53 protein-coding genes, 1 other RNA gene and 1 pseudogene (1 of these 55 cut by a window edge) are annotated in these 56,771 nt (G+C 64.1%); 33 read left to right on the forward strand and 22 right to left on the reverse strand.

What is annotated here, in order from left to right; all coding sequences use genetic code 11:
* Together J5J83_RS11800 and J5J83_RS11805 are read left to right on the forward strand one after the other, a co-directional pair.
* A partial coding sequence (locus J5J83_RS11800; RefSeq protein WP_212349320.1) for an RHS repeat-associated core domain-containing protein occupies positions 1–587 on the forward strand: 587 nt, incomplete at its 5' end.
* Positions 584–910, forward strand: coding sequence for a hypothetical protein (locus tag J5J83_RS11805; RefSeq protein WP_212349322.1), 327 nt, complete (start codon positions 584–586; stop codon positions 908–910). The genes J5J83_RS11800 and J5J83_RS11805, both read left to right, overlap by 4 nt.
* Positions 911–1,185: 275 nt before the next feature.
* On the opposite strand, the pseudogene J5J83_RS11810 reads toward J5J83_RS11805, so the two are convergent.
* Positions 1,186–1,608: pseudogene (locus tag J5J83_RS11810) on the reverse strand (potassium transporter TrkG); the annotation flags it as partial.
* A gap of 276 nt (positions 1,609–1,884) precedes the next feature.
* Here J5J83_RS11810 and J5J83_RS11815 point away from each other — a divergent pair.
* Together J5J83_RS11815 and J5J83_RS11820 are read left to right on the forward strand one after the other, a co-directional pair.
* Entirely contained in the window at positions 1,885–2,841 is a 957-nt protein-coding gene (locus tag J5J83_RS11815; protein WP_249115698.1) for a TAXI family TRAP transporter solute-binding subunit, read from the forward strand.
* An 83-nt stretch (positions 2,842–2,924) separates the two neighbouring features.
* Positions 2,925–4,991: a TRAP transporter permease gene (locus tag J5J83_RS11820; RefSeq protein ID WP_212349335.1), complete on the forward strand. Its 2,067-nt coding sequence runs from the start codon at positions 2,925–2,927 to the stop codon at positions 4,989–4,991.
* A 40-nt stretch (positions 4,992–5,031) separates the two neighbouring features.
* On the opposite strand, the gene ssrS is transcribed toward J5J83_RS11820, so the two are convergent.
* The 4 genes from ssrS to ilvD all read right to left on the reverse strand — a co-directional run bounded on the left by ssrS (position 5,032) and on the right by ilvD (position 7,684).
* A non-coding RNA gene (gene ssrS / locus J5J83_RS11825) (6S RNA) lies at positions 5,032–5,215 on the reverse strand.
* 23 nt (positions 5,216–5,238) lie between these two features.
* Entirely contained in the window at positions 5,239–5,535 is a 297-nt protein-coding gene (locus tag J5J83_RS11830; protein WP_212349337.1) for a cell division protein ZapA, read from the reverse strand.
* 10 nt (positions 5,536–5,545) lie between these two features.
* The gene (locus J5J83_RS11835; protein WP_212349339.1) at positions 5,546–5,740 is read right to left on the reverse strand and encodes a hypothetical protein; all 195 of its coding nucleotides are present in this window, start codon (positions 5,738–5,740) and stop codon (positions 5,546–5,548) included.
* Positions 5,741–5,833: 93 nt separating this feature from the next.
* Positions 5,834–7,684 (reverse strand): dihydroxy-acid dehydratase, encoded by a 1,851-nt coding sequence (gene ilvD, locus J5J83_RS11840; RefSeq protein ID WP_212349341.1) that lies wholly within the window; start codon positions 7,682–7,684, stop codon positions 5,834–5,836.
* 253 nt (positions 7,685–7,937) lie between these two features.
* Here ilvD and J5J83_RS11845 point away from each other — a divergent pair, with 253 nt between their 5' ends.
* Both J5J83_RS11845 and J5J83_RS11850 read left to right on the forward strand, forming a co-directional pair.
* A complete protein-coding gene (locus tag J5J83_RS11845) occupies positions 7,938–8,696 on the forward strand; it encodes a GNAT family N-acyltransferase (protein ID WP_212349343.1) in 759 nt (252 codons plus the stop codon).
* Positions 8,697–8,785: 89 nt separating this feature from the next.
* Positions 8,786–9,547, forward strand: a complete 762-nt coding sequence (locus J5J83_RS11850) for a lysophospholipid acyltransferase family protein (RefSeq protein WP_349251887.1) — start codon at positions 8,786–8,788, stop codon at positions 9,545–9,547.
* 24 nt (positions 9,548–9,571) lie between these two features.
* On the opposite strand, the gene J5J83_RS11855 is transcribed toward J5J83_RS11850, so the two are convergent.
* A complete protein-coding gene (locus tag J5J83_RS11855) occupies positions 9,572–10,369 on the reverse strand; it encodes a symmetrical bis(5'-nucleosyl)-tetraphosphatase (protein ID WP_212349346.1) in 798 nt (265 codons plus the stop codon).
* Positions 10,370–10,590: 221 nt separating this feature from the next.
* Here J5J83_RS11855 and J5J83_RS11860 point away from each other — a divergent pair, with 221 nt between their 5' ends.
* From J5J83_RS11860 to J5J83_RS11910, 11 genes are all read left to right on the forward strand, one after another.
* Positions 10,591–12,072, forward strand: coding sequence for a glycosyltransferase family 39 protein (locus tag J5J83_RS11860; protein WP_212349348.1), 1,482 nt, complete (start codon positions 10,591–10,593; stop codon positions 12,070–12,072).
* The gene (locus J5J83_RS11865) at positions 12,072–12,743 is read left to right on the forward strand and encodes a tyrosine-protein phosphatase (RefSeq protein ID WP_249115699.1); all 672 of its coding nucleotides are present in this window, start codon (positions 12,072–12,074) and stop codon (positions 12,741–12,743) included. The genes J5J83_RS11860 and J5J83_RS11865 overlap by 1 nt, the downstream gene beginning before the upstream one ends.
* On the forward strand, positions 12,740–14,512 hold the full coding sequence (msbA, locus tag J5J83_RS11870) for a lipid A export permease/ATP-binding protein MsbA (RefSeq protein ID WP_212349352.1): 1,773 nt from the start codon (positions 12,740–12,742) through the stop codon (positions 14,510–14,512). The genes J5J83_RS11865 and msbA overlap by 4 nt, the downstream gene beginning before the upstream one ends.
* A 5-nt stretch (positions 14,513–14,517) precedes the next feature.
* Complete coding sequence (locus J5J83_RS11875; RefSeq protein ID WP_212349354.1) at positions 14,518–15,546, forward strand: polysialyltransferase family glycosyltransferase; 1,029 nt, start codon at positions 14,518–14,520, stop codon at positions 15,544–15,546.
* A gap of 6 nt (positions 15,547–15,552) precedes the next feature.
* The gene (locus tag J5J83_RS11880; protein WP_212349356.1) at positions 15,553–16,866 is read left to right on the forward strand and encodes an O-antigen ligase family protein; all 1,314 of its coding nucleotides are present in this window, start codon (positions 15,553–15,555) and stop codon (positions 16,864–16,866) included.
* Positions 16,863–17,474, forward strand: coding sequence for a glycosyltransferase family 29 protein (locus J5J83_RS11885; protein WP_212349358.1), 612 nt, complete (start codon positions 16,863–16,865; stop codon positions 17,472–17,474). Before J5J83_RS11880 ends, J5J83_RS11885 begins: the two co-directional genes overlap by 4 nt.
* Before the next feature lie 4 nt (positions 17,475–17,478).
* Positions 17,479–18,513 (forward strand): polysaccharide pyruvyl transferase family protein, encoded by a 1,035-nt coding sequence (locus tag J5J83_RS11890; RefSeq protein WP_212349360.1) that lies wholly within the window; start codon positions 17,479–17,481, stop codon positions 18,511–18,513.
* A gap of 71 nt (positions 18,514–18,584) precedes the next feature.
* Complete coding sequence (locus J5J83_RS11895; protein ID WP_212349362.1) at positions 18,585–19,631, forward strand: glycosyltransferase family 9 protein; 1,047 nt, start codon at positions 18,585–18,587, stop codon at positions 19,629–19,631.
* Positions 19,628–20,725 (forward strand): glycosyltransferase family 4 protein, encoded by a 1,098-nt coding sequence (locus tag J5J83_RS11900; protein ID WP_212349364.1) that lies wholly within the window; start codon positions 19,628–19,630, stop codon positions 20,723–20,725. The genes J5J83_RS11895 and J5J83_RS11900 overlap by 4 nt, the downstream gene beginning before the upstream one ends.
* An 80-nt stretch (positions 20,726–20,805) precedes the next feature.
* Entirely contained in the window at positions 20,806–21,876 is a 1,071-nt protein-coding gene (locus J5J83_RS11905) for a glycosyltransferase (protein WP_212349366.1), read from the forward strand.
* A gap of 1 nt (position 21,877) precedes the next feature.
* Complete coding sequence (locus J5J83_RS11910; RefSeq protein ID WP_212349368.1) at positions 21,878–22,636, forward strand: polysaccharide deacetylase family protein; 759 nt, start codon at positions 21,878–21,880, stop codon at positions 22,634–22,636.
* A gap of 20 nt (positions 22,637–22,656) precedes the next feature.
* Here J5J83_RS11910 and murB read toward each other — a convergent pair whose 3' ends face one another.
* The 5 genes from murB to J5J83_RS11935 all read right to left on the reverse strand — a co-directional run bounded on the left by murB (position 22,657) and on the right by J5J83_RS11935 (position 27,522).
* Positions 22,657–23,685, reverse strand: a complete 1,029-nt coding sequence (gene murB / locus J5J83_RS11915; protein WP_212349370.1) for a UDP-N-acetylmuramate dehydrogenase — start codon at positions 23,683–23,685, stop codon at positions 22,657–22,659.
* Positions 23,682–24,155, reverse strand: coding sequence for a PACE efflux transporter (locus J5J83_RS11920; protein ID WP_212349372.1), 474 nt, complete (start codon positions 24,153–24,155; stop codon positions 23,682–23,684). Before J5J83_RS11920 ends, murB begins: the two co-directional genes overlap by 4 nt.
* A 69-nt stretch (positions 24,156–24,224) precedes the next feature.
* Positions 24,225–25,592 (reverse strand): response regulator, encoded by a 1,368-nt coding sequence (locus J5J83_RS11925; protein ID WP_212349374.1) that lies wholly within the window; start codon positions 25,590–25,592, stop codon positions 24,225–24,227.
* On the reverse strand, positions 25,589–26,209 hold the full coding sequence (locus tag J5J83_RS11930; protein ID WP_212349377.1) for an ATP-binding protein: 621 nt from the start codon (positions 26,207–26,209) through the stop codon (positions 25,589–25,591). The genes J5J83_RS11925 and J5J83_RS11930 overlap by 4 nt, the downstream gene beginning before the upstream one ends.
* A 35-nt stretch (positions 26,210–26,244) precedes the next feature.
* Complete coding sequence (locus tag J5J83_RS11935; RefSeq protein WP_212349378.1) at positions 26,245–27,522, reverse strand: tryptophan--tRNA ligase; 1,278 nt, start codon at positions 27,520–27,522, stop codon at positions 26,245–26,247.
* 207 nt (positions 27,523–27,729) lie between these two features.
* On the opposite strand from J5J83_RS11935, the gene J5J83_RS11940 reads away from it, so the two are divergent.
* From J5J83_RS11940 to J5J83_RS11950, 3 genes are read left to right on the forward strand one after another with little or no spacing between them, the layout of a single operon-like run.
* Positions 27,730–28,995, forward strand: coding sequence for an MFS transporter (locus J5J83_RS11940; RefSeq protein WP_212349380.1), 1,266 nt, complete (start codon positions 27,730–27,732; stop codon positions 28,993–28,995).
* A 55-nt stretch (positions 28,996–29,050) separates the two neighbouring features.
* Positions 29,051–31,339 (forward strand): glucosylglycerol-phosphate synthase, encoded by a 2,289-nt coding sequence (ggpS, locus tag J5J83_RS11945; RefSeq protein ID WP_212349382.1) that lies wholly within the window; start codon positions 29,051–29,053, stop codon positions 31,337–31,339.
* A 25-nt stretch (positions 31,340–31,364) separates the two neighbouring features.
* Positions 31,365–32,183, forward strand: coding sequence for a mechanosensitive ion channel domain-containing protein (locus J5J83_RS11950; protein WP_212349385.1), 819 nt, complete (start codon positions 31,365–31,367; stop codon positions 32,181–32,183).
* A 15-nt stretch (positions 32,184–32,198) separates the two neighbouring features.
* On the opposite strand, the gene J5J83_RS11955 is transcribed toward J5J83_RS11950, so the two are convergent.
* The 5 genes from J5J83_RS11955 to J5J83_RS11975 are packed head-to-tail and all read right to left on the reverse strand — an operon-like array spanning position 32,199 to position 37,319.
* A complete protein-coding gene (locus J5J83_RS11955) occupies positions 32,199–32,999 on the reverse strand; it encodes a sulfite exporter TauE/SafE family protein (RefSeq protein WP_212349387.1) in 801 nt (266 codons plus the stop codon).
* Positions 32,996–34,393 (reverse strand): amidase, encoded by a 1,398-nt coding sequence (locus J5J83_RS11960; RefSeq protein WP_212349389.1) that lies wholly within the window; start codon positions 34,391–34,393, stop codon positions 32,996–32,998. Before J5J83_RS11960 ends, J5J83_RS11955 begins: the two co-directional genes overlap by 4 nt.
* Entirely contained in the window at positions 34,393–35,685 is a 1,293-nt protein-coding gene (locus J5J83_RS11965) for a TRAP transporter large permease (RefSeq protein ID WP_212349391.1), read from the reverse strand. The genes J5J83_RS11960 and J5J83_RS11965 overlap by 1 nt, the downstream gene beginning before the upstream one ends.
* The gene (locus J5J83_RS11970; RefSeq protein ID WP_212349393.1) at positions 35,682–36,257 is read right to left on the reverse strand and encodes a TRAP transporter small permease; all 576 of its coding nucleotides are present in this window, start codon (positions 36,255–36,257) and stop codon (positions 35,682–35,684) included. The genes J5J83_RS11965 and J5J83_RS11970 overlap by 4 nt, the downstream gene beginning before the upstream one ends.
* 21 nt (positions 36,258–36,278) lie before the next feature.
* Entirely contained in the window at positions 36,279–37,319 is a 1,041-nt protein-coding gene (locus J5J83_RS11975; RefSeq protein WP_212349395.1) for a TRAP transporter substrate-binding protein, read from the reverse strand.
* Between the two features lie 309 nt (positions 37,320–37,628).
* Here J5J83_RS11975 and J5J83_RS11980 point away from each other — a divergent pair, with 309 nt between their 5' ends.
* The 8 genes from J5J83_RS11980 (at position 37,629) to J5J83_RS12015 (ending at position 45,168) form a co-directional block, all read left to right on the forward strand.
* Positions 37,629–38,342, forward strand: a complete 714-nt coding sequence (locus J5J83_RS11980) for a GntR family transcriptional regulator (protein WP_212349397.1) — start codon at positions 37,629–37,631, stop codon at positions 38,340–38,342.
* Positions 38,343–38,597: 255 nt separating this feature from the next.
* Positions 38,598–39,593 carry a TRAP transporter substrate-binding protein gene (locus J5J83_RS11985; protein ID WP_212349399.1) on the forward strand — a complete coding sequence of 332 codons (996 nt, stop codon included), beginning with the start codon at positions 38,598–38,600 and terminating at the stop codon, positions 39,591–39,593.
* A 20-nt stretch (positions 39,594–39,613) separates the two neighbouring features.
* Positions 39,614–40,117: a TRAP transporter small permease gene (locus tag J5J83_RS11990; protein ID WP_212349401.1), complete on the forward strand. Its 504-nt coding sequence runs from the start codon at positions 39,614–39,616 to the stop codon at positions 40,115–40,117.
* Positions 40,114–41,394, forward strand: coding sequence for a TRAP transporter large permease (locus J5J83_RS11995; RefSeq protein ID WP_212349403.1), 1,281 nt, complete (start codon positions 40,114–40,116; stop codon positions 41,392–41,394). Before J5J83_RS11990 ends, J5J83_RS11995 begins: the two co-directional genes overlap by 4 nt.
* 23 nt (positions 41,395–41,417) lie before the next feature.
* Positions 41,418–42,152: an aspartate/glutamate racemase family protein gene (locus J5J83_RS12000; RefSeq protein WP_212349405.1), complete on the forward strand. Its 735-nt coding sequence runs from the start codon at positions 41,418–41,420 to the stop codon at positions 42,150–42,152.
* Between the two features lies 1 nt (position 42,153).
* Positions 42,154–43,599 (forward strand): dihydropyrimidinase, encoded by a 1,446-nt coding sequence (gene hydA / locus J5J83_RS12005; RefSeq protein WP_212349407.1) that lies wholly within the window; start codon positions 42,154–42,156, stop codon positions 43,597–43,599.
* Complete coding sequence (locus tag J5J83_RS12010; protein ID WP_212349409.1) at positions 43,596–44,375, forward strand: fumarylacetoacetate hydrolase family protein; 780 nt, start codon at positions 43,596–43,598, stop codon at positions 44,373–44,375. Before hydA ends, J5J83_RS12010 begins: the two co-directional genes overlap by 4 nt.
* Positions 44,376–44,406: 31 nt before the next feature.
* The gene (locus J5J83_RS12015) at positions 44,407–45,168 is read left to right on the forward strand and encodes an aspartate/glutamate racemase family protein (protein ID WP_212349411.1); all 762 of its coding nucleotides are present in this window, start codon (positions 44,407–44,409) and stop codon (positions 45,166–45,168) included.
* Positions 45,169–45,285: 117 nt separating this feature from the next.
* Here the strand turns inward: J5J83_RS12015 and J5J83_RS12020 are convergent, their stop codons facing one another.
* Positions 45,286–47,394 (reverse strand): 3-hydroxybutyrate oligomer hydrolase family protein, encoded by a 2,109-nt coding sequence (locus tag J5J83_RS12020; RefSeq protein WP_212349413.1) that lies wholly within the window; start codon positions 47,392–47,394, stop codon positions 45,286–45,288.
* Positions 47,395–47,497: 103 nt separating this feature from the next.
* The gene (locus tag J5J83_RS12025) at positions 47,498–48,700 is read right to left on the reverse strand and encodes an MFS transporter (protein WP_212349415.1); all 1,203 of its coding nucleotides are present in this window, start codon (positions 48,698–48,700) and stop codon (positions 47,498–47,500) included.
* A 136-nt stretch (positions 48,701–48,836) separates the two neighbouring features.
* Between J5J83_RS12025 and J5J83_RS12030 the strand changes: the two genes are divergently transcribed.
* The 4 genes from J5J83_RS12030 to J5J83_RS12045 are packed head-to-tail and all read left to right on the forward strand — an operon-like array spanning position 48,837 to position 51,971.
* Entirely contained in the window at positions 48,837–49,460 is a 624-nt protein-coding gene (locus tag J5J83_RS12030) for a DOMON-like domain-containing protein (protein ID WP_249115700.1), read from the forward strand.
* Positions 49,457–50,674 (forward strand): DUF1343 domain-containing protein, encoded by a 1,218-nt coding sequence (locus J5J83_RS12035; protein ID WP_212349417.1) that lies wholly within the window; start codon positions 49,457–49,459, stop codon positions 50,672–50,674. The genes J5J83_RS12030 and J5J83_RS12035 overlap by 4 nt, the downstream gene beginning before the upstream one ends.
* Before the next feature lie 19 nt (positions 50,675–50,693).
* Complete coding sequence (locus tag J5J83_RS12040; RefSeq protein WP_212349418.1) at positions 50,694–51,635, forward strand: ribose-phosphate pyrophosphokinase; 942 nt, start codon at positions 50,694–50,696, stop codon at positions 51,633–51,635.
* A gap of 27 nt (positions 51,636–51,662) precedes the next feature.
* Positions 51,663–51,971, forward strand: a complete 309-nt coding sequence (locus J5J83_RS12045; protein ID WP_249115701.1) for an antibiotic biosynthesis monooxygenase — start codon at positions 51,663–51,665, stop codon at positions 51,969–51,971.
* 45 nt (positions 51,972–52,016) lie between these two features.
* Here J5J83_RS12045 and J5J83_RS12050 read toward each other — a convergent pair whose 3' ends face one another.
* Positions 52,017–52,397, reverse strand: a complete 381-nt coding sequence (locus tag J5J83_RS12050; protein WP_212349420.1) for a thioredoxin family protein — start codon at positions 52,395–52,397, stop codon at positions 52,017–52,019.
* A gap of 222 nt (positions 52,398–52,619) precedes the next feature.
* On the opposite strand from J5J83_RS12050, the gene J5J83_RS12055 reads away from it, so the two are divergent.
* On the forward strand, positions 52,620–52,940 hold the full coding sequence (locus J5J83_RS12055) for an EthD family reductase (protein WP_212349422.1): 321 nt from the start codon (positions 52,620–52,622) through the stop codon (positions 52,938–52,940).
* A 55-nt stretch (positions 52,941–52,995) separates the two neighbouring features.
* Here the strand turns inward: J5J83_RS12055 and J5J83_RS12060 are convergent, their stop codons facing one another.
* The 3 genes from J5J83_RS12060 to J5J83_RS12070 all read right to left on the reverse strand — a co-directional run.
* A complete protein-coding gene (locus J5J83_RS12060) occupies positions 52,996–53,937 on the reverse strand; it encodes a PHB depolymerase family esterase (RefSeq protein WP_212349424.1) in 942 nt (313 codons plus the stop codon).
* 47 nt (positions 53,938–53,984) lie between these two features.
* Positions 53,985–54,314, reverse strand: a complete 330-nt coding sequence (locus J5J83_RS12065) for a TfoX/Sxy family protein (RefSeq protein WP_212349426.1) — start codon at positions 54,312–54,314, stop codon at positions 53,985–53,987.
* A 76-nt stretch (positions 54,315–54,390) separates the two neighbouring features.
* Positions 54,391–56,771: the 3' portion of a fused MFS/spermidine synthase gene (locus J5J83_RS12070; RefSeq protein ID WP_212349428.1), read on the reverse strand. The gene runs 283 nt beyond the window's last position; the window shows 2,381 of its 2,664 coding nt (coding positions 284–2,664); its start codon lies off the right edge, out of view — the gene reads right to left on this strand; it ends in the stop codon at positions 54,391–54,393.

Raw genomic sequence — 56,771 nt, forward strand, 5'->3', positions numbered from 1 at the left:
AGTCCGGGCTTTATTACAATCGGTACCGGTACTACGATCCACGGCAGGGTCGGTATATCCAAAGTGATCCGATTGGACTCCGGGGAGGCGTTAATACCTACGCTTACGTCGGTGGTAATCCTCTGAATTTTGTTGATCCCCTTGGGTTATATACCGAGATTATTATTTGGCAACCTGTGGGGCATTCGTCATCATCATTTGGGCATGTGTCTTCAAATGTTAATGGAACTAACTATTCGTGGGGGCCAGGCGGTTGGGATACGAAATATCCTAATGCTTCTGATTATGCGAATCGCCAGCACACTTTTCGTTCAGGGGTTGGTCAAATTCTCAATTTGACTCCAGAACAAGAAGCAAAATTAGTTGCGTGTTATGCAAAGCATGGAGGCGATTACAGTGCATTTTCGAATAATTGCGGTGATCCTCATAAGGACTGTTTGAAAGAAGCGTTGGGTTCGTCTGTCTCTGATTCATTATTCCCAGTGAATATTGGTAATGATTTGTTGGATTCTCCACTCAATGGTGGATCGACTTTCTACCCTGGGCCTGAGCGCGGATTTTGGGATGATGGATTTTGGGCAAGATGAAAAATATGAAAAATAATATGCTTTGGATAATCCTGATGCTGGCATGTGGAATTACGGGGCTGTTTTTTTATATGCAGCAAAAACCATCGTTATACTTGATGGCAAAAGACATTGTTCCGGTGTTCTCGAGTCAAGAAGACGCAATGACTTTGCCTAAGGAGAGGGCTTGGAAAAACTTAGAGCCTCAACAGAAAGTGCAAGTGCTTTCATGTGTGGATGTCAAGCACTACCTCATTTACAAGGTATCTCTTAATGGGGAAGTGGGATTTGTGAATGAAGGAAACTATGTGCTTTTAAGAAACGATAAACCGGCTATTTGTTAAACTTGATTCGAGCCTTAAACAGAAAGCCCAGCCAAGCGCTGGGCTTTCTGTTTAACAGGCCGTTGAAAAACGCATGTTGAAATCGGACCTCGCTTTCGTTCTTCGTTGCACGTCGATGTTTTCAAGGTCGGCGAGGTCAATTTCGACCGCTTTGCAGCCGAATTCGAGGCCTTTTGGGAATCAAAAGGGTCAGAGTCGTTTGAAGCCGCTGGGGCGGCTCACCGCCCACAGCCTGCCCGGGGCGCCGGTGACGCGTTACGAACACAACGCCGTGGGCCCATCCCGCCCACCCAGTGCATGAAGGTGCGCCACAGGTTGATCGAGGTCGGCAGATACTCGAGCCCGGTGAGCACGGTCGCGCCCGTCGTCGTCAAGCCGGAGGCAGCTTCGAAATAGGCGTCGGTAAAAGACAGTGCCGGCATGTACAGCATCAGCGGCATGGCGCCGAAGATCGGCACCACGATCCAGGTGGCCGCCACCAGCAGGAAGCCGTCATGGATGCGCAGGTCTCGGCGCTGATGGCGGGTGGTGACCCATGCCAGCAGACCGCAGATGAAGGTCACCAGCAGGGCTTCGTCGTAGGAGGCGATGGCGCCATCGTCGAGAAAATAAGACACGGCGAGCGGGAACGCCATCACCAGTCCGAACAGCATCAAGACAAGGCCAAGCGCACCGATGACCGGAAAATAGCTGCGCATCTGATCAGTCCGGCACGCGCGTTCGCCCGCCGGAACACCCGGGAAAGGCTGCGAATGCTAGGTTGAAAGACATAAAGATGGTGTAAAGATTCTGCATCGCAGCAATTCTTCAGCGCGCCCCACCGGGTCGTCGTCCGCGCATATACATGCGGGCAAACACGAATAGCCATGCGTCGTGGATGCGGGGCAGAGTAAGCCATTGATCTCGACTCGACGCCAGAGCGGGCGACTTCGATGCAACCATTTGACTGCTCACAATACGGTAGGAGACTTTCGATGAAACTGATCCGAACCCTTGGCCTGGTCGCCGGCATGACGCTGGGCGCTACGCTCGGCACCCAACCGGCGCACGCCCAACAATTCGTGAACGTGCTGACCGGCGGAACCAGCGGCGTATATTACCCGCTCGGGGTCGCGCTCTCCCAGCTCTATGGCAAGGCGCTGCCGGACGCCAAGATCAGCGTGCAATCGACGAAGGCCAGCGCGGAGAACCTCAACCTGTTGCAGGCCGGGCGTGGCGAAATTGCCTTCGCGCTGGGCGATGCGGTCTCCGACGCATGGAACGGCGTCGAAGAGGCGGGCTTCAAGACCAAGCTGAACAAGCTGCGCGGCGTGGCCGCGATCTACCCCAACTACATCCAGATCGTCGCCGCCGCCGACTCCGGCATCAACACGCTTGCAGACCTCAAGGGCAAGCGGGTGTCGGTGGGCGCGGCGCGCTCGGGAACGGAACTCAACGCGCGGGCAATCTTCAAGGGTGCGGGCATGCGCTACGACGACCTGGGCAAGGTCGAGTACCTGCCGTTCGGCGAATCGGTCGAGCTGATCAAGAACCGGCAACTCGACGCCACGCTGCAATCCGCCGGACTCGGTGTGGCATCTCTGCGTGATCTGGCCAACGCCGTCAAGATCGTCGTGGTCCCGGTGCCGGCCGAGGTCGTCGCGAAAATCGGCGACGCCGCCTATCAGGCCAGCGTCATTCCGGCCAATACCTACCAGGGTCAGACCGCCGACGTGCCGACCGCGCGCATTCGCAACATCCTCGTCACCCACGCCGGCGTCTCCGACGACGTCGTGTACGCGATGACGAAGACCATGTTCGACAACCTCGACCATCTCGTCAGCGCACACGCGGCGGCCAAGGGCATCGTCAAGGAGGACGCGACGGCCGTGCCGCTGCCACTGCATCCGGGCGCGGCGCGTTACTACCGCGAGGCCGGACTGCTGAAGTAAGCCGCCTGGCGACCCGACGCCAGCACCGAGCGCACATCCCGCCCACGTCGTGACGCGGGATGTCATCCCATCCGGAGTCGCACATGTCAGAATCCAGCTCGCTCACGCCGTTCGGCTGGGAGCGCGAAAAGGGCTACCAGGCACGCGCCCTGTTCCTGATCGCCGTGGCGTTCTCGACCTACCAGATCGTGATCGCAGCCTATCACCCGCTGTCGTCACAGGTCGTACGCACGATTCACGTCGGCTTTCTGCTGCTGATGACCTTTGCCTCCTTTCCGGTGTGGCTGCCGCATCGTCGCAGCGTGCCCGCGCTGGCGTGGCTGGTCGGCCTCACCGGTTTCGTGCTGGCGTTCTACCACTGGATCTTCGAAGCAGACCTGATCCAGCGTGCCGGCGACCCTACCACCACCGACCTGGTCGTCGGCACCATCACCCTGATACTGGTATTCGAAGGTGCGCGCCGCATGATGGGGCTGGCGCTCCCTCTCATCTGTGCGAGCTTCTTCGCCTACGCCGCCTTCGGCCAATACCTGCCGGGCGAACTCGCCCATCGAGGCTACGCCTTTTCGCAACTCATCGAACATCTCACCTTCGGCACCGAAGGAATATACGGCGTACCGACCTACGTCAGCTCCACCTACATCTTTCTGTTCATCCTGTTCGGCGCCTTTCTCGAACAGGCCGGCATGATCCAGCTCTTCACCGACTTTGCCCTCGGCACCGTCGGACATACCCGCGGCGGGCCAGCCAAGGTGTCGGTGATTTCATCCGGCCTGATGGGCACGATCAACGGCTCGGGCGTGGCCAACGTCGTCACCACCGGTCAATTCACCATCCCGCTGATGAAGCGCTTCGGCTATCGGCCCGAGTTTGCCGGCGGCGTGGAGGCCACCGCCAGCATGGGCGGCCAGATCATGCCGCCGGTCATGGGTGCGGTCGCCTTCATCATGGCCGAGACCATCGGCGTCGCCTACGTCGAGATCGTCAAGGCCGCGATCGTGCCCGCGGTACTCTACTTCATCACCGCGTTCTGGATGGTGCATCTGGAGGCCGGCCGCGCCGGTCTGCACGGCCTGGCCAAGAGCGAATGCCCGGACGCATGGGCTGCCGTGCGCCGCGGCTGGTATTTGCTGCTGCCGCTGGCCATACTCGTGTGGCTGCTGTTCTCGGGGTACACGCCGCTGTTTTCCGGCACGGTCGGACTGGCACTGACGGCGGTGCTGATCTTCGGCGCGGCCATTGCGCTGCGGCTCAGGGGTATCGCCCTGAGGGTGGCGTTCTGGATCGCGCTGGGCATCGCCTGCTCGGGCTTTCTGAAGTGGGGCATCGACGCATTTTTCGTGCTCATCGCCGTGCTCGTCGTCGCCTGCGCCTTCGTCCGCGGCGGCCGCGAGACCCTTCGGGTGGCACTCAATGCGCTCGCCGACGGCGCCCGTCACGCCTTGCCGGTGGGCGTGGCCTGCGCCCTGGTCGGGGTGATCATCGGCGTGCTGACGCTGACCGGAGCGGCAACCTCTTTCGCCAACATGATCATTACGCTGGGCGAGAACAACATGCTGCTGTCGCTGGTTCTGACCATGCTGGTCTGCCTGCTGTTGGGCATGGGCATTCCGACCATTCCCAACTACATCATTACCTCGTCGCTTGCCGCACCGGCCCTGCTGGAACTCGGGGTGCCCCTGATTGTCAGCCACATGTTCGTGTTCTACTTCGGCATTCTTGCGGACCTGACCCCCCCGGTCGCGCTGGCCGCGTTCGCCGCGGCACCGATCGCGGGGGTATCGGGCATGAAGATTGGCGTACAGGCCGTACGGATTGCCATGGCAGGCTTCATCATTCCCTACATGGCAGTCTATGCTCCCGAGCTCATGCTGCAGGGCGACCCCGGTTTTGTGGCGGTGGCGTGGATTGTGTTCAAGGCCTTGCTTGCCATCGGCCTGTGGGGCGTTGCCTCGGTGGGCTACCTGTGGCAGGCAGTGAGCTGGCCCGAGCGCGTGGGCGCGCTCCTCGCCGCCGTCTGCCTGGTTGCCGCCCTGCCCATCACCGACGAGATCGGCATCGGCGCAGCCACGCTGCTGCTAGGCCTGCAGGTCAGGCGGCGCCTGCGCGTACGTGGAAACAAGGCCGGCGCCGACTCGCCAAAGTCATAAGCTGAAAACAAAAAACGCAGCTTACGCTGCGTTTTTTGTTTGGCCCCCCGCCTGTGCCGTTTCCGCCGGGCATCCTGAACCTAGGGTTCAGGGAGGTCACTTTCCTTCCGCATCAGGCTCACCCGGCGAGGGGCGTGCACACCAGCGGCATCAATGGTCAGCAACCGAGTCTCTCGACTATTGGTTCAAGGAATCTACGACTTCAACGAACACGGCAGGGGATTGATTTTGCACGCTTTTTTAAAGCTCAAAAGAGCTTGTCCTGCTGGGCCAGTACCCCGTCAAGGCGTGCTTGCATGAGTCCGATTCTACGCTTCGCGGCCGGCATGTCAAACCCGTTTCCGCGTTGATGCTGGAGAAATTCATGGGCGATGTTGAGTGCAGTCATGACCGCCAGTTTCTCGCCCGATGCATTGGTCTTGCCGATCAATTCGTTCAATTTGCCATCGACATAGGTGACGGCTTCGAGCAGTCCGGCCTTGGTCTCGGCTGTGCACGACACTCGGTACTCCTTGCCCAGCAAAGCGATGTCCAGGGATTCCATGCGTTCGTCCTCAGGCTTCTGGCAACTTGGCCAGCAGGGCTTCCAGCTTTTCGGTCGCCAATTTCACCTTGGCAGCCAGTTGATGATTCTCGGCCTCGAGCCTGGCCACGCGCGTGCGCAACTCGCGGTTGCCCGCCTTGAGTTCGCCGTGCTGACTGATCAGTTGCTCGATCTGGGATTCGAGCCGGGTGAGTTCTGCGTCCATGTGGTGGATGGTAGCGGGGGGAGAATGAGGCGGTCAATAAGCCGGGCGAGCCCGGTCCAGCGGGCCCCGCCAGGGGCCCGGACAGTTGCTTGCTCAGCGTTGAACCTGAGTCACGTCACGTACTGCACCGGTATCGGCCGAGGTGGTCAGTGCCGCATAGGCCTGCAACGCAGCCGACACATGGCGTTCACGGTCCGCCGGCTTCCACGCCGCCGCCCCTTTGGCTTCCATGGCGGCACGACGGCGCGCCATTTCCTCATCGCTGATGGCCAGGTGGATGCGACGATTGGGAATATCGATCTCGATCATGTCTCCGTCCTCGACCAGGGCGATAGCGCCACCGCACGCGGCCTCCGGCGATGCATGGCCGATCGACAGCCCCGACGTCCCCCCGGAAAAACGGCCATCGGTGAGCAAGGCGCATTCCTTGCCCAGACCACGACTCTTCAGGTAGGAGGTCGGATACAGCATCTCCTGCATACCCGGCCCGCCCTTCGGACCTTCATAACGGATGACGACCACGTCCCCGGCCTGCACCACTTCACCAAGAATGGCGTCGACCGACGATTCCTGACTCTCGAACACGCGGGCACGACCCGAGAACTTCCAGATCGATTCGTCAACACCCGCGGTCTTCACGATACAGCCCTTCTCGGCGATATTTCCGTACAGCACCGCCAGGCCGCCATCCGTGCTGAAGGCATTGGCCTTGTTGCGGATCACGCCCTTGACGCGATCCATGTCGAGTTCGTTCCAGCGCCGGTCCTGACTGAAGGCCACCTGCGTCGGCACGCCACCTGGCGCAGCGAGGAAGAAGTCGAACACCGACTTGTCGTGCGCCTGCATGATGTCCCAGCGCGCCAGCGCATCGCCCAGGGTCTTGCTGTGCACGGTCGGCACATCGCGATGCAACAGGCCCGCGCGGTCGAGCTCGCCAAGAATGCTCATGATGCCACCGGCCCGATGCACATCCTCGATATGCACGTCCGGCACCGCCGGCGCCACCTTGCACAGGCAGGGCACGCGACGCGAGATGCGGTCGATGTCCTTCATGGTGAAATCGACGCCGGCTTCCTTCGCCGCAGCAAGCAGGTGCAGCACGGTGTTGGTCGAGCCGCCCATGGCGACGTCGAGCGTGATCGCGTTCTCGAAGGCCTTGAAGCTCGCGATCGAGCGCGGCAGTGCCGAGACATCGTCATGCTCGTAATAGCGCCGTGCCAGTTCCACGATGCGATGACCGGCGTCCTTGAACAGCTTTTCACGGTCGGCGTGAGTGGCCAGCGTGGTGCCGTTGCCCGGCAGCGACAAGCCGAGCGCTTCGGTCAGGCAGTTCATCGAGTTGGCGGTGAACATGCCGGAACACGAACCGCAGGTCGGGCAAGCCGAGCGCTCGACGGCATCGACCTCCTCGTCGGAACAACTCTTGTCGGCAGCCTTGACCATCGCATCCACGAGGTCGAGCGAGATGACCTTGGCCTCCCACTTCACCTTGCCCGCCTCCATCGGACCACCGGACACGAAGATGGCCGGAATGTTCAGGCGCAGCGCGGCCATCAGCATGCCCGGCGTGATCTTGTCGCAGTTGGAAATGCACACCAGCGCATCGGCGGTGTGAGCGTTGCACATGTACTCGACGCTGTCGGCGATGAGATCGCGCGAGGGCAGCGAATACAACATGCCGCCATGCCCCATGGCGATGCCGTCATCGACGGCAATGGTGTTGAACTCCTTGGCCACACCGCCCGCCTTTTCGATCTCGCGCGCAACCAGCTGCCCCAGATCCTTCAGGTGTACATGGCCAGGCACGAACTGGGTAAAGCTGTTGGCAATGGCGATGATCGGCTTTTCGAAGTCGCCATCCTTCATGCCGGTCGCCCGCCAGAGCGCGCGGGCGCCCGCCATGTTGCGGCCGGCGGTGGAAGTGCGGGAACGATACTGGGGCATGACGGTGCTCCGGGAAAATCAGCAGGAAGACCGAAGATTCTAACCCCCCTGCCGACGCCGCGGAACATCTGTTCGTGTGAACAGGGGGCACCCCCTGACCTTGCCTGCGCTTGGAGGCCGCATCCACCGCGGCCAAGCGCCCCGTTCAGCCCCCCGCGCACGTGATCGTAATCGCACCGTAACGGGCGCGTCACCGTCCCGCAACGCACGCTTTCGACAATGGCCGCACTCAAACCGGAAAGGGATGCACGCCATGCTCCAGACCCGCCAGCAAACATCGCAACGGCCCGGCCGCAACCTCCACGTCGGCCTCGCAACCTGCGACACCGAGATTCTCGAAGCCCAGAAGCTGCGCTACCGCGTGTTCGCGGAGGAAATGGGCGCGCGCCTCAACACCCGCACGCCGGGCGTCGATCGCGACATCTACGACCCGTTCTGCGAGCACCTGATCGTCCGCGACGAGGACGCCGGCCGCATCGTCGGCACCTACCGCATTCTGTCTCCGTCGGCGGCACGCAAGGTCGGCGGCTACTACTCGGAGAACGAGTTCGACCTCACCCGGCTGCAGCACCTGCGCAATCGCATCGTCGAGATCGGACGCTCCTGCATCGACCCGGAGTATCGCAGCGGCGCGGTCATCACCCTGCTGTGGTCCGGTCTTGCCCGCTACATGAAGGAAAACAACTATGGCTATCTGATCGGTTGCGCCTCGGTCAGCATGGCCGACGGCGGGCACGCCGCCGCCAGCCTGTATAATCGCTTGCGCGAAACGCATCTGGCACCGTTGGAGTACCGCGTGTTCCCGCGCCTGCCGCTGCCGCTCGAGATGCTCCGTGGCGACCTGCCGGCCGAAACGCCGCCGCTGATCAAGGGTTATCTGCGTGCAGGCGCCTGGGTCTGTGGCGACCCGGCATGGGACCCGGATTTCAACACCGCCGACCTGCCCCTGCTGATTCCGATGGACAAGGTCTCCGACAAGTACGCCAAACATTTTCTGGGGCGCAAAGACTGAACACCGAAATCGCCAGCGCACCGCGCACGCCGCCGCGTCACGCCGCCAGCCCCGCGCTGCTGCGTGCTTGGCGGCGCCTGCGTCTCGGCGTGCACCTTGCCCGCGGCGTGATCACGATCGCGCTGATCTACCCGTTGATCTCCGAATCCGCGCGCCTGCGCCTGCGCCAACGGTGGTCGCAAGGCTTGCTGGATATCCTCGGCATCACGCTGGAGCACGGCGGCGCCACCGTCACCCCGGGCTGCATGCTGGTCGCCAACCACGTTTCCTGGGTCGACATCTTCGTCATCAACGCGCTCGCACCGACGGCCTTCATCTCCAAGCACGAGGTCAGGTCATGGCCGGTGATCGGCTGGCTTGCGGCACGGAGCGAAACCGTCTTCCTGCGTCGTGGCAGCAGAGGCCATGCGAAGATCGTCAATGCAGAGATTGCCGGCCTGCTCGACGCCGGACGAAATGTTGCCGTCTTCCCGGAGGGCACCACCACGGACGGCAGCCAGGTGCTGCATTTCCACGCTGCCCTGCTGCAACCGGCAATCGAGGCCAGCCGCCCACTGCAGACCTTGGCGCTGCGGTATCGCGACGCCGACGGCAATCCGAGTTGCGCGCCGGCCTACGACGGAGAGCTGAGCTTGGGCGAGTGCCTGCGCAACATCCTGTCGCATCGCCGCCTGGTGGCCTGTATCGCAGTGGACACACCAATCCCCACCACGAGCGACAGCCGTCGCCGCGAGCTTGCGCTCGCCACCCGCAACTGGATTGCCGGGCGCATCGGGGCCGAACAGCGGCCCGCGCCGGAGCGAGACGCGGCACAGGCTAACGTCGAGGCGACGCAAACAGAACCGGCCTGAGCCCCCCGTACGCAGCAAGACCTGTCAGGCCGGCACCTGGAACACCGTGCCGTCGTCCAGCCGCACCGCAGTCAGCTTGCCCCCCCAGACGCAACCCGAATCGAGCGCAATCAGGCCCTCCCTGCGATAGAAGCCAAGCGCCGACCAATGGCCACACACGATCGTGTGCGCGCGGTTGAAGCGATCTGGCGCATCAAACCACGGCACGGTGCCGGCCGGCGCCTTGCGTGGCGGCCCCTTGCCGCGCAAGGCCATGCGCCCGTCCGGCGTACAGAAACGCATGCGCGTCATGGCGTTGACGATGACGCGCAAGCGTGGCCAGCCCTGCAACGCGTCGTCCCAGCGATCGGGCCGGTCGCCGGCAAGGTGGAGCAGAAACTGGCTTGCATCGGGGCCCGTGAGGGCTGCGCTGACTTCGGCGGCAAGCGCCTGCGCCTTGGTGATGGTCCACGCAGGCAGCACGCCGGCATGCACGACTGCGTAGTCCCCCTCGACATGCATCAGCGGACACTGCGCCAGCCAATGCAGGAGTTCCTCGCGGTCGGGCGCCTCCAGCACCTGAAACAGCGTATCCGCGCCGTCGCGGCGCTTGTCTCCCGCCGCGACCATCAGCAGGTAGAGATCGTGATTGCCGAGCACGACCAGCGCGGCATCCCCCAGATCGCGCATGAAGCGTAACACCTGCACCGACTGCGGACCGCGATTCACCAGGTCGCCGACAATCCACAGGCGATCGGCGGCGGGATCGAAACCGATCCGCTCGAGCAGACGCTGAAGCGCTTCGTAACAGCCCTGAATATCGCCTATTGCGTAGGTTGCCATCGCCCGGACGGTGGGAAAAAAGAATGGCCGGAGAGTTTAGCCGACTAATGTGACATGAACGCAACAAGCATTCCAGATTTGACAATACCGTTGCCGATCGCGCCACAACAGCGCCAGCCGCAAGCTTACTCCCCTTCATCCGCCTATTGAGGACGGCTCGCCCCGGATGCGCATCTGCGCCCGGACGCACTCACCGGGCAATCTAGTAGAATCCTCGCCCTATGAACCCCGACCGGTCCGCTGCGCCTCGTCCGCACTCCTGTTCCCTCGCGCTTTTTCTGGCGATCACGCTGGCAGTCAGCCTGTACCGGATCGGACTTGTCGTTCATCTGCACCTCGACCCCTATGTCGATGAGGCCTATTACTGGGGCTGGGCGCAGGCGCTTGACTGGGGCTACTACTCAAAGCCGCCGATGATCGCAGCGCTCATTGCCGCCTCGACCACGCTGTTCGGAGACAGTCTGCTCGCGCTCAAGGCGCCATCACTGCTGCTGTATCCGGCGACCGCCCTGGTCATCCGCCAGCTGGGCTGTGAGCTGTTCAATGCGCGCGTGGGTTTCTGGTCTGGACTGGCCTTCCTGACACTGCCGATCACCTCCACACTCGGGCTGTTCGCCAGCACCGACGCGCCGCTGCTGTTCTGCTGGGCGCTGGGCATGCTGCTGCTGTGGCGAGCACTCCCAGCGGGCCGTCTTTCGCAATGGATCGGCATCGGCGTGGTGTGCGGACTGGGGCTCATGTCCAAATACACCATGCTCGCGTTCATCGGCTCGGCCTTCCTGATCCTGCTGGCAGACCCCGACGGGCGGCGACAACTCCTGCGCCCCGGGCCGTGGGTGGGATTGTTGGTAGCCGGCGCAATTCTTGCCCCCAACCTGTGGTGGAATTGGCAGCACGACTTTCCCACGATCCGTCACACCGCCGAAATCACCCGCGTCGGCGTCGGCGCGCGCAGCGTGGATGTCGAGGAGTTCGGTGAATTCATCGGTGCGCAATGGCTGTCTTTCGGCCCACTGCTGCTGCCTATTCTGCTGTGGGCCATGCTACGCCTGCGCCCAACATGGACGGAGCCCCGCTTCCGTTTCCTGCTCGGTTTCGCCCTGCCCCTGCTCTTCATCGTCGGTCTGCAGGCATTGACCGGGCGCGCCAACGGCAACTGGTCCGCACCGGTCTTCGTCGCGGCCAGCATCCTCAGCATCGCCTACCTTGCCCGCCAGGCGCACTGGAAATTGATGACGGCGGCGGTCACGTTCAACGTCAGCATCGGCCTCGCTGTCTATCACTGGCCGGACATCGCGCAGCTGACAGGCACACCCCTGAGTGCTCGCACCGACCCCTACAAGCGGGCGCGAGGCTGGAGCGAGCTGAGCGCGGCAGTGCGCCCCTACATGCTCGCCCACCCGCAAGCGCTGCTGCTCGGGGATGACCGCGAACTGCTTGCGCAACTGATCTACGCCCTGCGCCCACCCCACCATGCGCGCTGGCAGGCGGACCCCCATGTCGTCGACCACTACGGCCTGACCGCGGCTTTCGGCCCAGAGTCCGGTGACCCCGTCCTGTTCGTGTCGACGAGACGGGAGGTCGATGACGTCGTGAGCCGTTTCGACGACGCTGAAAGGATCGCCACGATCGATGTCGCGGTCCACAAGGACTTCCACCGCAAGGTGTCAATATGGCTTCTCAAGGGCTTCAAGGGTTATTAATGCTGGATACGCAGGAAGCACTCTCGACGCCATCCAGACGCTTTCGCGCCTGGCTCGACATGCACCTGGTCGACCACGGTTGCGTCAGGGCGATCTACAACAATTTCTACGCTCTTGGCGGCGGCATGTACCGCAGCAGCCAGCCCAGTCCGCGGCAGATCCGCAAGTACCATGCGCGTTTCGGCATCCGCAGCATCATCAACCTGCGCGGCGTACACGACTACGGCTCCTACTTCTTCGAAGACGAAACCTGCACCCAACTCGGCATCAAGCTGATCAGCGTCAAGCTGTATTCGCGCACGCCACCGTCAGTGGAGGAAATCCACCGCATTCGCGAAATCTTCGCCAGCCTCGAGTACCCGGCCCTGATCCATTGCAAATCCGGTGCCGATCGTGCCGGGCTGGGCGCTGCGCTGTATCGCATCCTCCATCTGGGCCATCCCGTGAGCGAGGCCGTCAGCGAACTGTCTTGGAAGTATGGTCATTCCAAACGCGCGAAGACCGGGGTACTCGACTTCTTCTTTGCCACCTACCTGGCCCGCAACGCCAGCAGTCCGATCGACTTCATGGACTGGGTCGACCACGAGTACGACGAAAAGGCACTGAAGCAGCGTTTTCGCGACGGTGGCTTCGCCAGCCTGATCGTCGATAAAGTCCTGCACCGCGAATGAAAGACTCGCTCTCGCTCTACCGCCGGCTGCTCGGCACGCTGCGCCCCTATCGCAAGATCGTGGCGCTCTCGGTGCTGGCAATGATTGCCGCCGCGTCGCTGGAACCGGTGCTGCCCGCACTGCTCAAGCCGCTGATCGACGAAAGCCTCATCGGCAAGAGCGAAACCGCGCAGTGGCAGGTACCGCTGTTCCTGATGCTGGCCTTCCTCGCCAAGGGCGTGGCCGAATACGTTGCGAATGTGTCCAGCCAGTGGATTGCCAACAAGGCCATCACCGATCTGCGCCAGGCGGTGTTCCAGCACCAGCTGCACCTGCCCCTGGCGGTACATCAGGCGGAGTCGGGCGGACGCATGATGTCGCGCATCCTGTACGACATCCCGCAGGTCGGCGCGGCGCTGTCGAATGCCTGGATCATCGTCATCCGCGACAGCTTTGTCATCCTCGGCCTCACTGGCTACCTGGTCTATACCGCATGGGAGCTGACTCTGCTGATCCTGGCCATCGCCCCGGTCGTGGCCTGGCTGATCCGGGTCGCGAGCCGCAAGCTGCGCGGCTCGAACCGCGACATGCAGGAAACCACCGGCCGCGTCACTGGTGCGGTGGAAGCCTCGCTGTCGGGCATTCGCGAGATCAAGCTGTTCGGCACCCACGACTATGAAGGCGAGCGCTTCGGCGGACTCGCCGAGCGCCTGCGCAAGCAGACCATGCGCACGGTGCGGGTGTCGTCGGCCAATGCACCGATGGTCCAGGTCCTCGCCGCGGCGGCCGTCTCTGCGGTCATCTGGACCGCCTCCGCACTGTCGGCCGAAAACCGGCTCACACCGGGCGAATTCGTCTCCTTCGTCACCGCAATGTCGATGCTGTTCGAACCCATTCGCCGCCTGACCAACATCAATGCGGTGATCCAGCGCGGGCTGGCCGGCGCGCAGAGCATTTTCGGCATTCTCGACACCGCGGTCGAGGCCGACACCGCAAGCGCCGCACGCCCGCGTGCCCACGGCGACGTGCGCTTCGAGAGCGTCGGCTTCAGCTATCCGGGCCAGAGCGGACAAGCCTTGAACGGCTTCGATCTCGACATCCGCCACGGTGAGACCATTGCGCTGGTGGGCGCCTCGGGCAGCGGCAAGAGCACACTGATCAACCTGATCGCACGCTTCTTCGTGCCGCAGCAGGGCCGCATCCTGCTCGACGGCGAAGCACTCGACCAGCTGCCGCTGGGATGGCTGCGCGCACAACTGGGCTGGGTGGGCCAGCAGGTCGTTCTGTTCGACGACAGCGTCGCCGCCAACATCGCCTACGGCCGCCCCGACACGCCCGTTTCGGCGATCGAGGCCGCGGCCCGCGCCGCCCATGCGTGGGACTTCATCCACGCCCTGCCCGAGGGTCTGAACACCCGTATCGGCCCCAACGGCAGCCAGCTTTCGGGCGGACAGCGCCAGCGTATCGCCATCGCCCGCGCCTTCCTGCGCGATGCCCCGATTCTGCTGCTCGACGAGGCGACCTCGGCGCTCGACAATGCGTCGGAGCGCGCGGTGAAGAATGCGCTCGACACATTGCGCAAGAATCGCACCGTGCTGGTCATTGCCCATCGCCTGTCCACCATTCGCGATGCCGACCGCATCGTCGTCATGGAGCACGGCCGGATCGTCGAGAGCGGCAACCACGAGACGCTTAGCGCGGCAGACGGCGCCTATGCCCGGTTGCTCGCCAGCGGCACGGACATCGTGCCGGCCGAGGACGCGCCGGCGGTCCCCGAGCACAACGGATAAGGACCATGCCACGCACCGTTGCCCTCTACTTTGTCGCCTCACCGCTGCAGTACCTGGCCGCACGACGCATTGCCGCCGGCGCCGAAGCGGGCAGCCGGCAGGTGCTGGTGTGGTACAAGCACGGCGTGGCCTCGATCATCGACAGCAGCGCCTGGGATGCCGCCAGTTTCATGCCCTGGCCAAGGTGGGAACCACTGCCCGGCCTGCTCGGACGCCACCGCCGCCTGCGCGAGAACATCGGCCTGGTCGCCCGCCTGATCGGCCGCTGCGACACGCTGCATATCCACAGCGCGGTGTTCGACACCGAGGCCATCAATTACTTCCTGCGCGCCCTGCCCGCTGCCTGCGGCGCACGCACAATGCGCGCGCGCATCCTGCCCGACGGCATCATCAGCACCCGCCGTTATCCCCTGAGTCCTGCCAGACGCCTGGCCCAATGTCTGCGAAAACTGCGCCGGCTGCTTGCCCCTGAACTCGACTACTGGTGTTTCGACGGCGACCGCATCGGCTCGGACGCGCCCTTTTGCGACCGCATCTACGTGCTGCCCGGGCTTCCCCACGAATACCCTGCGGCCAAGGTCGAGGTACTGCCGCCGCTGGTGGATGTCGCTGCCGACGGCGCGGATTCCAGCCAGCGGCGGGCACTGGTCATCGGCCAGCCGCTGACGGGCTTCGGCCTGATGTCGGCCGCGGATCTCGCTGCCGTCACCGCGGAGATCCACCACTGGCTCGACGCAAGCGGATTCGATCAGGTCGACTACAAGGGCCACCCCAAGGATTCGAAATACGAGCTCTCGCATCCGGACTACCGCGTGATCGCCCCGGCCGAAACCCTGGAAACGTTCATGGCTGGCCATCACTACGACGCGGTGGTTGGCGTACGCTCGTCGGCGCTGTTGTTCGCGCGGCAAATCTATCCCGAAGCAACGCCGGTCGAAGCCTTCGGCTGGTCCCGCATCCGCTTCAAGTCGCAAGCCGAAAAGGACGACATGGCGCGCACCTTCCGCGCGCTCGACGTCCGCATTCACCCCTGAAAGCGCATGATGACCTCCGCCCCCGCCACACCGGAAACGACCCGCCTGCCGCGCTACCTGCGCACCGCCTGCGATGCGGCGGTGTGGCTGGCGTTTGCCGGTCTGGTGTGTCTGCGTGGCCCGGCCAGCCCGGGCACGATGGGCGCGGCACTGGCGATTGTCGGCCTCATCCTGCTCGTATCAAGGCGCGACATGCGGCCGCTGGACCTGCACATGGCCGCCATCTTCTTCATCATGCCGGTGCACGACACCCTCAACATGCTGATCACGGGCTGGAATTCGAACATGCTGGACAAGCCCGGGCGACTGTTGATCGGCTTCTTCGTCTACTTTGCCCTCAGCCGCATCGGCGTCAGCGCACGCGCGCTGCGGTGGGGAGTGATCTGCGGCTGCATCGCCGCTGCGCTGCTGGCCGCCTACCAGGTACACGTGCAGGGCATGGTACGCGCGACCGGCTTCATGAACGCGATCCCCTTCGGCAATGACTCGCTTCTGCTCGGTCTGTTCGCGCTTGCGGCCTGGGTCACGACAATGGCGAGCAGGCGCACACGGGCGCTGAACGCGTGCACACTGATTGCACTCGCAGCCAGCATCTACGCCTCCTTTGCATCGGAGACACGGGGCGGCTGGGTGGTGGCACCGGTGCTGCTGTGGGTGGTCAGCCTGGGGGTGCGCAATGTCCGGCCCGGACGGCGCGGTGCGGTCGCGACCGGCATCGTGTCGCTGCTGCTGATCGGCCTTGCGGTGCTGCCCCTGATCAATGACCGCACGGCTGCCGAACTCGGCAGTTCGCTAGAGGTTATCGGTGCCCCCTCAAGAGAAGCCGCGGAGATGGAATTGTCGTCGATTGGAACCCGCATCCATCTCTACCACATCGGCACGGACGCCTTCCTGTCCAGCCCGCTGTATGGAATCGGCATCGCCAATCTGGGCGACTACCTCGCCGCAGGCGCGAAGACCGGCAAGGTCAACCCGGCCGTCACCACCTTCACTCACCTGCACTCGGGGATCATCGACACCCTTGCCCGCGGCGGCCTGCTCGGCCTGGCGGCGTTGTCATTCTTTAGCATCGGCCTGATACGGTTCTTCTGCCGGCCACTCGCGACCATGACGGATCCGGATGTGCGCTACTTTGCGCTGACGGGACTGCTCGGCATTGCTGCGGCACTGCTGTTCTCGCTGTCGAACGTCATCTTCCCCGCCATTGCCGGCACCAACATCCTCGTCATGACCCTGGCCGTCCCCGCGGGCGCACTGGCATATCGCCTGCGCCAGCTTGCCAGCGATTCCTTACCCGGCGTTCATGGAGCATCGGCATGAATTCACAGGAGCAGGCACGCATCGAAGCCCTCATCCGCTACCTGGAGCACAAGCGGGTAGTGGTGATCGGCAACAGCGAGAGCCAGTTTTCGCAGTATCTTGGCGCGCGCATCGACAGTTTCGATGTGGTCGTGCGCATGAACCTGGGCTCGATTCGCGCACCGGAACATCAGGGCACGCGGACCGACATCGTCTTCACCTCGTCGGAGAAGCTTACCGCCGACATGATCGACAACTGGTTCAAACCGTCCTGGGTAGTATGGGCCACACCCAAACGCGAAAAGATGCCCGACCTCAGCGCGCTGGGCGAACGCCTGGTGCTGCATCCGGTGGACATCTGGGAGACGCTTCACGCCCGCATCGAACCGGCGCGCCCGTCGACCGGGCTGATCGCGCTGAACTTCTTCGCCAACCACTGCCGCTGTGCAGACCTGGCATTCGCCGGCTTCGACTTCTTTGCCAGCGGCACCTTCTACAACCGCAAATTTTTCGGACTCATCAAGCATCCGCGCAAGGCGTCGAAGCCGCATGACGGCGCGGAAGAACAGCGCGTCGTGAGCGACATGATCGCCAGCGGCCAGATGCACAACCTGGCTGCCGCCAACTGAGCCCATGAAACCAGCCTACCGCGTTGCGCTGTTCAACGACACCCGTCGTACCTCCCATTACGGCTGCGAGTTCGTCATGGAGACGCTGATCTCGAATCTTCGCCGTCGTGGCCTCGAACCGGTATTCTTCTGGCCGATGGGGCGTGACTGGCGCGGCCGCGGGGAGGTGGCCGCCGCACTGCACACGGTGGACGCCGTCATCGTCAATGGCGAAGGCTCGATCCACAACAGCGCGCGCCGCGATCGTGCCCACTATCTCACCGAGATCGCCGCCTTCGCGCGCCGCACGGCCGACATTCCTTCCTTCCTCGTCAACAGTTCGCTGTTCGAACTGGAACCGGTCATCATCGACAACCTGCGCCACTTCGACGCCCTCTTCCTGCGTGAGAGTCGCTCGCTCGAGGCGCTGCAAGGCAGCGCCATCCACGCCGAGATCGTGCCCGACCTCACCCTGCTGACGGCGCCCCCGGAGGCCACGGCACCCCGCAAGGGCATTCTTGGCACCGACTCGGTGAAGGCCGACGTCGCCGCCCGCCTCAAGCGCCTGAGCCGCGAAAAAGGCTGGCATTTCACCAAACTGACCCATGCCGCGCGCCCGCTGCGTACCGAACATGCACCAGTCGAGTACCTGCGCCGTCACGCCAAATGGGTCCACGCGCTGCTGTCGGGCCGCAACACGCGCGATCGCAAGCGTTTCCTTGCCTATCTCGCCAGCCACGAACTGCTGTGCACAGGGCGTTTCCATGCCGTGACCCTCGCGCTGGCAACGCACACGCCATTTCTCGCCCTGGCGTCGAACACGCCGAAGATCTCCGGCCTGCTCGAGGACGTATTCGGCAACGACACCCGCCTCGTGAGCCTGAGCACGATCGAAGCCGTCAACGACCCCACGGCGTATGCCTTCCGTGCGACCGAAGAAGCGGCACTCACGGCCTTCCTCGAATCCGCACGCGAGCGTGCCGAGGCCATGTTCGACACCATCCGCGCCCGTATCGATGCGCAGCGCAAGGCCGTATCCGGTGCCGCAGCGAAGGCCTGAGGCACGCGCGGCTTCTTCATTCAATGGGCCGCAGGTATAGTGCGGGCTGCGGCAAAATCCGCCCCCTCTCAATGGATCGCATTCTTCTCATCCGCAGTTCGGCCATCGGCGACATCGTGTTCGCATCTCCCTTCGTCGCGGCCTTGCGCGGGCGTTATCCCGATGCGTATATCGCGTGGCTGGTCGAACCCGGGATGGACTCACTGCTCGCCGCCGACCCCTGCATCGACGAACTCATCCTGTGGCCCAAGGCGGAGTGGAGGCGGCTGTGGCGCGAACGCCGCTTGACCGAGCTTTTCCGCAGGGTCCATTCCTTCGCCCGCGATCTCAGAGCCCGTCGTTTCGACACCGCCATCGATCTCCAGAGCCTGCTCAAGAGCGGCCTGCTGGCATGGATGTCGGGCGCCAGGCGACGCATCGGACTGGCCTCGCGCGAAGGCAGCCAGTGGTTGATGACTGAGGTGCTGGCCGCGGGTGGCACGCCCGGCCGGATCAGTTCCGAGTATCGGCACATGGCGCAGTACCTGGCGCTCGATACCGACGACTTCCTGCCTCGCCTCAACGTGGCCGAAAGCACCGCTCACAGGGTGAAGGCGCTGCTTTCGGCCCATGGCCTTGAAGCCGGTTGCTACGCCGTTTTTGCCCCCTACACCACCCGTCCGCAGAAACACTGGTTCGAAGACGCGTGGCAGGCATTGGGCATGCGTGTGCGTGACGAACTCGGACTGACGCCGGTGATTCTGGGTGGCCCCGGCGAGCGCGCGGCGGCGGAACACCTGGCTGCAGCCATCCCGGGTGCGGTCACGCTGGCCGGTTCGACCAGCCTGGCAGAGGCCGCCGCAATCATTGCCGACGCAGGCCTGCTGGTCGGCGTCGATACCGGCCTCACCCACATGGGACCGGCCTTCGCAACGCCCACCGTGGCCATCTTCGGTTCGACGCGCCCCTATCTGGACGCCGGCCGCGCCAACGCGAAGGTCATCTGGCTCGGCCTGCCCTGCTCGCCGTGCCGTCGCAACCCGACCTGTCACGGACGCTTCGAGTGCCTGCGCGACATCACCGCCGAACGCGTGATGGATGAAGCGCGCAAGGTGCTGCAGGAGGCCGGGCACGCATGAAGATCCTCCATGTCGAGTCGGGTCGCCACCTGTACGGCGGCGCCAAGCAGGTGCTCTACCTGATGGAAGGCCTCGCGAGCCGCGGCGTGAGCAATGTGCTTGCCTGCCCGGACGGCGCAGGCATCGGCGCGCCCGCCCGCGCCTTTGCGCAGGTGTGCGAGATGCCGATGAAGGGCGATGCCGACCTCCCGCTGCTGTTCCGCCTGCGCCGGCTCATCGCCCGCGAAAAGCCCGACCTGGTTCATATCCACAGCCGCCGCGGCGCCGACCTGTGGGGCGGACTCGCGGCGCGTCTGAGCGGCGTGCCCTGCGTCATCTCGCGCCGGGTGGACAACCCCGAGCCACGCTGGCGGGTCGCCCTGCGTTACCGGCTCTACGACCAGGTAGTGACGATTTCGGAAGGCATCCGCCAGGTCCTGCTAGACGCCGGCCTGCCGCCAGACAAGTGTCGATGCGTGCGCAGCGCGGTGGATGCACGCCCCTACCTCATCGATTACGACAAGCATGCCTATCGTGCCTCGCTCGGGCTCACGCCCGACACTCCACTCGTCGGCACCGTCGCCCAGCTCATCCCGCGCAAGGGCCACCGTCACCTGCTAGCCGCGCTGCGCGAGGTGCTGCCGCGCCACCCGACGCTGCAGGTGCTGATCTTCGGCCGCGGCCCGCTCGAGGGCGAACTGCGCCAGGCGATCACCGAACAGGGACTGTCGGCACACGTTCGCCTGATGGGCTTCGTCGATGATCTGCCGAAAATCCTCGGCTGCCTGGACATCCTTGCCCACCCCGCCGACATGGAAGGCCTCGGCGTTTCGCTGCTGCAGGCCTCGGCGGCACGCGTGCCGGTCATCGCCACTCGCGCCGGCGGCATGCCCGAAGCCGTGCGCGATGGCGACAACGGCATCCTCATCGCGCCGGGCGATGTCACCGCGCTCGCCGCGGCGCTGAACCGCCTGCTCGACGATGCCGCGCTGCGTGAACGCATGGGCGAAGCCGGACGCGCGCTGATGCTGCGCGAGTTCTCGGTCGAGGCCATGTGCGAAGGCAATCTGAGCGTGTATCGTTCCGTCCTCGATCCACTGCGGCACGACACCTGAGCGGCAGACAACGCCACACCCGGCGCGGACCCGACGTATTGTCGCCCCGTACCGCAGCGACACCGAGACCAAGGTTTGCAATGAAATCCCTACACATTATCGGCAGCAAGCAGATGGGCGGCGCCGAACGCTGGTTCTCCCGCTTCCTGTCGGCCATGCGCCGCCACGGCGAAGACGTGTCCGCGGTGGTCCGCTGCGGCGCCGAACTGGCGCAGCACCACATGGGCGAGGTGCCGTTCGAAACCCTGCCCCTGCGCACGGTGTGGGATCCGCTGTCACGCTACGAGCTCGCGCGCCTCATCAAGCGCAGCGACGCCCCCATCGTGCAGACCTACATGGGGCGCGCGACCCGCCTCACCCACCTCGAGCCCGGCCATGGCAAGGTGCATCTGTCGCGCCTGGGCGGCTACTACAAGCTCGACCCCTTCCGCCATGCGCACGCGTGGATCGGCAATACCCGCGGCCTGTGCGACTGGATGATCAAGGGCGGCCTGCCACTGCATCGCGTCTTCCACATCACCAATTTCGCCGAACCGGCACGCGCCGTGGCCGATGCCGAACTCGAACCGCTGCGACAGCAACTCGGGCCGCGCGCCGACGACTGGCTGATGGTGACCGCTGGACGCCTGATCGACGTCAAGGGCCAGCGTTTTCTGGTCGAGGCGATGTCTCGCCTGCCCGAACAGGTTGGGGGCAGGCGCTTGCGCCTGGTGGTGCTAGGCGAAGGCGACCTGCGCGCACCGCTGCAGCAGCAGGCCCGCCAGCTCGGCGTCGACGGGCGCATCACCTGGGCGGGCTGGCAGCATGACCCCGCACCGTGGTTCGCGCTCGCCGACATGGTGGTCTTTCCTTCGCGCGACGCCGAAACCCTTGGCAACGTGATCCTCGAAGCCTGGGCCTACGGCAAGCCACTGGTCGCCACGGCATTTCGAGGCGCACGCGAAATTGCGCGTCACGGAGAAGATGCCTGGGTCGTGCCCTGCGACGACGCCGTCGCACTGGCAAAAGGCATCGAAACCGTCGTTCGCGATACGGACCTGCGCCAGCACATGGTGAGTCGGGGGCTGGCGCGAATTCGCGAAGACTTTTCCGAAGCCGCGGTCATTTCACAGTATCGTGCGCTGTATTCCCAGTTACTGGACAATCGCTGACATGCGTCCGCGCATCAATATCCTGATGTACCACCAGGTCGGTGAATTCGCGCCGATGAAAGCGCATCAATCGACTTACTGCGATCATCGCCGCTTTGCCTCGCAGATGGCGTGGCTGGCGCGCGGCGGTTACAGCGTACTGTCAATGGACGACGTACTGGCCTGCGTACGCGGGGAGAAACCGACACCCCCGCGCGCCGTCGCCCTGACCTTCGACGACGGTTACGAGAATTTCTACGAATACGCCTTTCCCGTGCTGCAGCGCCACGGCTTTCCGGCCATGGTGTACTTGATCGCCGACATGCTGGGCCAGCCCTCGTCGTGGTTCGCCGCCGACGGTCGCGCGACGCCGCCGCTGATGGATGTACCACGCATTCGTCAGCTGCACCGCGAAGGCATCGACTTTGGCTCGCACTCCGCGACGCACGTCAAGCTCGCCAAGTGCGAGGACCGGCGCATCGAGGACGAGGTCACGCGTTCGAAGGCCATCCTGGAGGACGTGCTGGGGGAAGCCGTCAATCACTTCTGTTACCCATACGGCAGCCACGACCTGCGTGCGGTCAATGCGGTCGCCGCCGCCGGCTACCTGACTGCGACCACCTGCGCACGCGCGCCTGCCACTCCGGCGGACGACCCGCTGACGTTGCCGCGCAAGGCCATCACCCATGGCGACAACCTGATCGGGTTCCTCTGGCGGGTGCACGTCAAGAACACGCCGCGCAATCCGCCCATCCGCCGCCCCGAATTCGCCGTCGGCTGATCCCCGTCGGCGCCGCGGACTCAGACGAACACCGGTTCGGGCTCGAGGCGAAGGCCGAAGCGCGACAGCACGTCGGTCTGAATCGCCGTGGCGATTCGCTCGACATCCATTCCGGTGGCACCGCCACGATTGACCAGTACCAGCGCCTGGCGCTCGTAGCAGCCCACCGCGCCCAGATCGCGCCCCTTCCAACCGGCCTGTTCGATAAGCCAGCCTGCGGCCAGCTTGATCAAACCGTCGGCCTGCGGGTAATGCGGCATCTCCGGATGTGCAGCCAGTAGCCGGGCGCAACTGAGTTGATCCACAACCGGGTTTTTGAAGAAACTGCCAGCATTGCCGATCTCAGCCGGATCGGGGAGCTTGCGCCGGCGGATCGCGATCACCGCATCGGAAATCTCCAGCGCGGTGGGCGCCGTTACCCCGTTGGCGGCCAGTTCCTGCTCGACGTCCGCGTAGCGCAGCAAGGGCTGCCAGTCGCGGTCGAGACGAAAGCGTACCCGCGTCACCAGCCAGCGACCGGGCTGCTGCTTGAAGACGCTGTCGCGATACGCGAAACGGCATTCCGCCGCGGAGAAGACGCGCTCGCTGCCGTCGGTCAGACTGATTGCATCGAGCGATTCGAATCGTTCTGCCATCTCGAGGCCGTAAGCCCCGATGTTCTGGATCGGCGCCGCGCCGACCGTGCCCGGAATCAGCGACAGATTCTCCAGTCCCGGCCATCCTTGCGCCAGCGTCCACCGCACGAAATCGTGCCATGGCTCACCGGCTCCGGCCTCGACGATGCGCGCACTGTCGTCCTCGCGCAGCAGGCGGCGCCCACCGATCTCCATCTTCAACACCGTGCCGCCAAAGTCGCCGCGCAAGATGACGTTGCTTCCACCGCCCAGCACCAGTCGATCGGCATCGCTCCACCCCTGCTCGGCAAGCAACTCGCGCACATCGGCAACCGAGCGGACGTGGACCATGCGCGCCGCGCGCGCGGGCAGACCAAAGGTGTTCAATGCCTTCAGGTCGGCCGCGAGCATGTGGGTAAACGCTTTCGCGCTCATGCCTGTCGCTCGCGCGTCAAGGCCGTGCGATCCGCAGCGATTGGAAACAGACGGTCGTAGCCAAGGTTGAACAGCAGGGCATAAAAGGTGTAAGCCAACGCCACGCCAATATCGGCAATCAGCGCTGCCCACCAGTCCAGCCCGGTCCATAGCATGAGCACCGGCAGGGTCAGCATCAACAGCCCCCCCTCGAACAGGATTGCGTGCACGCAACGCAGCGCAAAAGGTCGCCGATCCGCGGTACGTCCCGTCATCCGTCCCTCGATCCAGTCGTAGAGCGTATTGAATCCGGCGTTCCACAGTGCCGCCACAAGCGCCAATACGGCCAGCAATCCGGCCGACTCGGCAATGGGCACGCCGCTTGCCCACGCAAACGGTGGCGTGATGAGCAGCAGGCCCCCGAGCTCGAACAGCAGGATCTGCCGAAGCCGGTCGCGCAGGGAACGCAGTTTGGGATGTTTGGCGGACACGCAGGCAATTCGATTGTACAAAGTGAAGCAAGATAGGCCGGTCGCGCCCGGATTGCAACGCCAGGCAGCTCAAACCGACGGGCCATCCGCACCGCTGGCGATTCGCTGCAACGCCGCCTTGCGCTGCAACTCGCGAAACGCTGCCGCCATGTCGTTGGCCTCGAACAGATCACGCACGATCTTGAACATGCGGCGTATCTCGTCACTGGCAAACAGCGCGGCGGCCATCGCCACCGCGAGCTCATTGTCGCCAATGGCAAACGCCGCACGCGCGATATCGACCCGGCTTCTCGCACACAGAGGTATCGCCAGCCAGGATGCACGCAAGGCGGCAATGCGCTCGCGCTCGGTGTCCGGCCGCATCAGCGCGCGCAGGGCCAGTGACGACGCACGCTCGTCCAGTGACGCGGTTTCCAGGCGCTGCGGCGTGATCTCGGCAAGCACACGCTCCGCAGCCAGCAGATCGCCGGCCTCGACATGGCTGCGCACCAGCATCAGATGATCCGCAATCGAGACGGCACCGGGCATGGTGTCGTTGCGGATCACGTCGGCCATTGCTTGACGGGCGGTTTCGGTGTCGCCGTTGAGCAATGCGGCATCGGCCAGCCGGCGCTTGCGCTCGTAATTGCGCCCGGTACGTGCGGCGGCCGCCTCGAGCGTACGCTGCCCCTCAGCGTAATCGCCCATCTCGAGACAGATGTCCGCCTTCAGATCGTGTCCGCCGAAATAGTCCGGCGCATCCGCCACCACCTCATCCATGATCGAACGGGCCTCGGCCAGACGACGCTGACCGAGCAGCGCACGGGCCTGCCCCGCCCTTGCCCAGGGGAAAGGGTGGGTTTCCAGAATGGCCAGGAACGCCGCCTCGGCAGCGGCCGGATCGCCCTTCAGCAAGGCCACTTCGGCCTCCTGTCGCATCAGCTCGAAGCGATAGTTCCGCCCCGCCTCGGTCTCGATCGCATCTCTGACAAAACGCTCCGCGCGGTCGAAGTCCTGCTCCCGCTTGGCGACGAAAAGCGGCTCGAGGAAACGCTTGCGGCGCATGGTTCGATCCAGCCGCAGCTTCAGCCGATCGGGCGAGAACGGCTTGATGATGTAATCGTCTGGCGCCAGCTCGACCGCAGCCACCACCTGCTCATAGGATTGCTCGGCCGTCACCATGATGAATACAGCCTCATCCGCGAGCAGGTCAAAACGCCGCAACTCTTCGAGCAGCTGTTGTCCGGAGCGGTCATTGCCGAGAAGGTAGTCGCACAGGATCACATCGGGTGGCGCACGACGGATACGGGCAATGGCGTCCTGGTAGCCCGACGACAGATCAACCGCGAACGCGCCCATCGTCTGGGCGCAGATGCGCAGCCCCTCGCGCGCCGCCGGCTGGTCGTCGATGACCAGGAAGCGGAGACTACGGTAGAAGTCTCCATCGCCCGTATTCATGGCAGATACAGTTCGAACACCCCTCCGCCCAATATGCCGCCGTTGCGCAATTCGACACGACCGTGCCGCCCCTCGCGCACGTGCTGCAGCGCCAGTACCCGCGCCACGAAAAGTCCGATGCCGGGCGACGACTGTTCGTCCATCTCCGCCGCGGCGAACCCTGGGCCGTCATCCTCGACCCTCAAGCACAGAAAACCATCCTCGATCTGTGCCGACAACAGAACACGCGCGCGCGCAAAACGGCTGGCGTTCTGCAAGGCGTTCGACAGAATGTCCAGCACCAGCTCGCGGTCGAAGGCCCGCAATTCGTCTGCGTGGTCGTCAACGTCAAGTGTCAGACCAAGATGCTCACAATGCCTGCGATTGACGAGCGCAGCCTCTTCGAGCAACTCGCTCACCGGCACGATGCTGATCGAAAGCCGGCCGATGCCGCGCTCGAAGCGGTAAGCCGCAAGCACCCTGCTCAGACGCTGCGCGGCGAGCTCGATCGCGTAACGCGCCTCGTCAAGCGCAACGCCGTGCTCGGCCTCCGCCCGTACCAGCAACGATTCGGCCAGAAACAGCTGGTTCTTTGCATCATGGACGCCCGAACTGATCAGATCAAGAACCGTATGCATTCATCGCTCCCCTGCCTCAGCCGCGCTGCAGATGATCACTCGCCGAATGCGGCAAGCGCCTGCGCAATCTCGGCCTGCTCGACACCCTCTGCCGCGACTGCATCGCCCCCCACAGCCCCCCCTGCCTTCAGTCCGGCGATGCACTGACCGGCCTCCTTGGGCGACTCGAATGCACGGCTCTGCAGCAGCAGTCTGCCCTCTGCGCTCACCAGCTTGAAGTAGAAACGCCCGTCGCCCTCGCGGTATTGCTTGAACTGCGGCAGCGCTTGCGCCTTCGCAGCCGTCTTCGTTCCGGCATGGCTGACGGCATCGAGCCTGCGTAGCCCGACCGCGTGCCTCAACTCGTTGAGGAAGGGGGTCGCGATGGCACGTGCCTTGGCTGCACCCTCCTGCAGCTTCTGCTCGATCAGTGCGGGACGTGCGATCAGGCTTTCATAGTGATCGCGCATCGGCGCCACCGCGCGCTCGATACGCTCGAACAAGGCCTGCTTGGCATCCCCCCAGCTGATACCGGCAGCAAACGCGTCGCGCATGGCGGCGGTTTCAGTCGGTGTGGCAAACGCCTGATAAAGCTGAAACAGCGCAGAGCCTTCGGTCTCCTTGGGTTCGCCGGGTGCGCGCGAATCGGTGACGATGCCCGCTATGGACTTCTTCAGCACCGCAGACGAGGCGAATAGCGGAATCGTATTGTCGTAACTCTTGCTCATCTTGCGCCCGTCGAGACCGGGCAATGTCGCCACCGATTCATCGATTGCGGCAGCGGGCAGCACGAAATGCTCGCCATAGAGATGGTTGAAGCGGGCGGCGATATCGCGCGCCATCTCGATATGCTGGATCTGGTCGCGCCCCACCGGCACGGAATGCGCCTTGAACATCAGGATGTCGGCGGCCATCAGCACCGGATACATGAAAAGGCCCATGTTGATGCCCGCATCGGGATCCTCGCCATCGGCCACGTTCTTGTCGACCGCGGCCTTGTAGGCGTGCGCCCGATTGAGCAAGCCCTTTCCCGCATTGCAGGTCAGCAGCCAGGTCAGCTCCGGAATCTCGGGAATGTCCGACTGGCGATAGAACCATACGCGCTCGGTGTCCAGCCCGGCGGCGAGCCAGGATGCCGCGATCTCGAGCGTGGAACGCTGCACCCGCTCAGGGTCGGCAGTCTTGATCAGCGCATGATAGTCGGCCAGGAAATAGAAACTTTCGGCATCGGCCTTGCGACTGGCTTCGATTGCCGGACGAATCGCGCCCGCGTAATTGCCAAGGTGGGGCGTTCCGGAAGTGGTGATCCCGGTAAGGATGCGGTGTACGGCCATGGTGCTGTCCGGCAGGTGAAAGGCCGGAAGTTTAGCGCATTGCCCCGCCATCCATGGCAATTAGGGATGCCGCCCGCGGCGCACGGCAGGACGCCCGGCTGGGCGAAAATCGCATTGTGCGCTACAATATTTGCTCAAAATTACTTACTTGCAGTCGTGCTCCTCTCCGGTCACGAGCATGGAACGGGCCCGCGACTGCAGCCCGCGATGCTTCCACACCTGCTACCCATCGGCTCACTGCTCGTCGGCACCGCGCTCCTGCTGCTCGGCACCGGTCTGCTCAATACCGTCCTCGCGCTGCGCGGCAGCCTCGAGGGCTATGCCGATGCCACCCTGGGCCTGATCGGATCTGCCTATTTCGTCGGCTTTTTTATCGGCACCTTCGCCGCACCGCCACTGGTGCGGCGCATGGGACACAATCGGGCCTTTGCCTTTTTTTCCGCGGCGACCGCCGCCTGCGTGCTGCTTCACGCGCTGATCGTATCGGCGCCGGTGTGGATGCTGCTGCGGGTCGTCACCGGCACGACCCTGGTCGGTCTCTACATGGTGATCGAGAGCTGGCTCAACAGCCAGGCGCCTGCGGACAGGCGTGGGAAGATCTTCTCGATCTACATGGCGGTCAATCTGGGCGCGCTTGCTGCAGCCCAGCAATTGATCCGGCTTGGCAGCCCCGGCGACTTCGTCCTGTTTGCGATTGCGGCCATTTTCGTCATCGTGTCCCTGATGCCGGTCACCGCCACCCGCCTGCCGCCGCCGCAACTGGCGCACAGCCCGCGCCTCGGCCTCGGCAAGCTGTGGAAAGCGGCCCCGGTGGCCTTTGCCGGCGCGGTGCAGTCCGGCCTGGCGATGGGTGCGTTCTGGGGCATGTCGGCTGTTTACGGCGGGCGTATCGGTCTCGACGAAGCGGGCGTGGCGCAGCTGATCACGGTGTCCATTCTGGGCGGCGCCTTGCTGCAATGGCCGATCGGACACTTCTCGGATCGCGGCGATCGCCGCCTTGCACTGGCCTGGGTTGCCGCCGGAGCAAGCGCCGCCGCCATCCTGTGGGCAGTACTCGGACAGTTTGGCGACCTGGTGATGATCGGAGGCTTCCTGTTCGGGGCGGCCGCGTTCGCGATCTACCCGGTCGTCGTCGCCCACCTCATAGACCATCTCGCACACGACGACATCCTGTCTGGCAGTGCGGCCCTGCTGTTGCTGCACGGCGCCGGTGCCGCGGTCGGCCCGGCGCTGGCCGGCGCCCTGATGGGCTGGATCGGACCGGCAGCACTGCCTCTGCATTTCATCTTGATGCTGGCGCCGCTGGCGGCGTTCGCATTGTGGAAGTCGGGCCGCAGCAAAGACGAGATCGTCGACGAAGCCGCCCACTTCATGCCCATGATGCGTACGTCACCGACCGCACTGGAAATGATCACCCCGGACGCCGTCACCGAAGACTACAGTCCAGACAGGGCCCCCCAAACCACCCACTGAATCAGACCAATCTGTCGGCACCCGTGTCGGCGTTCACCCTTAAGGAGAACCGCACATGTTGCTCGCAACCGATCTCGATGGAACCTTCCTGGCAGGCCATCCCGAAAACCGCCAGCGTCTCTACCAGCTGATTTCGGCCCATCCCGAGATCAAGCTCGCCTTTGTCACCGGACGCGGCCTCGAAGTAGTGCTCCCGGTGCTGTCCGACCCCACCATTCCGGTGCCCGACTACATCATCTGCGACGTCGGCGGCACCATCGTCGATGGCCACACGCGGCAGGCGGTTCAACCGCTGCAATCCGACATCGATTCGCGCTGGCCGGGCGAACGCGCAGTGGCAGAGGCCATGGCGCGCTTCGACGGTCTCGAACGCCAGGAGGTCCCGCAGCAGCGCCGCTGTTCCTATTTCTGCGAGCTCAGCGCGGTCACACCCGAGATCGAACGCGTGGCGGCACAACTCGGTTGCGAGGTGCTCTATTCCGCCGAGCGCTACCTCGACATCCTGCCGCGCGGCGTCAACAAGGGCAGCACGCTGGCGTCCCTGGTGCGGCATCTTGGCCTCAGTCACGACGATGTGCTGGTTGCCGGCGATACGCTCAATGACCTGTCGATGTACGAAGCCGGTTTCATCGGCGTATGCGTCGGCGACTCTGAACCCGCCCTGCTCGACGCCACCCGCGACCGGGCGCGCGTGATGCACGCGCAGCACACGGGCTGTGGCGGAATCCTCGAAGCCCTCGCCCATTTCGGCTTCCTCGGTGCCGGCGGCATCGACGCCGAGGTGAGAGCGATGGACGCGCCGGGCAAGGCAGATCTGGTCATGGTCTACCATCGCCTGCCTTACGAAGAAGTGTTCGAGAACGGCCAACCCATTCGCCACCGGCCGACCTCGCCGAACGGCATCATTCCAACCCTGCTGTCCTTCTTCAACGGGCGCAAGGGCTCGTGGGTGGCGTGGTCTATCCATGATCCGAAATCGGCGATTCCGTTCGAAACCCACACCGAAGTCGATCGCGAACGCTACCCCGACCTGCTCGCCGCGCGCGTTGCGCTGACCAAGGACGAAGTCGACACCTTCTACAAGCGCTTCTCCAAGGAAGCCTTCTGGCCAACGCTGCACACGTTCTGGGAGCGCGCCATCTTCCGCGAGGAGGACTGGGTCGTGTTCATGAAGGTCAATCGCCTGTTCGCCGAGCGCACCGCATCCGAAGCCGCCGAGGGCGCGGTGGTGTGGATTCACGACTACAACCTGTGGATGGTGCCGGCCTACCTGCGCGAACTCAGGCCAGACCTCAGGATCGCCTTCTTCCATCACACCTATTTCCCTTCTGCCGACGTGTTCAACGTGTTGCCGTGGCGGCGCGAGATCATCGGCAGCCTGCTGCAATGCGACTATGTGGGCTTCCATATCCCGCGCCAGGCCGAGAACTTCGTCGACGTGGCGCGCGGCGTCGCCCCGCTCAAGGTGCTCGAGACCAAGGCATGTGCGCCGCGCTACCTGACCTATGGCTGCGCAGTCGGTCTCGACGAAGTAACGACGCAGATCGAGGTGCACGGTCGGCGCATCGGGCTCGGTGCACATCCGGTCGGCCTCGACATCGGCCGCGTGCGGGCGGCACTCGATGCGCCGGAAGCCGCGGCTCGCATGACGGCGCTGCGCCGCGACCTCGCCGGCACCCGCGTCATCCTGTCGGTGGAACGCCTCGACTACACCAAGGGCACACTGGAAAAACTGATTGCCTTCGAGCGCCTGCTGGAAGAGCACCCGGAGCTGCTGGGCAAGGTCTCACTGCTCGCGGTGTGCGTGCCGGCCGCCAAGGAGATGACGGTCTATGACGAACTGCAGACCCGAATCGAACAGGCCGTGGGCAAAGTCAATGGACGTTTCGCCCGCGTGGGCTGGACGCCGGTCCAGTTCTTCTTCCGTCCGCTGCCATTTGAAGAGGTGGTGACGTGGTACGCGATGGCCGACGTCATGTGGATCACGCCGCTGCGCGATGGCCTCAACCTCGTCGCCAAGGAGTACGTCGCCACGCAGGGCCTCACCGGCGGCCACGGCGTACTGGTGCTGTCGGAATTCGCCGGCGCGGCGGCCGAACTGCACGGCGCGGTGCTGACCAATCCGCACGACATCCACGACCTGATCGGCAAGCTCTATTTCGGCATTGCGATGAATCGCGCGGAAGCGGAATCGCGTCTGCGCGAACTGTTCGATGTCGTGCAGCACAACGACATCCAGCGCTGGGGGCAGGATTTCCTCGATGCCGTCGTCGCGCAGCAAGCCACGCAACCGCTGGCAACCGACTCGGTACTGCCCGATCAACAGGAACCGGCTGCGGCGTAATCGCCGGCGAAAACAAGGAGAACGCATGCTTGAACAATTGGCCACACTCGACTGGATGAAGCAGTACGCCCTGCCCTGGGGCATCAACCTTGCCCTCGCGATCGGCATATTCATCATCGGGCGCTGGGTCGCCCACGCGCTGGTCTCGCTTGCCGGGCGCCTGCTGACACGCAGTGGGCTGGACGAAATCCTGGTGAACTTCATTCGATCCATCCTGAACGGGGTTCTGCTGCTGGTGGTGGTCGTTGCCGCACTCGACCGCCTCGGGGTCGACACGACATCGCTGATCGCCCTCATCGGCGCTGCAGGGCTGGCCATCGGCCTGGCATTGCAGGATTCGCTCAAGAATTTTGCCGCCGGGGTCATGCTGGTCGTGTTCCGCCCGTTCAAGGCCGGTGACTTCGTCGAGGCTGCCGGCACCCAGGGCGTAGTGGAGCGGATCGGCATCTTCAGTTCCACCCTTCGCACGCCCGACAACCGCGAGATCGTCGTTCCCAACGGTGCGATCTACGCCGACGTGATCACCAACTATTCGGCACGCGGCACACGCCGCATCGATCTGGTGTTCGGCATCGGCTACGGTGACGATATCCGCAAGGCGCGCAGCGTCATCGAAAGCGTGCTCGCCGCCGAGCCACGCGTGCTCGCCGATCCGCCCGCATTCATCGGCGTCGCCGAACTCGGCGCCAGCAGCGTGGATCTGCATGTACGGCCCTGGGTCGCCACCGCCGACTATTTTGCGACGATGTGTGATCTCAAGGAAAAGGTGAAGCTCGCCTTCGACGACGCCGGCATCAGCATTCCCTACCCCCAGATGGACATCCACACCAAACAGGCTGCGTAAGCAGCACCGCGGGTTTCAGCCCGTCATGCCGAGCAACATCTTCAGCGCAAGGACGACCAGTACGCCTGCAAATACGCGCTTCAGACTCTTGACCGAGACCCTGTGGGCAAAACGCGCGCCCACCGGCGCCATCGCCATGCCCGCAAGCACCAGTCCGGCAAGCGCCGGCAGGTAGATATAGCCTAGGCTGTACTCGGGCAGGCCCGGAACGAGACGGCCGTTGATCACATAGCCCACCGAACCGCCCAGTGCGATCGGAAAGCCGATGGCCGCCGCGGTACCGATGGCTCGCTGCATGCGCACGTTGCACCAGGTCATGTAGGGTACCGAAAGCGCCGCGCCACCAATGGCCACCAGGCTGGACACGGCACCAATACCCAGGCCCACCGTGGACAGTCCGGGCATGCCGGGAAGACGATGACTGGCCGGTGGCTTGCGGTCGGCGATCATGTAGGCGGCATTGGCGAGGATGAAGAGGGTGAACATCACGGCCAGGGAACGCGTATCGATAACCCGCGCCAGCGCGGCACCGGCCAGGGTACCCACGAGGATTCCCGGCGTCATGCGCGCAACTACCCCCCAGTCGACTGCGCCATGCTGATGGTGAGTACGCAGACTGGCGACCGAGGTGAATAGAATGGTCGCCATCGAAGTGCCCAGCGCCAGATGCATCACCTGCTCATGCGCAAACCCCTGAGCAGTGAACAGCATTGCCAGTATCGGGACCATCACCGCTCCACCGCCAATGCCCAACAGACCCGCAAAGAAGCCGCTGAATACGCCCAGCAGCGGATACGCAAACAGCCAGATCGTCACGCCTTGCTCCACAACTCGTCAAAACGCCCGGCCCACGGACTCAGCTGCTCATAGCGCTCGGCCAGCGCGAGTAACATTCGGTCCCCCCCCCAGGGGCCGACAAGCTGGATGCCGATGGGAAGTCCTTCCACACTGGGCAAAGCCGGCAGGCTAAGTGCCGGGTTTCCAGCCGCATTGACCCAGCCCGTAAACACCGCGTGCCCGCGCGGCCCGACCGTACGGCCGTCAATCGCGGGGGGGTAGGCTTCCGCAGCAGGCCACGGCAGGGCCGCCGCGGTCGGTGTCAACACCGCATCCCAGCGCGAGAACACTTCATCGACGGCGCGCCGCAAGGCGTCAATCCGCTCCAGCGTTGCCCACAACCGCGGCGCACCAAGAACCGCACCCTGGATGGCCATCTCGCGATACTTCGGCGCGGCGCGCTCAAGCAGGTCTGGCTGCAGCGCAAAGAGCGCCGCAAGGCCGATCTGCCCGACCTCGGCCCAAACCGCATTCAGTGCGCTCAGATCCACCGGCAAGTCACCCTCCTCGACTTCGCAGCCGAGTTCGCGCAGGACATTGGCCGCCGCGACGGTCGCCGTTGCGACTTGTGGGTCCACCGGCGCACCATCGAAACGTGAGACATGCAATACCCGGCGCGCTTCCCTGAGGTCGGCCGGCAAAGCGCGGGAGCGGCGATCACGAGGATGCGCGCCGGCCAGCGCGTCGAACATCATCGCCACGTCCGCGACGCTACGACCGACCGGTCCGACCACCTCGAAATCGAGCAACAGCGACGGCAAGCCATCGGCGCGCGCAATGGCACCGATTGACGGCTTGAGTCCGACCAGTCCGGTATGTGACGCCGGACGCCGTATCGAACCGCCGCCATCGGTGCACAGCGCAAGCGGCCCGATACCAGCGGCCACGGCAGCCACTGCCCCCCCACTCGATCCGCCCGGCGTAAGCGCTGTACACCACGGGTTCCTGGTGGTGCCGAATACGGCATTGTCGGTGTAACCCTCCAGGGTGAATTCGGGCACGTTGGTCTTGCCGAACAGCACCGCCCCCTGAGCGCGCAAGCGCGCGACCGGCAACTCATCGGCCGCCGCCACAGATCCCGACATGGCAGCACAGCCCCAGGTTGCGCTCACACCCGCCATCAACAGGTTGTCCTTGATGCTCAAGGGAATGCCATCGAGCGGCCCAAGCGGACACCCTGCGGCAAAGCGCGCCTGGCTGGCCCTGGCGGCGTCATGCGCAGCCGCATCGAGCGCAATCACCGCATTCAGCTCCGGGTTGCTCACCTTGCAGCGCGCGAGCACCGACTCAAGCGCGTCCATCGGCGTACAGGTGTCTGCACGATACGCAGCACCCAAATCAATTGCCGAAAGCTGCCATAGTGGTCTGTTCATCACATTTTTCCGGGAAGCCACAGCACCAGGCGGGGAGCGGCGATCAGTAACAAGGTGAAGACAAGCATGATGGCGACGTAGGGCAGTGCGCCACGAATGACATCGCTCATGTTGCCTCGGTCGGGCCGAATCCCGTGAACCACGAAGAGATTCATGCCCACTGGTGGCGTAATGAGGCCCAGTTCGCACATCAGCACGATGAATATGCCGAACCACACCGGATCGATACCGAGCGCCACCGCCATCGGAAATGTCACCGGAATCGTTGCCACCTGCATCGACAACACATCCATGAACATGCCGAGAACGAGGTAAAACACGACCAGCACCAACAGGAAGGCCGTGGGCGACAATCCAAGCGAGCTCACCCAGGTCGACATCGCCTCGGCAACGCCGGTAAGGCTGATGGTCAGATTCAGGATGAAGGCCGACGTGATGATCAGGAGAATCATCCCCGACACACGGCCAGTCTGAATGAAGCAGGTGCGCAGGATCGGCCAGTCGAGACGCCCGGCGCGAGCGGCAAAGCCGAGCGCCACGACCACGCCCAGTGCAGCCGACTCCGTCGTCGTTGCCACACCGGAGTAGATACTCCCCATCACCACACCGAATACCACCACGGGCGGAACCAGATCGAGCAAGGCACGCAGGCGCACACCCAGTGACGGTGAGACTTCGCGAGTGGCGCCACCGGAGGCCAGACTCGACACCATGATGAAAGCCATGAAAAACACGGTGAGCAGGACGCCCGGCACGATACCTGCAACGAAGAGCTGACCGATCGAGGTGCTTGTGAGCGAACCGTACACAATGAGATTCACGCTGGGCGGAATCAGGATACCCAAGGTGCCTCCAGCCGCCAGCGTACCGAGCGACTGCCGCATCGGATAGCCTCGTGCCGACAGCGATGGCAGCGCCACCGTACCCACCGTGGCGGCGGTCGCTACCGATGAGCCCGAGGTGGCGGCGAACAATGCACAAGTCCCGATGTTGGTGTGCAGCAATCCACCAGGGAGGCGCCCCATCCAGGCGGCCAGCGCTCGATACATGCGATCGGCAATGCCGGCGCGTAGCAGCAACTCGCCGAGCAGCACGAACAGGGGAATCGACGTCAGCAGGCTATCGTTCTGGACGCCCCAGACGACGGGTGAAATCGATTCCAGAAAGGGCGCGCCGTAGGCGAGCACGCCGCCCACCACACCCACCGCACTCATTGCCACCGCGATCGGAAGCCCGGCCAACATCATGGCGATCATCGCCAAAAACGCGATCACCACATACGTCACGCTCATGATCGCCCCCCGCCCTGGCGCGCGGCGAGATCATCGAGTTCCTCGTCAAGGTCCTCTTTCACGCTGCGCGGATGGAGCTCGATATTGAGCTGCGCCAGCTGCCCACGAACCACGAGCCAGCTCGCGCGCAGCGCAATCCCGACCGCGGTGAGCATGAACACCACCTGCCCCGCGAACCACAGGCCCTGCGGATATATCAGCGGCGTCGCCCACGGCGTCTGCGCGGTGCTGTGATAGTCCAGCGTATCGCGGACCACCCCCCATGCCAGCATGGCGAGCAGGATCGCAAGACTCGCCATCAGGAACGCCGACAGCCAATTGAGCACGCCCTGCCAGCGCGCGGACAAGCGCTCGTGAAGGACATCGACGCGAATGTGATTGCGGCCGAACAAGGCCAGCGTGAAGGCCAGCGTCGATCCGACCGCCAACGCGTAGCCCCCCAGTTCGTTGGCGCCCTGCAGGGACAGGCCGAATAACTTGCGCGCGGCGACCTCGACGGCAACCAGGCCTGCAAGGGCGAGAAAGATACCGCCGAAGATCGCGGCAAGCATGTTTTCGAGACGCTCGATCATGGTCTGTCCCCGCTCCGAGCTTTACTCCAGACCGACAACCGGACCGACCGTACGCTTCCAGTCTGCCGAGCACGTCGGATTGGCCTGATCACACACCGCAGCCCAGTTCGGCACCGAGATGGCGCCGACCGCTTTCTTCACCATGGCCAGATCGGCCTCAGTCGGCTTGACGTTGACCAGATGGAACTTCTTGCCCGTGGTACACGGGTCCGCGCCGACATTGCAGTTGAGCGCGTCGTTGAAGAGCTCTTCGGAGTAGGTCCAGATCTCCTCGGTCAGCTGCTTGAATGCCGTCTGCAGTTTGACCTGCCCTGCCTCATCGAGCTGATTCCACGCCTTCAGCGAAATGCCGTAGCCATTGAGGGCCATTTGCACGCCAAGCGGCAACTGATGGGTCGTGACCTCGGGCCACCCTGCCGAATTGGCCGAACTGGGTCCAGTAATCGCGCAGTCGACAACACCTAGCGACAGCGCCTGATGGGTCTCGGCAAAGCTCACAGGTACCGGTACACCGCCTACGGATTCGACGAACTTGGCAAGGTTCTGGTCATAGACACGGACCTTGAGCCCCTTGACGTCGGCAAAGCTCGTCACCGGCTTCTTGCAGAACAGGATCTGGGGACCAAATGGCCACACGCCAAGCAGCTTGACCTTGAACTGCTGTTGCAGACGCCGGTCCAGCGTATCGAAATAGGCGGCGGCCACCTTGCGGCCGGTCACATAATCCGGATTAAGGCCGACGAGGTCCAGCCCGAGCAGGGTCGGCTCGTCACGCGAATTCTGCGATACCCGAATCGACACCAGATCGAACAGACCCGACTTCAGCACGCGCAGCTGCTCAGTATCCTTGATACCGGTGGTGTCGATGGGCTTGTAGTCGACCTCCACCGGCAGCCCCGTGCGCTCGGAGAAGTGCTCAAAGAATACTTGCTCCTTGTTTTTCTGAATCAGGCCGGTCGCAAGCGGCTGGCCGATGGCTTTCCACTTGATGGCCTCGGAGGCGTGGGCAGACGCGAAGGTGACGGTGGCAAGAAGGCAGGCTAGAAGCGGACGAAGTTTCATTTGAAGGCTCCATGGTTGATCACCGGATAGCAGAGCAGGGCTGAGGCACGCAAAACTGCTCAATATATTGCATACAATCGTGAGAACAAGATAAGCAGCATGCGTGCCAACATACCCACGCAAACCAAGATCCGCTCGCCATCCCCCATCGGAAGCGACAAAAACACACCGGCCGACACGGCGCATCAAGGCCAAGAGAGAAGGCGGGATGCACCACTACGATGCACCGACCGGAAAGCACGCACCAATCTCATGCGCAACCGGGACCCGTGGTGCTGCAATAATCGCTAGCGATTGTTTGATCAATTAATGAGTACAATCTGTGAAGACAATCCTCCGAGCACCGTAGTGGACACCAACAAACCAGACATCAACGAGATCGCCGACCGCGTCGTTAACGCGATCATGGAGCACCGCCTGCCGCCGGGTATCAAGCTTGCTGAGGAAAAGCTCGCCGCCGTGTTCGGCGTCAGCCGCACCAAGATCAGACAGGCGCTTACCCAGCTCGCAAAGGATGGTCTGGTCAAGCTTCATCCGAACCGCGGCGCCTTCGTCGCCAGCCCGTCGATTCAAGAGGCCCTCGACCTGTTCGCCACACGCCGCTTGCTCGAACCCGAGATCGTGCGCAACACCATTGCGCGTGCGGGAAAGGCGGAACTCAAACGCCTTCACCAGCATCTCGCCCTGGAGGCAGATGCGCGCGAGCGCAATGATCGGCGCGCAATCATCAAGCTATCCGGCGAATTCCACATGCTGCTCGCAGAAGTCAGCGGCAACGGGTTCATCAGCAAACTGATGGATGAACTGTGCCCGCTCACTTGCCTGATCATCGCCCTCTACGATGCGCCCAATACCCCTGCCTGCCCTGAAGATGAGCACACCCGGATTGTCGAAGCGATCGAGGCAAAGGACGTCGAGCGCGCCACTTCATTGATGCTTCACCATCTCGAACACGTGGAGCGTGAGCTCAATCTCGACGGCCGCGCCAAACCCGATATCGACTGGGACCGCATGTTCGGCTAACGCCCGACGCCTCGCCAGCACCCCACTCGCTCTACCGCCGTTTATCGCCTTCGGGCGAGGCGCCGGCACGCCCTTCCCTTCCAGGGAGTTCAAGCACGAATAAGGGTCTGGCAAAAATCTTGCTTTGCGTTTTGAGTCATCTTTTGTTTTCTTTTTTGTATACAACTTTTTTGCGGATTGATATCGTAAATCGCACCCAGAGTTGTTTTGCATCGACCCAAAGCTCGCTTTCCACCCTTTCAGCCAGGAGTCCACATGTTCAAGACTTGCCGTTCCGTCCTCTGTAGTGCCGTCGTCGGCGCCAGCCTGCTCGCAAGCAGCGTCCCCGCAACCGCCGTCCAGACCCTGCGCATCGTCGGCAACTTTCCCACCGGCCACACCAGTTCCGTCGCGATGGAGCAGTTCAAGGCCGATGTCGAGAACGCCAGCAAGGGGGAACTCAAGGTCGATGTCTTCCCCGCGATGCAATTGGGCGGCGCTCAGGAGAACGTCGATCAGGTGCGCTCGGGCGCCGTCTTTCTGACCTGGATATCGACGGCCTATTTGTCACGTACGGTGCCGGAACTCTCGGCTCTTGCCCTTCCCTTCCTCTTCGAGAGCAGGGAACAGGCATTCAAGGTGATCGACGGTCCGGTCGGCGCGGTCATGTCCGACCGCCTGGCAGTAAAGGGCTTTTCTGCGCTCGGTTATATGGAACTGGGCTCGCGCCACCTCACCAACAATGTGCGCCCGGTCAAGTCGCTTGACGACCTCAATGGACTCAAGATCCGACTCCAGCCGGACGAGACCCATCTCGCCACCTTCCGCGCACTCGGCGCGAACCCGACCACCATGGACATCAAGGAGGTCTATTCAGCGCTGCAGCAAGGCGTGCTCGACGGCGAAGAAAACCCTTACGCGGTGATTCGCGACCGCAACTTCAACCAGGTCCAGAAGTACGTCTCTGACACTGGCCACTTCTTCGACTTCATCGTCGTCGTCGCCAACAAGAAGAAGCTCGACGCCCTCGATCCAGCCATGCGCAAGGTCGTGGTCGATGCCATGACAAAAGCGGTGAGCACACAGCGCGCAATGGCCGCCGAAGCCGACATGCAGGCACTGACGGACCTGAAGGCTCGAGGCATGCAGTTCGACCCGGTGAGCCCCGCCTTCCGCGCGGAAATGAAGCGGGCCACTGCCGGCGTGATCGACATCGTGCGCGGCAAAGTCGGCGCCGAGCTGGTCGACGCGGTCGTTCAAGGCGCTCGCTGAGCACCCCTGGGGAATACGTCATGAACAAGTCAATGCGCGGTCTGCTCGCAGGCATCGACCACGTCACCCGCTGGGCCATCGTTGCCTGCATGGCGACGATGATCGGCGTCGTATCGATGCAGGTGTTGCTACGCTACGGCTTCTCGGCATCGATCGACTGGGCGGAAGAAATCTCACGCCTGGCTTTCGTGTGGGCCGTGTTCATGGCGATTCCCCACGGCGTGCGCCTGGGGGCGCACGTCGGAATCGACGTGCTGGCACGCCACTTCCCGAAACGTGCGAACCACTTGTTGCAAATCGCATTGCGCGTTGCCAGCGCCGTGCTGACGGCAATCGTCGCAGTGCAGGCCACGCTTGCCGCACGCGATAACTGGGACCAGCTCATGCCGACCATCAACCTGTCGACGGGCTGGTTCTACCTTGCGGTTGCAACCGGCTGTGCACACGCGGCGATTCACCTGAGCGCTCAGGCATGGGGCGGAGAATTCCGTGACCTGCCCGCCACAACGGAGGATGCGGAATGACCGCCATCGCCATTTCGGGCTTTTTCCTGCTCGCCCTGCTCGGCATGCCGCTGGCTTTCGCGCTGGGGTTCTCGGCACTGGCGGGGATGACCGCCGGCGACGTGGAATGGGCTGTCTTCCCCCAGCGCATGATGTATGCGCTCAACTCCTTTCCGCTGCTCGCCATTCCCTGCTTCATGGTGGCCGGCGAGTTGATGGTCGAGGGCGGCATCATGGAGCGGCTGGTCACGCTGGCAAACAGCCTCGTCGGCCGAGTACGGGGTGGACTGGCGCATGTGACCGTGCTCTCCTCCGCCTCGCTCGCAGCCGTGTCCGGTACTGCGGTGGCAGATGCGACCGCCCTGTCGGCGACCATGATGCCGACGATGTCCAAGTATTACGACCGCCCATTCGGTGCCGCGCTGATTGCCGCGGCAGCCAACCTCGGCCCCATCATTCCGCCCAGCGCTGCCATGATCGTCTACGCCTACATGGCGGGGCCGAGCGTATCTGTTGGCGCATTGTTCATGGCCGGCGTCGTACCGGGCCTGATTCTCGCCGCAGCAATGATGGCTTACGCCTCTTGGTATGCCCATCGCCACAACTACCCGCCGACCGGCGAAGCCTTCAGCCTGCGCCGCTTTCTGACGACGCTGAGATCCTCTCTGATCGTGGTGGCGATGCCCTTCCTCGTGATCGGGGGCATCGTCGGCGGCGCCTTCACGGCCACCGAAGGCTCGGCAATCGCGGTCATCTACGCCCTCCTGATCGGGCTCTTCGTGACCCGCCGAGTCAAACTCGCCGACCTCCCGGGTGTGCTGTTCCGTGCTGCAGTGACGACCGGCGTCGTCGGCGCGCTGATCGCCTTCGCCTCGGCGGTGACATACCTGCTTACGATCGACATGCTGCCCATGCACCTCGCCGACTTCGTCCGCGGGCTGACCACCGACCCGCTGGTATTCCTCCTGCTGATCATGGCCCTGCTGGTCTTCGTCGGCATGTTCCTGGAGTCGAACGCCGCCTACATCATGCTCGTACCGCTGCTTGCACCACTGGCCGGCAGCTACGGAATCGACCCCATCTATTTTGGCTTCCTGTTCGTTCTCAACCTCGTCATCGGCATGCTCACGCCCCCCGTCGGCGTGCTGCTCTTCGTCGTTAGCAGCGCCGCCAAGGTACCGATGAACAGTCTCACCATCGCCGCGCTCCCCTTCATCGGCCTGCAATTCGCCCTGCTCGCCTTGTGTATCGCCTTCCCCTCACTGGTCACTGCCCTGCCTCGTGCGCTGGGCTATTGAACCCACCTCCTCTGGAATATGCCATGAACGCATCCAAACGCACCCTGCTGGGCATCCTGACCCCCTCCTCCAACACCGCTCTCGAACCGCTCACATCGGCCATGGTCGCTTGTGTACCCGGTGTCAGCGCCCACTTCTCGCGCTTCACCGTCACCCAGATCTCGCTTGAGCAACAGGCATTGGGACAATTCGACGACAGCAAGATCCTCGCCGCCGCACGACTCCTGGCCGATGCCCATGTGGACGTCATCGGCTGGAGCGGCACCGCCGCGGGCTGGCTCGGCTTCGAACACGACCGCAAGCTCTGCCGTCGCATCGAAGACACCACCGGCATTCCGGCCACGACCTCGGTGCTTGCGCTGAACGAGATCATGGATCGCACCGAACGGCGCGAATTCGGACTCGTATCGCCCTACCTGGATGAGGTGCAGACGCGCATCATCGCCAACTACACTCGGGAGGGCTACCGCTGCGTGGCCGAGAGCCATCTCGACATCAGCGTCAACTTCGACTTTTCCGAAGTCGACGAAGACACGCTGAGCCGCCAGGTAAGGGAGGTCGCCGCCCACGGACCACAGGCCATTGCCACCTATTGCACCAACTTGCGCTCTGCCCAGCTCGTTGCCCAATGGGAAGCCGAGCTTGGCGTCCCGGTGTATGACACGACCGCGACGGTGGTGTGGAAGATGCTGCGCATGAGCGGACACGACACCACGAAGATCACCGGCTGGGGCCGGCTCTTCCAAGAGGCCAACTGACATGGATGCCTTCGACCTTGTCGTTCGAAATGCGCACTGTGCCACGGCCGCAGACGTGTTCGACGCCGACATCGGCATCAAGGACGGGCGCATCGCCGCGCTCGGCAAGGGTCTCGCGCCAGGCCGTGAAGAGATCGACGCAGCCGGACGCTGGGTCCTTCCGGGCGGCATCGACGGCCACTGCCACCTCGACCAGCCCATGAACGACGGTTCGAAAATGGCCGACGATTTCATCACTGGCACCCGCTCCGCGGCCTGCGGCGGCACGACGACGGTGATCCCCTTTGCCTGCCAGATCAAGGGACAAAGCCTGCGTGCCGCCGTCGACGACTACCACCGCCGAGCGCACGGCAAGGCCAGCGTCGACTATGCCTTCCACCTCATCGTCTCCGACCCCACGCCCGAGGTGCTGGAGAATGAACTGCCGGCACTGATCCGCGAAGGCTACAGTTCGTTCAAGATCTACATGACCTACGACGATCTCAAGCTCGCCGATCGCCAGATCATCGACGTGCTTGCGGTGGCGCGCGACGAAGGCGCGATGGTCATGATCCATGCCGAAAACACCGACTGTATCGCCTGGCTCACCGAGCGCCTGATCCGCGCGGGCAAGACCGCACCGCGCTACCATGCCGCGTCGAGGCCGATGCTGGTCGAACGCGAGGCCACACACCGCGCGATTGCATACGCCGAAATGGTCGATGTGCCCATCCTGATCGTCCATGTCTCCGGCCACGAAGCGATTGAACAGATCCAGTGGGCGCAAAACCACGGCCTGCGCATTTACGGAGAAACCTGCCCCCAATATCTGTTCCTGACCGCTGACGACCTCGGCATCGACGACAGCCCGAGCAGCCATGAACACGGCGCAAAGTGCATTTGCAGCCCGCCGCCGCGGGACAAGGCCAACCAGCAAGTGGTGTGGGACGCACTGGCGGCAGGCGTCTTTCAGATTTTCTCATCCGACCACGCCCCCTTCCGCTACGCGGGGCCCGACGGCAAACTCGGGGCCGGCGCCGATGCCCGCTTCGACCAGATTCCCAACGGCATCCCCGGCCTCGAAACCCGTATGCCGCTACTGTTCTCGCATGGTGTGCTCGACGGCCGCATCGACATCTGCCAGTTCGTCGCCCTGACCTCGACCAACGTCGCCAAGACCTATGGCCTGTATCCGCGCAAAGGCTCGATCGCCATCGGCGCCGATGCCGACCTCGTGATCTGGGATGCCGGCACCACACGTACGATCTGCAATACCGACCTCCATCACGCGGTGGACTACACGCCTTACGAGGGCATCGAGGTCAAGGCATGGCCGGCACTCACGCTGCTGCGTGGTACGCCGGTATGGCGCGATGGTCGCTTTCTCGGCACCGCTGGCGAAGGACGCTTTCAGGCTTGCGCCCTGCCGGCCCCGGCCCGACCCAAGTTCTCCCGGGAGGCCGCATGATCAAGACCGGGCCCGCACTCGCCGATGCGCTCATCCGCGCCTGGCATAGTGGCCAGCCGCTCGACAGCGAGACCGCCACCCGACTGGCACCACCCGACCCGGCCAGCGCCTACCGCATCCAGCGCCAGGTGGGCGATGCCCTCGGCTGGTTCCCCGGCGGTCGCCCCAAGGCATGGAAAATCGGCGCAGCCAGTCGTGAATCGCTGCCAACAGCCGCACCGATCGCGGACCGCGCAGTGATCGCATCGCCCGCTCGGTTCGACATGAGCGGTTGCCACACCATGATCGGTATCGAGGTCGAACTCGCCATCCGACTCGCGCGCCCATTGGGCGCAGGGAGTAGCGCAGCGGATGTGCGCAGCGCCATCGGTTCGGTCATGGCCGCCATCGAGATCTGCGACGTGCGGGCGAGTTCGCCCGCCTGGTCGCAACTTCCTCCGCTGTTTCGCCTGGCCGATCAGCAGATGAATCGCTGCCTGCTGCTCGCGCCCCCTGCTGCCAATGTCTGGCCCGACGATTGTGCCGACATTGAAGTACGGCTCGAGATCAACGGCCAGGACACCCTGCGCCAACGGGGTGGCCACCCGCTCGTCGATCCCCTCTACCGCTTGCCCTGGCTCGCCGAGCATGTGGCGAACGAATACCCACAAGGCCTGCAGGCGGGTGACATCATTACCACAGGCACCTGGACAGGGCTCTACGAAGCCCGGCCGGGCGACCACATCCGCGCCAGCTTCGCCGGCTTCGGCGAGGTCGAACTCAAGGTCGCCGCCTGAAATGAAACCTTCCATGCATCCCGGAGCCCTCATGCGTCTGCTTGTTATCAACCCGAACACCTCAGCCAGCGTCACGGAGAAGATCGCCGCCGTCGCGCGCAGCGCCGCAGCCCCCGGCACCGAACTTGAATTCGTCACCGCGCCCTACGGCGTTCCCTATATCGCCACCCGGGCCGAGGCCATCATCGGCGGCCGTGTGGTGCTGGAGATCCTCGCAGAGCGCGCGGCCGAATTCGACGCAGCCATCGTTGCCGCCTTCGGCGACCCCGGCCTGGGTGCCGCGCGCGAGCTGTTCTCGCTTCCCGTCGTGGGCCTCGCCGAAGCCGCGATGCTGCTTGCCTGCCCGCTGGGACGGAAGTTCTCGATCGTTTCTTTCTCCAGCAGGCTCGAGCCGTGGTATCGCGAATGTGTCGAATGGCAGGGACTGAGCGGGCGGCTGGCCAGCATTCGCATGCTCGACGCCACGGTGGCCGATGTCGGGCGGATCCAGGCCGAGAACGAGGACCTGCTCGTCGCCCTCGCCAACGCCGCGGTCGAGGAAGATGGTGCCGAAGTGGTGATACTGGCCGGGGCACCACTGGCCGGACTCGCCTCACGCGTTACCGAGCGCGTGCCGGTGCCGCTGATCGAAAGCGTCAGCGCAAGCGTCAAGCTGGCTGAAGCACTGGTCGCACTCCGCCCGCGCAAACCCCTGACAGGCTCATATCGCCAATCGGCTGCAAAACCGGCTACGGGCCTGCCCGATGCACTCACCCGCCTGATCGAAACAGGGCAAGCTAGCACAATCCGCTGAATTCCCGTGAAACGCCAGGCGCGCCCCGGACGGACCGTTCAATCTGTCCGGGGCGCATTGTTGCAGCTTTGCCGGCCAGAACGTTGCACTTGTGCAAGTCCGCGGCAGCGAGACGTCCTACTCGGGCACGTACAAGGTCTGCCCATCGAAGGTGACCAGATCGGCGGCGAATGGTGCCGGCGCGATATCGGGCACGTTCGCCGCAGACAGCGCCGGCGCGCCGGCGCCGCGCGGTACGGTGTGCACTACCTGGCTCGGCGGCAACGGCGTGCCATTGCGCAAGTGCGCGTACATCAGGTCGAGGGCCTCGAACAGGTAGTGATGCAGCGGCACGAAACGCTCCCTCAGCCCGGCAAGCGAGTTGAGTGCATCGAGGTGATGGGCATTGGTGATCTCGTAGTAGCGCAAGCCGCTCGAGCCGCCTTCGACCAGTTGATTCAGGCCGACATAGGCACGCGAAGTGTGATTGATCGGCAGGATCGCGTCGTTGCGGCCGGTCACGAACACCGCTGGACGCCCTCGCAGATCACCGCTGGCACGAATGCGCTCGATACTGTTCAGGATCTGCCGATGCACGCTGCGCGCGTTACCGCGCAGTTTCTCGCCGGTCACCGGATCGACGCCGGTCGCCAACGCACGCAGGCACAGCGCACCGTCGAGATTCTGATCCGCGCGTCCGCTCGACGCGCTGGTCGACGCCCGGTTCTCGAGCGCGCCGCCCACCGCCGCGTTGTTGATCAGATTCACCCCGGCCGTCGGCGGGATGCCGTTGCTGGTGCCGAACAGCTTCGCCTCCGCAGCCGGGTCCAGTGCCATCGGCTTTCCTGTACCGTCGGTAGCCCCGAGACTGTAGTCGCACAGATTGTCGAGAACGCTCTGCTTGCCATAGGCGTTGGCATAAGTCATCGCGATGCTCTGCGCCACGTTCAGGAACCAGTGCGAGGGCTGAACGATGTTCTGCTCGGTGCTCCAGCCGTAGGCGTTGATGATCTGCTGCGCCTCGTTCGCCTGCCCGGACGGGTCCTGCGCACTGAGCAGGCCCTTCTCGTGCAGCGAAGTACACGCCGCCGGACTCGGGGCAAAGTTGAACGGCGCGGTGAGATTGCCGGGCGCAGCACTCGCACAGCCCTGGTAGACATTGATCAGCGTCGTGTAATCGAACAGGCTGCGACTGTGGTCGACGAAAGGCGCCCCGTTGCCCTGAACGATGGCAAAGGCTCTCGGTTGCGGATTCACGTTCGGCTCCGAGACGGCAACCCCGTCGATCAGCCCCCAACGATCCATCTCCGCCGCGCGCACCGAGGCACCACCGCCATTCGATACGCTGGACGCAATCACCAGCGTGTTCTCCGGCGTGATGCGCTGGCGTTTCCAGTGCTTGTTCTGCGGCTCGGCAAATTCCTCATTGAGCACGTAGAAGGCGAAGCGGATGGACTGCAGTACGTTCAGCCCCCAGTCCTCCTCCGGGTTCTGTTCCGAATGCGCATGTTTGAACGCATAGCGATTGGGAAAGGCGGCATCGAACGCCGCACGCTTGCCATCGCCCACCCTGGCGGTAAATTGCGAATCCTTGCGCAGCAGGTTGGCCTCTTCCCAGGTGCCATCGATGGCAGTGACGCGGTCCGTGGCGAGATTATGTGCGCCGGTTCCCGTGCCCTTGTCGGTGTAGGCCACCGCGCAACCATGCTTGAGCCCCCACTCTCCGGCCGTACCGATGGCGCCGTAAATGCCACGCGACCCCGATGAGGGCGCGGTCACGATGCAGGGATTGTCTGGGTCGAAACTGTCCGGGATCTGAACCATCAGGGTAACGTTCGCCCGCCCCGACTCGTTGCCCGCATAGGCCAGGTACTCGACGCCGGCAATCAGCCCCTCGCCCGCGCCGGGCACACCATTGGCATCGACATTGGGGCCGAAAAAGTAACCATAGCCGTTGCCTTCATCGGTCGGCACCAGCGCGCGGTAATTGTTGTAGATGGCAATACGACGCAACTCCGATGCCGTCGGCGCGAGCGCGTTGACGGGGACGGGCGCAGCGCCGGCAAGCCCCGATTTACCCAGTCCGGCGGTCAGCAGGTCATCGGTAAGGCCGTCGTACGTATGCATCTGTACCGTCCCCCTGATGAACTCGGGCAGGCGGTTCGGCGCGTCTCCGGCAAATGCAGCGAGCGGCTGCATGAACATCAAGCACAACAAGCCCTTGCGAAAACCGGTGTTCAATTCCATGTTGGTCTCCCCACTGTTGGTATCGGTCTCGGTCGGCAGCGGTGAGCCGCCGCCCGACCGGACATCTCAGCATAGGACAGGAGGATGAAACCACCAGCTATGGTTAACGCGTATGCGTCGACCGTACGTCTGCCATGCCAGCGGATTTCAACAGCGGGCTCAAGGCCAGCAAGCCCAGCACGGGTCCGGGCAGCAACAGCCAGGCCACATGCGCACCCAGCGCAGGCCACAGCCGGGTACCGAGACTGATCGAGACCATGGTCACCGCGAACCCGATCGCGTTCTGCAGCGCCAGCGCGCTACCGACCGCAACAGGCTGGCAAGCGCGGGCCGACAGTGCGGAAAAATGCGGCGAGTCGGCCACCACACTGGCGCCCCACACCAGCAACAAGGTCGCGAGCAGCGCTGGCGGCGCATCGACTGCAAACGGATACACCGCGCAACAGGTCGCCGACAGCGCCAGCGCAATGGCCGCCACCGGCGCGCTGCCGATCCGCCGGCTGAGCATGCCGCCCCCCACACAGCCGGCAGCGCCGACGCCGATGACGCAGAACGCCGCGGCCGACATCGAGGCAGCCGTCCACCCCGCCGTTGCCGGCAGCGCGGCGAGCATCAGGGGCACCAGCGTCCAGAATGCATAGAGTTCCCATTGGTGGCCAAAATAGGCCAGGGCCGACGCGCGAAACGCTGGAATGCGGAAACTCAGCAATACTTCGCCCAGATGCAGGCCATGCGCGCCGCCGCGACGCGCCAGATGCGGCCCGTCTCCGAGGCGGAACACCAGTACAGCCGCCACCACGGCCAGCATCGACGACACCAGTATCGCGACCTGCCAGCCCCATCCCGCATCGAGCATGCGCACGCCGTGCGGGAGCGAGGTCCCCAAGGTTAGCATGCCCACCAGCCAAGCCAGCGCCGCGCCGGCCTGCTGCGGCACCCAGCTCACCACGAGCTTCATGCCCAGCGGGTAGACGCCAGCCAGCGCAAGACCGACCACGAAGCGCAGCGGCAGTCCGCTGTGCATGCCGTCCGCTGCGAGCGCAAACGCGGCATTCGCCCCCGCGCCCAGCACCGCGCAACAGGCGAAGATCCAGCTCGCGGCGAAACGATCGGCCAAGCCCGTGAGCGCAAAGCCCAGCGTACCGAGAATGAAGCCGAACTGAACGGCGTTGGTCAGCTGCCCGATATCGGCGCTGGCCAGCCCCCAGGCGCGCATGAGATCGTCTCCGGCACTGTTCGCCGAAAACCACAGCGACGTACCGAGCAACTGGGCCAACACAATGATGAAAAGCGGCGAAGGGCGCATGGCGCGAGTGTGAAGGTGTCCGTCTGCCAACTCAAGCGCCCGTTGCCGCCACCAGCACCGCACGAACGGGATACCATTACGCCTTTGACGCACCGTGCGGACCCACCCCTACCACCGGCCTCGCCCACACCATCACGTGACAAGCAAAACCACCCCCCCAGCACGCATCCCCACCATTACCGTCGGCCTACGCCCCTTTCCCGGTGTCGTCGCCACCGTCGAGGAAGGCAGCACGCCCCCTGCCGTGCGCATGCTGCTAGCGACCCTGCACGCCCAGCCCAATGGCGGTGCGCGCTTCGTGTTCGATGTCGACGCCGACCTCGCGCGCCTGCGCATCCCGGCGGCGAGTGAATCAGGCTCGGCCGACGAACTGTGGCGCCACACCTGTTTCGAGGTGTTCCTTGCCGCCCCCGGCAGCGATGCTTACCACGAGTTCAACTTCTCGCCCTCGGGGCAGTGGGCGCACTATGCGTTTGGCGCCTATCGCGAGCGCGACGCGCAATTCAGCCCGGCCGTCGCCCCCCGCCTGCATTGCAGCTTGCGTGCCGACGGCTTCACGCTCGAAGCAGAGCTGACAGCCGCCAGCCTGCCCGCGCGCGCCGACAGCGCCGACTTCCGCGTCGGCCTGTGCGCAGTGATCGAACTGGCCAATGGCGAACTCGAATACTGGGCCCTCCACCATGGTGCCGACAAACCCGACTTTCACGACCGCAATGGCTTCGTGCTGGCACTGAGTCCGACCGTGCCGGAGGCGGAATGAGCGCCGTGGAGTTCGGCATCGACCGCGTGCTGGCCGACGCCAGCCTGCGCCGGCCGCTGGCAGGGCGACGACTCGCGCTGCTGGCGCACCCGGCCTCGGTCACCCGCGACCTCACCCACGCACTCGATGCCCTGAGCGCACTGCCCGACCTGAACATCACCGCAGCCTTCGGCCCACAACATGGGCTGCGCGGCGACAAGCAGGACAACATGGTCGAAACGTCCGACTTCATCGACCCGACGCATGGCATTCCGGTATTCAGTCTGTACGGCGAGGTGCGTCGCCCCACCACAGCGATGATGGACCACTTCGACGTGTTGCTCGTCGATCTGCAGGATCTCGGTTGCCGCATCTACACCTTCATCACCACGCTGCGCTATGTGCTCGAAGAGGCCGCGCGCCATGGCAAGGCGGTGTGGGTGCTCGACCGTCCCAACCCGGCAGGCAGGCCGGTAGAGGGCACGCTCTTGCGTGCGGGCTGGGAGAGTTTCGTCGGCGCGGGACCGATGCCGATGCGCCACGGCCTCACCATGGGCGAGATGGCGCGCTGGTTCATCGCCACGCTAGGCCTCGATGTCGAATGCGAAGTCGTCACCATGCACGGCTGGCAGCCCGAGCTCGCGCCCGGCTTCGGCTGGCCGCTCGGCGCGCGCAGCTGGATCAACCCCAGCCCCAACGCCCCCAACCTGTCAATGGCGCGCGCCTATGCCGGCACGGTGATGCTCGAAGGCACTACCCTGTCCGAAGGTCGCGGCACCACACGCCCGCTCGAACTCTTCGGCGCCCCCGACATCGAGGCCCGCGCACTCGTCGCCGAGATGCGCAACATCGCTCCCGAATGGCTGGGCGGCTGCGTACTGCGCGAATGCTGGTTCGAGCCCACGTTCCACAAGCATGCCGGCAAACTGTGTGCGGGGGTGCAGATCCATGTCGACGACCCGTCGCACTACGAACATGCCCGCTTCCGTCCGTGGCGCCTGCAAGCGCTCGCGTTCAAGGCACTCCGGCGGATGCGGCCCGACTACCCGTTGTGGCGCGACTTCCCCTACGAGTACGAACACGACCGCCTCGCCATCGACCTGATCAACGGCGGGCCCCTGTTGCGCCAATGGGTGGACGATCCGGGCAGTCATCCCGGCGACCTCGACACCCCCGCCACCGCGGACGAGACCGCGTGGTGCGACACCCGCCGCCCCTTCCTCCTCTATCCCTGACCCCTTCGGAGCCCTCGCGATGAAACACGCCCTCAAGATCTTCGCCTGCAACTCCAACGACGGACTCGCAAACGAGATCTGCACTCGCCTGGGCGTCCGTCCCAGCCAGCTCGAGATCTCGCGCTTCTCCAACGACAACCTGCATGTGCAGATCCTGGAAAACGTGCGCGAGCGCGACGTTTATGTGGTGCAATCCTTCACCGAGCCGGTAAGCGATCACATCCTGGAGATGATGATCACCATCGACGCCCTGCGCAGCGCCTCGGCCCAGCGCATCACCGCGGTCATCCCGTACTATTCCTACGCACGCTCGGACAAGAAGGACAAGCCGCGGATTTCGATCACCGGCCGCCTCATCGCCGACATGCTGGTCACCGCTGGCGCCAGTCGCGTGCTCACCATGGACCTGCACGCCGATCAGGTCCATGGCTTCTTCAGCGTGCCGGTCGATCACCTCACCGCCATCCCGACCATTGCCGAACACTTCCGCGAACGTCATGACCTCGGCAACATGGTCGCCGTCGCCACCGATGCCGGCGGCGCCAAGCGCGTCGGCCGTTTCTCCGAACGCCTCGGCATCCCCATGGCGATCATCGACAAACGCCGCGTCAGCGACACCGACGTCAAGCAGGGCGAAGTCGTGGGTGATGTGCGCGGTCGCGACGCCGTGATCTTCGAGGACGAGATCTCGACCGGCGGCACACTGATCTCCACCATCAACACCTTGCGCGCCGCGGGTGCCCGCAGCATCCACGCCGGCGCCGTTCACGGCGTACTGTGCGGGCCCGCGATCGAGCGCCTGCGCGATGCCCCGATCGACTCCATCGTCGTCACCAACACCGTGACCGTGGCGCCGGAAAAGCGGCTCGACAAGCTCACCGTGCTGACCGTGGCGCCGCTGTTTGCCTCGGCCATCGAGCGCATTCACAGCGGCGAGAGCGTCGGTGCCCTGTTCGAATAACGTCTATCAGCACCTCTACCGGAGAGCATGATGTTCATCGCAATGAATCGATTCAGGATCGCACGCGGCCACGAAGAGACCTTCATCAACCACTGGCGGCAGCGCGAGAGCTATCTCGAAGAAGTGCCCGGCTTTGTCCGCTTCAACCTGATGCGCGGACCGCAGACCGAGGAATACACCCTGTTTGCATCGCACACGGAGTGGAAGGACGAACAGGCCTTTGCCGACTGGACGCAGTCCGAAGCCTTTGCCAAGGCCCATGCGAACGCGGGCAAGAGCCCGCGCGAGATCTATCTCGGACCGCCTCAGCTCGAATTGTTCGAATCGGTCCTCTGATCGCCACGGAGCAGGTCGGTGACACCCGCCTGCACCGTGCCGGCCTTACCCGGCCTGCTGCCCAGCTTCCTGCTGCGCGGCGATGTCGGCCCGGATCTTGTCCATGTCCAGCGTGCGCACGCCTTCGATCACCTGCTGCAATCCGGCCGCGGGCAACGCGCCCGATTCGCGGAACACCATGATGTTGTCGCGAATCACCGCGATGGTCGGGATCGACCGGATCTGAAAAGTTGCTGCCAGTTCCTGCTGGGCCTCGGTATCGATTTTGCCGAATACGATGTCTGGGTTCGCTGCAGCGGCACTCTCATACACCGGCGCGAAACCGCGGCACGGACCGCACCATTCGGCCCAGAAATCCAGGAACACGATGTCGTTGCTGGCGATGGTGTCATTGAAGTTGTCGGCGGTGATTTCGACGCTGCTCATGCTCGTGCTCCTTTTCGGTGAGCATGCAGGTTACATCAATGCTGCCGGGGACGACATGCGCGCGGCGCAAGGATTCGCCTATGCCGCCGGTAGCCACCGGCTATTGCGGTGCGCAGCCTGGCCGCAGCCGGGGTATTCTGCGCGTCCACCGCTGACAATCGCATCCCGGTTCGCCCCGGATCGGCACGTCGGCCCAAGGCCAATACACAATGGAGACACGACATGATCAAGGTAAGCGTGATGTACCCGAACACACCCGGCGCCCGCTTCGACCACGCCTACTATCGCGACAAGCACATGCCCCTCGTGAAGGCACTGATGGGCGAGGCCTGCAGGTTTTACACCGTCGACAAGGGGCTGGCCGGTGACGGCCCGGACACGCCACCGACCTACGTCGCGATGTGCCACCTGTTCTGCGACTCCGTCGAGTCCTTCCAGGCCGGGTTCGGCCCTCACGCGGATGAGATCATGGCCGACATTCCGAAGTACACCGACCTCTCGCCGGTGCTTCAGATCAGCGAGGTCGTCGTCGACCGGCCCTGACTGACGCCTGCCGACACCGGGCACCGCGGCAGGACTTGCGCCAGTGCCGCTTTCGTCAATGCGGCGGCTTCGGATGCGCGCGGAAGAAGGACCAGATCAAGCGGGTTGCATCCACACTCGCGCTCGGCGCATCGCCCATGAGACTGCCCCGCCGTCCGCCCGGCCAGGCGTGCCCGTTGTCGTCGATGAGGTAGCGCACGACCGCGCGCCCCTCAGGGCACCGATACTGCCAGCGCGCGACCGGCCCTTGCACGTCGTGCTCGGGCGCTGCGGAACAATCGTCGGCATTGGCCCACAAGGTGGCCTGATCCAGCGCGGGCCTGACCGGCTGACCATCCCACGCCCGGCTGAAACGCCCCCCGGGCGGCCCGCCCTGGTAGGGCACGGAGCGGTCGAGCCTGCCATTGAGCATGATGGCCGACACCGGATGCCGCGGCCGTGGCTCATCGCCGAACACGGCGCCGACAACCGGCGCAATCGCGGCGAGTCGGTCGGACAGCTCGATGCCCAGGCGATGGGTCATCATGGCCCCGTTCGACATGCCCGTTGCGTAGATCCGCCTTGAATCGATCGGGTAATCTTGTGCAAGCTTATCGATCAGCGCACGTATGAAGCCGACATCGTCGATCCGCCGCCGCATCGCATGGCCACAGCAATGCCCGGCATTCCAGGTCAGCAGGCCGTCGTCTCGCCGGCCACTGCCCTCCGGATACGCCACCACGAAGCCTTCCCGCATGGCCATCTCGGTGAACCCCGTCATCTTCTCTGCGTTCTCGGCATCGCCTCCGCCACCGTGCAGGACCAGCACCAGCGGCACCTTCGCCTGACCCGGCGCAAGTCCGCGCGGAGCGCGCACCACATAGTGGCGCGCCGCGCCATCGTGCATCAGCGTTGCCTTTGCGCCGGCACGACCCTCCGCCAGGCGCGCCGCAGATGCCTGCCCCGCAAGCAGACAGGCAATCACCAGCACGACAAGCCGACCTGTGATGCTCCGCATGCGAACGCGCCTCCCAACGGGATTAAAGGAAGTACCGCGGCAACGCCTCACTTCGGCGGCAGCGACGTGACAAAGTCATAGCCTTTCTCCACCCAGAATGCCAGTTCCTGCGCGAGCGCGAAACCCTCCCGTTCGACATAGACATAGCCCCGCATGGGCTTGCCGGTGAAGTCCATTATGCCCGCATGCGGCTGCGCAAGCGCATCGGCATAGTGTTCGCTGCCCACGCGCACCATCAACCTGCTGCCCGACACACCAATGAACATGTGCCCGTGCGCCATGAATGCCAATCCACCGAACATCTTCCGCTCGGTGATACCCCTTCGGCCTTGCAGGCGCGCTCTCACCCGCTCGGCAGTCGTGTCGTCATAGGCCATCTCGCCTCCCGCAGGACCGAACACTGCGCAAAAACGCATTTTTGCAGACAGCCAGCAGGTGTGGAAGCGATGCGAATCAAGGCCGCTCGGAAACCGGAAGGCTCGCGCGGTGCGCTGCGGTCACCCGACTGCGTGCCTGCGCCGCTTCGAGCCGCGCCGGTTGCACCCGATTCAACTCGTCGAAGAGTTCGGCGGCCGCGGCGGCATCGACATTCGACAGCGCGTAGCCCATCTTCAGGAGCGGATCGTACGCCGGCCGAAAATCCGGGCTCAAGCGAAGGACCTCGAGCAAGGGCGCCTTCACCTGCGCAAGCATCCGCCCGACGTCCGGAGACGGCCGCACCGCGCGCCCGACCTCGATGAAGTTCTTGCGCGCGCGCCAATAGGCCGCCAGGCGCGCCGTCCATTCGGATGCCGCCACATCCAGCACCTCGCCCGCCTCGATATCCATTTCATCAAGAAACGCCGCCAGACGGTCCCGTGGCAGGGAGTCCGGCTCATAGGTCATCCGCGGCGCCTGATAGATCACCACGGGCCGGTCATCCGTGTTCAGCGGAGCATCGCCTGCAAATCGTCGCAGCGCATCCGGTCCACCGACAAGACTGCCGAACAGGGCCAGATCGTCAGCAATGCCGTATTGAAGCGGATCGGGCTGCGAAGCGGAAGCCAGGTGCGCGCGCACGCCCTCCACATCGATACGTTGGTCATCGCCTCTTGCGATCAGCCCGATCACGGGGGTCTCCAGACTATTGGTCGCGAGCATCGCCGCACCGCGCGGATAGACCTGCAGGAAGCTGCGCACGATGCTGCGCAAGGTATCGAGATCGAGTTGATGCAGCGGCAGCCACTGACAGAACAGCCCGCCGCTCGCAAGCCTCGACTTCACTGCGGCAAAATGCTCCACCGTGTATAGCGCGCCGGAACCGCTGCGGGCGGGATGGAAGTTGTCCGAAATGATCACGTCGTAACGCGTATCGGTCGCACGCACGAAGCGCCGCGCGTCGGCGGCGAGCATGTGCACGCGGGCCCCGGCGACCGCCGTGCCGGTTGCCTGCCGGAACTGGGCCGACGCCGAGATGACCTCGGGCAGCAACTCCACTGCCACGACCTCACGCCTCGCATCCTCGGCCGCCACCGACGCTGTCACCCCGGTGCCAAGTCCGAGAAACAGCACATGCGAGGCTTGCGGGTTGAACAGGATGGGCAGGAGCCCCTGGCGGGCATCCGCGAATACGGTAGCGCTACTGCCTTCCTGCTGGCGGTTGTTGATGTGCAGGCTGGTCACGCCCGCGGCATCCTCGACGATGCTCACCGATGCCATCACCCCCTCGATGAGGCGTACGAGCCGCCCACCCTGCGGAAGATCGACCGCAGTGAGTGACGAGACTGAAACGGACACGACGGCCACTGCGCCCACAGCAAGCCACTGCAGCGGTCGCCTCCAGGCCAGCACCGAGACCATCATCAGATAGCCGCCAATGACGACCATCAGGCTGAACTTGAGGCCCACCCAGGGCACCAGGACCACGCCGAACAGCACGGGTGCCAGCGCGGCGCCCGCCGTATTGGCCCCAAGCGCTCTCCCGAAGCCGACGCCGGCGGCACGCGCGGTCGTGCTCAGATGGCTGAAGAGCGCGCCCATGGCAATGGTCGGCACCAGAAAAGCCGACGCTGCGAGCAGAACCTCCGCTGCGAGTGCGCCCGTCATGCCGCCCCCGAGGCGCACCAGCAACCACGGCTTGGCGGACTGCGCCCCCGCCAGCGCGACAACGCCGAGCACGCACGCGAACGCCAGCAGTTGCAGGAGCCGATCACGCACCTGGCGCGCAATACGCGCGTCGGACGGCAAGCGCGGAAGCCAGCGGCTGTATGCCGCGGCCCCGAGCGCACTCCCCACCAGATAGACCGCCAGCAGGTTGGCGAACGTGTATACGGTGTTTTCGGCCACCTGGCTCAGGGCACGCACCACCAGCACCTCGTAGCCGATGCCCAGCAAGCCGGTGACGGCGAGCACGGACAGGCCACGGTCACCATCGCCTCGGCGGGCCTCCGAGTCGCTTACCACCGACGGAAACACCGTCAACGCGATGCCCGCACACATCAGGTTGAGCGTCGCACATACCGCTGCAGTCAGCGTGAGTCCGAATGCGGGAACAAACCAAAAGGCCGTGGCGAGTACGCCCAGCACCGCACCCGCGGTATTGCAGGCGTACAGCATGGCGATCGGCGACCTGCGTTCCTGCGCGGCGGCCAGCATCCGCGCCATCGCCGGCAAGGTCGCCCCCATGGCCGCGGTGGCGGGCAACAGCAACACAAAGGTGCCGCAGAACGCCACCATCCAATGGCGCAGCGGTGACGGCCGGGCACCGATCAACTCGACCAGTCCGTCCGAGATCGGCGCGAGCGACAGTGCAAGCAACATCGCCCAGACGGCAATGCCGATCTCGCACATGGCAT

The sequence above is a fragment of the Azoarcus sp. L1K30 genome (assembly GCF_018122735.1).
Lineage (GTDB): Bacteria > Pseudomonadota > Gammaproteobacteria > Burkholderiales > Rhodocyclaceae > Parazoarcus.

Coding starts and splice junctions, on each gene's coding strand:
- J5J83_RS12015 (WP_212349411.1), top strand. CDS start 44,407: ATGCGTCTGCTTGTTATCAACCCGAACACCTCAGCCAGCGTCACGGAG.
- J5J83_RS11965 (WP_212349391.1), bottom strand. CDS start 35,685: ATGAGCGTGACGTATGTGGTGATCGCGTTTTTGGCGATGATCGCCATG.
- J5J83_RS11830 (WP_212349337.1), bottom strand. CDS start 5,535: ATGGAATCCCTGGACATCGCTTTGCTGGGCAAGGAGTACCGAGTGTCG.
- J5J83_RS11895 (WP_212349362.1), top strand. CDS start 18,585: ATGGATCGCATTCTTCTCATCCGCAGTTCGGCCATCGGCGACATCGTG.
- J5J83_RS11820 (WP_212349335.1), top strand. CDS start 2,925: ATGTCAGAATCCAGCTCGCTCACGCCGTTCGGCTGGGAGCGCGAAAAG.
- J5J83_RS11835 (WP_212349339.1), bottom strand. CDS start 5,740: ATGGACGCAGAACTCACCCGGCTCGAATCCCAGATCGAGCAACTGATC.
- J5J83_RS12045 (WP_249115701.1), top strand. CDS start 51,663: ATGATGTTCATCGCAATGAATCGATTCAGGATCGCACGCGGCCACGAA.
- J5J83_RS11930 (WP_212349377.1), bottom strand. CDS start 26,209: ATGCATACGGTTCTTGATCTGATCAGTTCGGGCGTCCATGATGCAAAG.
- J5J83_RS12010 (WP_212349409.1), top strand. CDS start 43,596: ATGATCAAGACCGGGCCCGCACTCGCCGATGCGCTCATCCGCGCCTGG.
- J5J83_RS11935 (WP_212349378.1), bottom strand. CDS start 27,522: ATGGCCGTACACCGCATCCTTACCGGGATCACCACTTCCGGAACGCCC.
- J5J83_RS11805 (WP_212349322.1), top strand. CDS start 584: ATGAAAAATATGAAAAATAATATGCTTTGGATAATCCTGATGCTGGCA.
- J5J83_RS12050 (WP_212349420.1), bottom strand. CDS start 52,397: ATGAGCAGCGTCGAAATCACCGCCGACAACTTCAATGACACCATCGCC.
- J5J83_RS11885 (WP_212349358.1), top strand. CDS start 16,863: ATGAATTCACAGGAGCAGGCACGCATCGAAGCCCTCATCCGCTACCTG.
- J5J83_RS11900 (WP_212349364.1), top strand. CDS start 19,628: ATGAAGATCCTCCATGTCGAGTCGGGTCGCCACCTGTACGGCGGCGCC.
- J5J83_RS11995 (WP_212349403.1), top strand. CDS start 40,114: ATGACCGCCATCGCCATTTCGGGCTTTTTCCTGCTCGCCCTGCTCGGC.
- J5J83_RS12000 (WP_212349405.1), top strand. CDS start 41,418: ATGAACGCATCCAAACGCACCCTGCTGGGCATCCTGACCCCCTCCTCC.
- J5J83_RS11960 (WP_212349389.1), bottom strand. CDS start 34,393: ATGAACAGACCACTATGGCAGCTTTCGGCAATTGATTTGGGTGCTGCG.
- J5J83_RS11905 (WP_212349366.1), top strand. CDS start 20,806: ATGAAATCCCTACACATTATCGGCAGCAAGCAGATGGGCGGCGCCGAA.
- J5J83_RS11890 (WP_212349360.1), top strand. CDS start 17,479: ATGAAACCAGCCTACCGCGTTGCGCTGTTCAACGACACCCGTCGTACC.
- J5J83_RS12035 (WP_212349417.1), top strand. CDS start 49,457: ATGAGCGCCGTGGAGTTCGGCATCGACCGCGTGCTGGCCGACGCCAGC.
- ggpS (WP_212349382.1), top strand. CDS start 29,051: ATGTTGCTCGCAACCGATCTCGATGGAACCTTCCTGGCAGGCCATCCC.
- J5J83_RS11985 (WP_212349399.1), top strand. CDS start 38,598: ATGTTCAAGACTTGCCGTTCCGTCCTCTGTAGTGCCGTCGTCGGCGCC.
- J5J83_RS11815 (WP_249115698.1), top strand. CDS start 1,885: ATGAAACTGATCCGAACCCTTGGCCTGGTCGCCGGCATGACGCTGGGC.
- J5J83_RS11875 (WP_212349354.1), top strand. CDS start 14,518: ATGCCACGCACCGTTGCCCTCTACTTTGTCGCCTCACCGCTGCAGTAC.
- J5J83_RS11950 (WP_212349385.1), top strand. CDS start 31,365: ATGCTTGAACAATTGGCCACACTCGACTGGATGAAGCAGTACGCCCTG.
- J5J83_RS12040 (WP_212349418.1), top strand. CDS start 50,694: ATGAAACACGCCCTCAAGATCTTCGCCTGCAACTCCAACGACGGACTC.
- J5J83_RS11940 (WP_212349380.1), top strand. CDS start 27,730: ATGCTTCCACACCTGCTACCCATCGGCTCACTGCTCGTCGGCACCGCG.
- ilvD (WP_212349341.1), bottom strand. CDS start 7,684: ATGCCCCAGTATCGTTCCCGCACTTCCACCGCCGGCCGCAACATGGCG.
- J5J83_RS11865 (WP_249115699.1), top strand. CDS start 12,072: ATGCTGGATACGCAGGAAGCACTCTCGACGCCATCCAGACGCTTTCGC.
- J5J83_RS11975 (WP_212349395.1), bottom strand. CDS start 37,319: ATGAAACTTCGTCCGCTTCTAGCCTGCCTTCTTGCCACCGTCACCTTC.
- J5J83_RS11980 (WP_212349397.1), top strand. CDS start 37,629: ATGAGTACAATCTGTGAAGACAATCCTCCGAGCACCGTAGTGGACACC.
- J5J83_RS12020 (WP_212349413.1), bottom strand. CDS start 47,394: ATGGAATTGAACACCGGTTTTCGCAAGGGCTTGTTGTGCTTGATGTTC.
- J5J83_RS12065 (WP_212349426.1), bottom strand. CDS start 54,314: ATGGCCTATGACGACACGACTGCCGAGCGGGTGAGAGCGCGCCTGCAA.
- hydA (WP_212349407.1), top strand. CDS start 42,154: ATGGATGCCTTCGACCTTGTCGTTCGAAATGCGCACTGTGCCACGGCC.
- J5J83_RS12055 (WP_212349422.1), top strand. CDS start 52,620: ATGATCAAGGTAAGCGTGATGTACCCGAACACACCCGGCGCCCGCTTC.
- J5J83_RS11925 (WP_212349374.1), bottom strand. CDS start 25,592: ATGAATACGGGCGATGGAGACTTCTACCGTAGTCTCCGCTTCCTGGTC.
- J5J83_RS11970 (WP_212349393.1), bottom strand. CDS start 36,257: ATGATCGAGCGTCTCGAAAACATGCTTGCCGCGATCTTCGGCGGTATC.
- J5J83_RS11880 (WP_212349356.1), top strand. CDS start 15,553: ATGATGACCTCCGCCCCCGCCACACCGGAAACGACCCGCCTGCCGCGC.
- J5J83_RS11990 (WP_212349401.1), top strand. CDS start 39,614: ATGAACAAGTCAATGCGCGGTCTGCTCGCAGGCATCGACCACGTCACC.
- msbA (WP_212349352.1), top strand. CDS start 12,740: ATGAAAGACTCGCTCTCGCTCTACCGCCGGCTGCTCGGCACGCTGCGC.
- J5J83_RS12060 (WP_212349424.1), bottom strand. CDS start 53,937: ATGCGGAGCATCACAGGTCGGCTTGTCGTGCTGGTGATTGCCTGTCTG.
- J5J83_RS11855 (WP_212349346.1), bottom strand. CDS start 10,369: ATGGCAACCTACGCAATAGGCGATATTCAGGGCTGTTACGAAGCGCTT.
- J5J83_RS11860 (WP_212349348.1), top strand. CDS start 10,591: ATGAACCCCGACCGGTCCGCTGCGCCTCGTCCGCACTCCTGTTCCCTC.
- murB (WP_212349370.1), bottom strand. CDS start 23,685: ATGAGCGCGAAAGCGTTTACCCACATGCTCGCGGCCGACCTGAAGGCA.
- J5J83_RS12025 (WP_212349415.1), bottom strand. CDS start 48,700: ATGCGCCCTTCGCCGCTTTTCATCATTGTGTTGGCCCAGTTGCTCGGT.
- J5J83_RS11910 (WP_212349368.1), top strand. CDS start 21,878: ATGCGTCCGCGCATCAATATCCTGATGTACCACCAGGTCGGTGAATTC.
- J5J83_RS11845 (WP_212349343.1), top strand. CDS start 7,938: ATGCTCCAGACCCGCCAGCAAACATCGCAACGGCCCGGCCGCAACCTC.